The organism is Nonomuraea sp. NPDC003707 (assembly GCF_053587055.1).
The window spans coordinates 110668-166076 of the sequence record NZ_JBSFNK010000026.1 but is presented as its reverse complement, the minus strand read 5'-3'; the positions used below and the strand labels follow the sequence as shown (position 1 = coordinate 166076).

At 69.4% G+C, this 55409-nt stretch carries 59 protein-coding genes (2 of these 59 only partly in view); 25 read left to right on the top strand and 34 right to left on the bottom strand.

The genetic code is table 11. The features are described 5' to 3' along the window. The 3 genes from ACWDRB_RS46030 to ACWDRB_RS46020 all read right to left on the bottom strand — a co-directional run. On the bottom strand, nt 1-267 hold the 5' portion of the coding sequence (locus ACWDRB_RS46030; protein WP_449905113.1) for an extracellular solute-binding protein. Its footprint begins 1002 nt before the window's first position; only the first 267 of its 1269 coding nucleotides appear in the window; the start codon lies at nt 265-267; its stop codon lies beyond the left edge, outside the window. A 206-nt stretch (nt 268-473) separates the two neighbouring features. After that, nucleotides 474-2345 (bottom strand): acyl-CoA dehydrogenase family protein, encoded by a 1872-nt coding sequence (locus ACWDRB_RS46025; RefSeq protein WP_449905111.1) that lies wholly within the window; start codon nt 2343-2345, stop codon nt 474-476. Nucleotides 2346-2402: 57 nt separating this feature from the next. Continuing rightward, the gene (locus tag ACWDRB_RS46020) at nt 2403-3632 is read right to left on the bottom strand and encodes an APC family permease (RefSeq protein WP_449905109.1); all 1230 of its coding nucleotides are present in this window, start codon (nt 3630-3632) and stop codon (nt 2403-2405) included. A gap of 81 nt (nt 3633-3713) precedes the next feature. Here ACWDRB_RS46020 and ACWDRB_RS46015 point away from each other — a divergent pair, with 81 nt between their 5' ends. Further along, nucleotides 3714-4169 (top strand): Lrp/AsnC family transcriptional regulator, encoded by a 456-nt coding sequence (locus ACWDRB_RS46015; RefSeq protein WP_185070549.1) that lies wholly within the window; start codon nt 3714-3716, stop codon nt 4167-4169. Nucleotides 4170-4239: 70 nt separating this feature from the next. Next, on the top strand, nt 4240-5610 hold the full coding sequence (locus ACWDRB_RS46010; RefSeq protein ID WP_449905107.1) for a serine hydrolase domain-containing protein: 1371 nt from the start codon (nt 4240-4242) through the stop codon (nt 5608-5610). A 370-nt stretch (nt 5611-5980) separates the two neighbouring features. Here ACWDRB_RS46010 and ACWDRB_RS46005 read toward each other — a convergent pair whose 3' ends face one another. The 6 genes from ACWDRB_RS46005 to ACWDRB_RS45980 all read right to left on the bottom strand — a co-directional run bounded on the left by ACWDRB_RS46005 (nt 5981) and on the right by ACWDRB_RS45980 (nt 12269). Continuing rightward, nucleotides 5981-7126, bottom strand: a complete 1146-nt coding sequence (locus tag ACWDRB_RS46005) for an acetyl-CoA C-acetyltransferase (RefSeq protein WP_357725541.1) — start codon at nt 7124-7126, stop codon at nt 5981-5983. A 62-nt stretch (nt 7127-7188) separates the two neighbouring features. Next, nucleotides 7189-7848, bottom strand: coding sequence for a hypothetical protein (locus tag ACWDRB_RS46000; protein WP_397369238.1), 660 nt, complete (start codon nt 7846-7848; stop codon nt 7189-7191). A gap of 27 nt (nt 7849-7875) precedes the next feature. Beyond that, a complete protein-coding gene (locus tag ACWDRB_RS45995; protein WP_397369237.1) occupies nt 7876-8649 on the bottom strand; it encodes a class F sortase in 774 nt (257 codons plus the stop codon). Between the two features lie 5 nt (nt 8650-8654). Then, the gene (locus ACWDRB_RS45990; RefSeq protein WP_449905104.1) at nt 8655-9887 is read right to left on the bottom strand and encodes a hypothetical protein; all 1233 of its coding nucleotides are present in this window, start codon (nt 9885-9887) and stop codon (nt 8655-8657) included. Between the two features lie 205 nt (nt 9888-10092). Next, nucleotides 10093-10869 (bottom strand): class F sortase, encoded by a 777-nt coding sequence (locus ACWDRB_RS45985; RefSeq protein ID WP_397369235.1) that lies wholly within the window; start codon nt 10867-10869, stop codon nt 10093-10095. Beyond that, nucleotides 10869-12269 carry a hypothetical protein gene (locus ACWDRB_RS45980; protein WP_449905102.1) on the bottom strand — a complete coding sequence of 467 codons (1401 nt, stop codon included), beginning with the start codon at nt 12267-12269 and terminating at the stop codon, nt 10869-10871. The genes ACWDRB_RS45985 and ACWDRB_RS45980 overlap by 1 nt, the downstream gene beginning before the upstream one ends. A 181-nt stretch (nt 12270-12450) precedes the next feature. Here ACWDRB_RS45980 and ACWDRB_RS45975 point away from each other — a divergent pair, with 181 nt between their 5' ends. Further along, the gene (locus tag ACWDRB_RS45975) at nt 12451-13596 is read left to right on the top strand and encodes an acyl-CoA dehydrogenase family protein (protein WP_449905100.1); all 1146 of its coding nucleotides are present in this window, start codon (nt 12451-12453) and stop codon (nt 13594-13596) included. 131 nt (nt 13597-13727) lie between these two features. Then, nucleotides 13728-13889: a hypothetical protein gene (locus ACWDRB_RS45970; RefSeq protein ID WP_364264865.1), complete on the top strand. Its 162-nt coding sequence runs from the start codon at nt 13728-13730 to the stop codon at nt 13887-13889. On the opposite strand, the gene ACWDRB_RS45965 is transcribed toward ACWDRB_RS45970, so the two are convergent. Then, complete coding sequence (locus ACWDRB_RS45965) at nt 13886-14314, bottom strand: MarR family winged helix-turn-helix transcriptional regulator (RefSeq protein ID WP_449905097.1); 429 nt, start codon at nt 14312-14314, stop codon at nt 13886-13888. The genes ACWDRB_RS45970 and ACWDRB_RS45965 overlap by 4 nt on opposite strands. 20 nt (nt 14315-14334) lie before the next feature. On the opposite strand from ACWDRB_RS45965, the gene ACWDRB_RS45960 reads away from it, so the two are divergent. After that, nucleotides 14335-14697 (top strand): helix-turn-helix domain-containing protein, encoded by a 363-nt coding sequence (locus ACWDRB_RS45960; protein WP_449905095.1) that lies wholly within the window; start codon nt 14335-14337, stop codon nt 14695-14697. Here the strand turns inward: ACWDRB_RS45960 and ACWDRB_RS45955 are convergent. From ACWDRB_RS45955 to ACWDRB_RS45935, 5 genes are all read right to left on the bottom strand, one after another. Then, the gene (locus tag ACWDRB_RS45955; RefSeq protein ID WP_449905093.1) at nt 14691-16148 is read right to left on the bottom strand and encodes a hypothetical protein; all 1458 of its coding nucleotides are present in this window, start codon (nt 16146-16148) and stop codon (nt 14691-14693) included. The genes ACWDRB_RS45960 and ACWDRB_RS45955 overlap by 7 nt on opposite strands. Next, entirely contained in the window at nt 16132-18006 is a 1875-nt protein-coding gene (locus ACWDRB_RS45950) for a hypothetical protein (RefSeq protein WP_449905092.1), read from the bottom strand. The genes ACWDRB_RS45955 and ACWDRB_RS45950 overlap by 17 nt, the downstream gene beginning before the upstream one ends. 81 nt (nt 18007-18087) lie before the next feature. Beyond that, entirely contained in the window at nt 18088-18867 is a 780-nt protein-coding gene (locus tag ACWDRB_RS45945; protein ID WP_449905090.1) for an alpha/beta fold hydrolase, read from the bottom strand. Between the two features lie 16 nt (nt 18868-18883). Beyond that, on the bottom strand, nt 18884-21106 hold the full coding sequence (locus tag ACWDRB_RS45940) for a SpoIIE family protein phosphatase (RefSeq protein WP_449905088.1): 2223 nt from the start codon (nt 21104-21106) through the stop codon (nt 18884-18886). Between the two features lie 123 nt (nt 21107-21229). Beyond that, nucleotides 21230-21934, bottom strand: a complete 705-nt coding sequence (locus ACWDRB_RS45935) for a metal-dependent transcriptional regulator (RefSeq protein WP_185070520.1) — start codon at nt 21932-21934, stop codon at nt 21230-21232. A gap of 102 nt (nt 21935-22036) precedes the next feature. Between ACWDRB_RS45935 and ACWDRB_RS45930 the strand changes: the two genes are divergently transcribed. Continuing rightward, the gene (locus ACWDRB_RS45930) at nt 22037-22654 is read left to right on the top strand and encodes a UdgX family uracil-DNA binding protein (RefSeq protein ID WP_449905086.1); all 618 of its coding nucleotides are present in this window, start codon (nt 22037-22039) and stop codon (nt 22652-22654) included. 10 nt (nt 22655-22664) lie between these two features. Here ACWDRB_RS45930 and ACWDRB_RS45925 read toward each other — a convergent pair whose 3' ends face one another. Together ACWDRB_RS45925 and pdxH are read right to left on the bottom strand one after the other, a co-directional pair. Continuing rightward, nucleotides 22665-23900, bottom strand: coding sequence for an MFS transporter (locus tag ACWDRB_RS45925; RefSeq protein ID WP_449905085.1), 1236 nt, complete (start codon nt 23898-23900; stop codon nt 22665-22667). Nucleotides 23901-23910: 10 nt separating this feature from the next. Continuing rightward, nucleotides 23911-24564: a pyridoxamine 5'-phosphate oxidase gene (gene pdxH, locus ACWDRB_RS45920; protein WP_363962151.1), complete on the bottom strand. Its 654-nt coding sequence runs from the start codon at nt 24562-24564 to the stop codon at nt 23911-23913. Nucleotides 24565-24820: 256 nt separating this feature from the next. Here pdxH and ACWDRB_RS45915 point away from each other — a divergent pair, with 256 nt between their 5' ends. Next, complete coding sequence (locus tag ACWDRB_RS45915) at nt 24821-25927, top strand: citrate synthase 2 (RefSeq protein WP_350733356.1); 1107 nt, start codon at nt 24821-24823, stop codon at nt 25925-25927. 139 nt (nt 25928-26066) lie between these two features. After that, the gene (gene serC / locus ACWDRB_RS45910; protein ID WP_449905082.1) at nt 26067-27176 is read left to right on the top strand and encodes a phosphoserine transaminase; all 1110 of its coding nucleotides are present in this window, start codon (nt 26067-26069) and stop codon (nt 27174-27176) included. Here the strand turns inward: serC and ACWDRB_RS45905 are convergent. Next, the gene (locus tag ACWDRB_RS45905) at nt 27155-27394 is read right to left on the bottom strand and encodes a hypothetical protein (protein ID WP_449905080.1); all 240 of its coding nucleotides are present in this window, start codon (nt 27392-27394) and stop codon (nt 27155-27157) included. The genes serC and ACWDRB_RS45905 overlap by 22 nt on opposite strands. 97 nt (nt 27395-27491) lie before the next feature. Between ACWDRB_RS45905 and ACWDRB_RS45900 the strand changes: the two genes are divergently transcribed. Then, a complete protein-coding gene (locus ACWDRB_RS45900) occupies nt 27492-28016 on the top strand; it encodes a TIGR00645 family protein (protein ID WP_449905078.1) in 525 nt (174 codons plus the stop codon). Between the two features lie 3 nt (nt 28017-28019). Here the strand turns inward: ACWDRB_RS45900 and ACWDRB_RS45895 are convergent, their stop codons facing one another. The 8 genes from ACWDRB_RS45895 to ACWDRB_RS45860 all read right to left on the bottom strand — a co-directional run bounded on the left by ACWDRB_RS45895 (nt 28020) and on the right by ACWDRB_RS45860 (nt 35258). Beyond that, a complete protein-coding gene (locus ACWDRB_RS45895; RefSeq protein WP_350733349.1) occupies nt 28020-28643 on the bottom strand; it encodes a rhomboid family intramembrane serine protease in 624 nt (207 codons plus the stop codon). Between the two features lie 215 nt (nt 28644-28858). Next, nucleotides 28859-29623, bottom strand: a complete 765-nt coding sequence (locus tag ACWDRB_RS45890; protein ID WP_355204451.1) for a crotonase/enoyl-CoA hydratase family protein — start codon at nt 29621-29623, stop codon at nt 28859-28861. 7 nt (nt 29624-29630) lie between these two features. Further along, nucleotides 29631-30404 (bottom strand): SDR family NAD(P)-dependent oxidoreductase, encoded by a 774-nt coding sequence (locus tag ACWDRB_RS45885; RefSeq protein WP_357725499.1) that lies wholly within the window; start codon nt 30402-30404, stop codon nt 29631-29633. Nucleotides 30405-30452: 48 nt separating this feature from the next. Next, the gene (locus ACWDRB_RS45880) at nt 30453-30791 is read right to left on the bottom strand and encodes an STAS domain-containing protein (RefSeq protein ID WP_101785558.1); all 339 of its coding nucleotides are present in this window, start codon (nt 30789-30791) and stop codon (nt 30453-30455) included. A gap of 95 nt (nt 30792-30886) precedes the next feature. Continuing rightward, nucleotides 30887-31624 carry an energy-coupling factor ABC transporter ATP-binding protein gene (locus tag ACWDRB_RS45875; protein WP_449905074.1) on the bottom strand — a complete coding sequence of 246 codons (738 nt, stop codon included), beginning with the start codon at nt 31622-31624 and terminating at the stop codon, nt 30887-30889. Further along, nucleotides 31618-32373 (bottom strand): cobalt ECF transporter T component CbiQ, encoded by a 756-nt coding sequence (cbiQ, locus tag ACWDRB_RS45870; RefSeq protein ID WP_449905072.1) that lies wholly within the window; start codon nt 32371-32373, stop codon nt 31618-31620. The genes ACWDRB_RS45875 and cbiQ overlap by 7 nt, the downstream gene beginning before the upstream one ends. A gap of 3 nt (nt 32374-32376) precedes the next feature. After that, entirely contained in the window at nt 32377-33375 is a 999-nt protein-coding gene (locus ACWDRB_RS45865; protein WP_449905070.1) for an energy-coupling factor ABC transporter permease, read from the bottom strand. Nucleotides 33376-33443: 68 nt separating this feature from the next. After that, a complete protein-coding gene (locus ACWDRB_RS45860; RefSeq protein ID WP_449905068.1) occupies nt 33444-35258 on the bottom strand; it encodes a glycosyltransferase family 2 protein in 1815 nt (604 codons plus the stop codon). A gap of 326 nt (nt 35259-35584) precedes the next feature. Between ACWDRB_RS45860 and ACWDRB_RS45855 the strand changes: the two genes are divergently transcribed. From ACWDRB_RS45855 to ACWDRB_RS45845, 3 genes are all read left to right on the top strand, one after another. Further along, the gene (locus ACWDRB_RS45855; RefSeq protein ID WP_350733336.1) at nt 35585-35926 is read left to right on the top strand and encodes a hypothetical protein; all 342 of its coding nucleotides are present in this window, start codon (nt 35585-35587) and stop codon (nt 35924-35926) included. Nucleotides 35927-35943: 17 nt separating this feature from the next. Then, complete coding sequence (locus ACWDRB_RS45850; protein ID WP_449905066.1) at nt 35944-36312, top strand: ClpX C4-type zinc finger protein; 369 nt, start codon at nt 35944-35946, stop codon at nt 36310-36312. A gap of 175 nt (nt 36313-36487) precedes the next feature. Beyond that, complete coding sequence (locus tag ACWDRB_RS45845; RefSeq protein ID WP_449905064.1) at nt 36488-37504, top strand: D-2-hydroxyacid dehydrogenase family protein; 1017 nt, start codon at nt 36488-36490, stop codon at nt 37502-37504. Between the two features lie 6 nt (nt 37505-37510). Here ACWDRB_RS45845 and ACWDRB_RS45840 read toward each other — a convergent pair whose 3' ends face one another. Then, nucleotides 37511-38080, bottom strand: coding sequence for a CGNR zinc finger domain-containing protein (locus ACWDRB_RS45840; RefSeq protein WP_449905062.1), 570 nt, complete (start codon nt 38078-38080; stop codon nt 37511-37513). A gap of 72 nt (nt 38081-38152) precedes the next feature. Between ACWDRB_RS45840 and ACWDRB_RS45835 the strand changes: the two genes are divergently transcribed. The 7 genes from ACWDRB_RS45835 to ACWDRB_RS45805 all read left to right on the top strand — a co-directional run bounded on the left by ACWDRB_RS45835 (nt 38153) and on the right by ACWDRB_RS45805 (nt 44503). Further along, nucleotides 38153-38911, top strand: coding sequence for a class I SAM-dependent methyltransferase (locus ACWDRB_RS45835; protein ID WP_449905060.1), 759 nt, complete (start codon nt 38153-38155; stop codon nt 38909-38911). 39 nt (nt 38912-38950) lie between these two features. Continuing rightward, on the top strand, nt 38951-40009 hold the full coding sequence (locus ACWDRB_RS45830) for an NAD(P)H-dependent amine dehydrogenase family protein (RefSeq protein ID WP_350733328.1): 1059 nt from the start codon (nt 38951-38953) through the stop codon (nt 40007-40009). Further along, the gene (locus tag ACWDRB_RS45825; RefSeq protein ID WP_397369217.1) at nt 40006-40506 is read left to right on the top strand and encodes a carboxymuconolactone decarboxylase family protein; all 501 of its coding nucleotides are present in this window, start codon (nt 40006-40008) and stop codon (nt 40504-40506) included. The genes ACWDRB_RS45830 and ACWDRB_RS45825 overlap by 4 nt, the downstream gene beginning before the upstream one ends. 23 nt (nt 40507-40529) lie before the next feature. Continuing rightward, nucleotides 40530-42146, top strand: coding sequence for a GMC oxidoreductase (locus ACWDRB_RS45820; RefSeq protein WP_449905056.1), 1617 nt, complete (start codon nt 40530-40532; stop codon nt 42144-42146). 201 nt (nt 42147-42347) lie between these two features. Continuing rightward, nucleotides 42348-42644, top strand: a complete 297-nt coding sequence (locus tag ACWDRB_RS45815; protein WP_192789828.1) for an antibiotic biosynthesis monooxygenase — start codon at nt 42348-42350, stop codon at nt 42642-42644. Between the two features lie 43 nt (nt 42645-42687). Continuing rightward, entirely contained in the window at nt 42688-43248 is a 561-nt protein-coding gene (locus tag ACWDRB_RS45810; RefSeq protein WP_449905054.1) for a TetR/AcrR family transcriptional regulator, read from the top strand. 76 nt (nt 43249-43324) lie between these two features. Beyond that, nucleotides 43325-44503, top strand: a complete 1179-nt coding sequence (locus ACWDRB_RS45805) for a cytochrome P450 (RefSeq protein ID WP_449905149.1) — start codon at nt 43325-43327, stop codon at nt 44501-44503. Between the two features lie 235 nt (nt 44504-44738). Here the strand turns inward: ACWDRB_RS45805 and ACWDRB_RS45800 are convergent, their stop codons facing one another. Both ACWDRB_RS45800 and ACWDRB_RS45795 read right to left on the bottom strand, forming a co-directional pair. Continuing rightward, entirely contained in the window at nt 44739-45233 is a 495-nt protein-coding gene (locus ACWDRB_RS45800; RefSeq protein WP_449905052.1) for a serine hydrolase, read from the bottom strand. A gap of 155 nt (nt 45234-45388) precedes the next feature. Next, nucleotides 45389-45940 carry a helix-turn-helix domain-containing protein gene (locus tag ACWDRB_RS45795; RefSeq protein WP_449905050.1) on the bottom strand — a complete coding sequence of 184 codons (552 nt, stop codon included), beginning with the start codon at nt 45938-45940 and terminating at the stop codon, nt 45389-45391. Between the two features lie 61 nt (nt 45941-46001). Between ACWDRB_RS45795 and ACWDRB_RS45790 the strand changes: the two genes are divergently transcribed. Next, complete coding sequence (locus ACWDRB_RS45790) at nt 46002-46871, top strand: alpha/beta fold hydrolase (protein WP_449905048.1); 870 nt, start codon at nt 46002-46004, stop codon at nt 46869-46871. Between the two features lie 10 nt (nt 46872-46881). After that, on the top strand, nt 46882-47604 hold the full coding sequence (locus ACWDRB_RS45785; RefSeq protein WP_449905046.1) for a phytanoyl-CoA dioxygenase family protein: 723 nt from the start codon (nt 46882-46884) through the stop codon (nt 47602-47604). On the opposite strand, the gene ACWDRB_RS45780 is transcribed toward ACWDRB_RS45785, so the two are convergent. Then, nucleotides 47589-48179, bottom strand: a complete 591-nt coding sequence (locus ACWDRB_RS45780) for a chloramphenicol phosphotransferase CPT family protein (RefSeq protein ID WP_449905044.1) — start codon at nt 48177-48179, stop codon at nt 47589-47591. The genes ACWDRB_RS45785 and ACWDRB_RS45780 overlap by 16 nt on opposite strands. A 35-nt stretch (nt 48180-48214) precedes the next feature. Continuing rightward, on the bottom strand, nt 48215-49159 hold the full coding sequence (locus ACWDRB_RS45775) for a cupin domain-containing protein (protein ID WP_449905042.1): 945 nt from the start codon (nt 49157-49159) through the stop codon (nt 48215-48217). Between the two features lie 61 nt (nt 49160-49220). Here ACWDRB_RS45775 and ACWDRB_RS45770 point away from each other — a divergent pair, with 61 nt between their 5' ends. From ACWDRB_RS45770 to ACWDRB_RS45760, 3 genes are all read left to right on the top strand, one after another. Then, complete coding sequence (locus ACWDRB_RS45770) at nt 49221-50123, top strand: SDR family NAD(P)-dependent oxidoreductase (RefSeq protein ID WP_449905040.1); 903 nt, start codon at nt 49221-49223, stop codon at nt 50121-50123. Nucleotides 50124-50174: 51 nt separating this feature from the next. Further along, nucleotides 50175-50843: an alpha/beta hydrolase gene (locus ACWDRB_RS45765; protein WP_449905038.1), complete on the top strand. Its 669-nt coding sequence runs from the start codon at nt 50175-50177 to the stop codon at nt 50841-50843. Between the two features lie 552 nt (nt 50844-51395). After that, complete coding sequence (locus ACWDRB_RS45760) at nt 51396-51578, top strand: hypothetical protein (protein ID WP_449905036.1); 183 nt, start codon at nt 51396-51398, stop codon at nt 51576-51578. A 4-nt stretch (nt 51579-51582) separates the two neighbouring features. Here the strand turns inward: ACWDRB_RS45760 and ACWDRB_RS45755 are convergent, their stop codons facing one another. Then, nucleotides 51583-52725, bottom strand: a complete 1143-nt coding sequence (locus tag ACWDRB_RS45755) for an FAD-dependent monooxygenase (protein ID WP_449905034.1) — start codon at nt 52723-52725, stop codon at nt 51583-51585. A 220-nt stretch (nt 52726-52945) separates the two neighbouring features. Further along, the gene (locus ACWDRB_RS45750) at nt 52946-53347 is read right to left on the bottom strand and encodes a hypothetical protein (protein ID WP_449905032.1); all 402 of its coding nucleotides are present in this window, start codon (nt 53345-53347) and stop codon (nt 52946-52948) included. Nucleotides 53348-53453: 106 nt separating this feature from the next. Here ACWDRB_RS45750 and ACWDRB_RS45745 point away from each other — a divergent pair, with 106 nt between their 5' ends. Next, a complete protein-coding gene (locus ACWDRB_RS45745; RefSeq protein WP_449905030.1) occupies nt 53454-53915 on the top strand; it encodes an NUDIX domain-containing protein in 462 nt (153 codons plus the stop codon). Nucleotides 53916-54316: 401 nt separating this feature from the next. On the opposite strand, the gene ACWDRB_RS45740 is transcribed toward ACWDRB_RS45745, so the two are convergent. Then, on the bottom strand, nt 54317-55409 hold the 3' portion of the coding sequence (locus tag ACWDRB_RS45740) for a WD40 repeat domain-containing protein (RefSeq protein ID WP_449905028.1). Its footprint extends 908 nt past the window's final position; the window shows 1093 of its 2001 coding nt (coding positions 909-2001); the start codon falls outside the window, past its right edge — the gene reads right to left on this strand; its stop codon occupies nt 54317-54319.

Below are 55409 nucleotides of genomic sequence, written 5' to 3'. Positions count from 1 at the left end.
GATGTCGTTCCAGTTGATGACCTGGACGTCGACCTTGATGTTCGGGTTGGCCGCCTGGAACTCGTCCACGACGCCCTTCCAGAACGTCTCGCCCGAGTTCGGCTTGCCGGGGCCGTCGCCGTAGTCGGCGGCGACCATCTTCAGGGTGACCGGCCCGCCGCCCGACGCCTGCGTGTTGCCTCCGCCACCGCCGGAACCGCCGGAGCCGCAGCTGGACAGGACCAGCATCGTGGCAAGGCCGAGAGCGGCGCCGCCCACAAGCTTCATGTTCACTGGAGATACCGCCTTCTCGTCGGACGGGTGCTGGTCCGTACCAGCCAACGGACCCCGTCCTGGGGGATGGGGCACGCGAGCGTACAGCTCGACGCGTTTGCGCCAGCGTAAGCCTGGATCGACGAGCCGGTCTATACCGGCTCGTATCAGTTTGAAAACGCTGAGGCCCGGAAAACCTCACAACCGGTCTAGACCGGGCGTCAGAGGATCTTTCTCCGGACGCTCTCCCCGCCCTGCGGCGTGCCGATCCACGGGCCCTCGATGGAGGGGTCGAGGATGCCTTCCTCGACGAACCCGTAGCGGCCGTCGAGCACGTAGCCGGCCAGCCGCACGTCGCCCGCGTCGCTGTTGTCCCAGAGCCGGTCGAACAGCGCGTCCACGCGGCGTCGTGCCTGGTGGCAGAAGGTGTCGGCGAGCTCGTACGGCCGTCGCCCGAGGTCCCTGGAGTCCTCCTCCGCCTTGACGCACACGGCGGTCATGGCGAACAGCTCGGCCCCGATGTCCACGAGCCTGCCGAGGAACGACTGCTTGTGCTCCAGCCGGCCCTGCCAGCGCGACATGCCGTAGAAGGTGGACCTGGCCAGCTTGCGGCTGGTCCGCTCCACGAAGCGCAGGTGCGCGGCCAGCGGGCCGAAGTCGCCGTACGACGCGGGCAGGTTGCCGGTGCCGGCCACCAGCGTGGGCAGCCACCTGGCGTAGAAGCCGCCGGCCCGGCGCAGGGCCTGGGCGCGTTCCTGGCGGGAGGCCTCCGGGTTGATCAGCTCTCCGGCGGCCGACAGGTGCGCGTCCACCGCCTCGCGGGTGATCATCAGGCGCATGATCTCCGAGGAGCCCTCGAAGATGCGGTTGATGCGGGAGTCGCGCAGCATCTGCTCGGCGGGCACGCCGCGCTCGCCGCGCGCCACGAGCGACTCGGCGGTCTCGTAGCCTCGCCCGCCCCTGATCTGGACCAGTTCGTCGAGTGCCTGGTACGACAGCTCCGACGCGTACAGCTTGGCCAGCGCCGCCTCGATCCTGATGTCGTTGCGCTGGTCGTCGGCCAGGCGGCTGGTGAGCTCGCAGAGGGCTTCGAGCGCGTACGCGGTCGCCGCGATGAACGCGATCTTCGTGGCCACGGCCTCGTGCTCGCCGACCTTGCGCCCCCACTGCACGCGCTCGTTGCCCCACTCGCGGGCGATCTTGACCGCCCACTTGGCGTTGCCCGCGCACGTGGCCGGCAGCGACAGGCGGCCCGTGTTGAGCGTGGTCAGGGCGATCTTCAGCCCCTGCCCCTCGCGCCCGATCAGGTTCTTGGCCGGCACCCTGACCTGGGAGAACTCGGTGACCCCGTTCTCGATGCCGCGCAACCCCATGAAGCCGTTGCGCCGCTTGACCGTGATGCCGGGAGAGTCGGCCTCGACCACGAACGCGCTGATCTTCTTGCCGGTCCTGGCCATGACCACCAGGAGGTCGGCGACGACGCCGTTGGTCGTCCACAGCTTGACGCCGTCGAGCACGTAGTCGTCGCCGTCGCGGACGGCGGTGGTGGACAGACGCGCCGGGTCGGAGCCCACGTCGGGCTCGGTCAGCAGGAACGCGGAGATCTCGCCCGCCGCGCACCTCGGCAGGAACTCCCGCTTCTGCTCCTCGGTCCCGAACAGCTTGAGCGGCTGCGGCACCCCGATCGACTGGTGCGCCGACAGCAGCGTGGCCAGCGCCGGGCAGTAGGAGCCGACGAGGATGAGGGTGCGGCAGTAGTACAGGTAGGGCAGCCCGAGCCCGCCGTACTCCTCGCCGATCGTGATCCCGAAGGCCCCGAGCGCCGCGAGCCCCTTGACCACCTCGTCGGGCACCTGCGCGGTCCGCTCGATGAGCGCGGGATCGACATGGGCGTCGAGGTAGCGCCGCACCGCCCTGACGAACTCCTCACCCCGCTTGGTCGCCTCTTCGGACAGCGTCGGCACGGGGTACACGAGATCCAGCCGGTAGTCACCGAGGAAAAGCTGCTTGGCGAAGCTCGGCCGCGTCCACTCCTTCTCGCGCGCCTGCTCGCCGACCTCCCTGGACTCCGCGTACTTGGCGTGCTCGGTCATAGCACCTCCCGACGATCCGCCGTCCTGTGCTAGGAGTACTGCCCGCCTGACGGCGCCTCATCGCCTGATTCTGTACGAACGGCGAACATTCGCTTTCAGCACCCCGATCGCCACCAGTGCCAGCACGGCGGGCACCACGAGATAGGCGCCGCAGAACACCAGCGCCACGAGCGACAGCCCGGCGCCCACCACGGCCGTGTTCCGGTGCCGCCCAGCGGGCAGCATCCGCACGGCCGCCACCACGCCCGCCGCCGTGACCGCGGCCAGGCAGGCCGAGGTGGCCCGCATGAGCAGGTCCAGATCCACCGCCCACACCAGCACGGGCACGCTGAGGACGGCGAGCAGCCCCAGGCTCCGGTACGGCGTCTCGCCCGGCGCCCCGCCCTTGGCGAACCAGCCCGGCAGCGCCCCGTCCCTGGCCATGGCCGCACCCAGCCGGGAGGCCCCGGCGAGATAGGTGTTGACCGCGCCGAAGGTCAGCAGCACCGCCACCACCCCGGTGACCGGCCGCGCGGCCGGCCCGATGCCGGTCTCCAGCATGGCGGTGAGCGGCACGCCGGTCATGCCGGGGCCGAGCACGCCGACGGAGGTGACCGACACGCCCACGTACAGGATCCCGATCACGACGAGCGTCACCGTGGTGGCCCGGACCAGGCCGTTCCCCTTCCCTGCGAACTCGGCCGACAGGTGGCTGGCTGCCTCCCAGCCGACGAAGGCGAACAGGAGCACACCGGCCGCGTCCGCCACGCCCGCGGCGCCGTACGGGGCGAAGGGGGTGAAGTTGCCCGGGTCGACATGCGGAGCGGCGGTGATCACGGCCGTGGCCAGGAGCGCGACGAGCAGGACGACGAAGCCGATCTGCAGCCGTCCCGAGGTGCGCAGCCCGGCGGCGTTGGCGGCGAAGGCGGCCCCCAGGATCAGGCAGGCGGCCAGGGTGGCGTCCATGCCCAGCGTGGCCTCGACGTACTGGCCGCCGACCAGCGCGCCGGCGACGGTGCCGATGGGGACCGCGCCGTAGAACCACCAGCCGACCACGGCGGAGGCGTGCCGGCCGAACGCGAGCCCCACGACGCTCGCCACTCCCCCGCCGTCGGGGTATCTGGCGCCGAGCGCGGCGAAGGTCAGCGCGACGGGGACGCTCAGCGCGAGCAGCCCGGCCCAGGCCAGCACGGACGCGGGCCCCGCGGCAGCGGCGGCGAGGTGCGGCAGCACCAGCATCCCCGGCCCCAGGACCGCCCCGACCAGCAGTGCCGTGCCGTGTCCTGCGCCTATGCGATGTTCCGACATGCAGCCGAAACTAATGCACTCATTCGGCACCAACCCCTGCCAGTCGAACGAATGGCCGGAACCACATGACACCATCCACTCATGGACGAACTTGATTCGGAAATCGTGCGGCTGCTCCAAACGGATGCGCGGCAGTCCAACCGGGAGCTGGCCCGGCAGCTCGGCGTCGCGCCCTCGACCTGTCTGGAGCGGGTCAGGTCGCTCACCCGGCGCGGCGTCATCCGCGGCTACCACGCCGAGATCGACCCGGCCGCGCTCAACCGGAGCGTTCAGGCCATGGTCTCGGTCCAGGTACGGCCGCTGAGCCGGGCGGTGATCAACGCGTTCAAGTCGTCGGCGGCGGCGATGCCGGAGGTGCTCAGCGTGTTCGTGCTGGCGGGCGGGGACGACTTCCTCCTGCACGTGGCGGTGCAGGATCTGGACCACCTGCACTCGTTCCTGCTCGACCGGCTGAGCAAGCGCAAGGAGATCGTCGGCTTCCGCACGTCGGTGATCTTCCAGCAGGTGCACAACACCGTCCCGGAGCGCCTGACCTGACTTTCGTCAGGGGTGGTACTGGACGGTCGGCCGATCCGGAGGACGGGGGCGACTTCCTAGGTTTCTCTCCGTGATAGCAGTGAAGTCCCTCCTGATCGGCCTCTCGACGGCGCTGACCCTCGCCCCCGCCCCGCAGCCGACCTCCCAGACCATCGACGCCTACCTGCGCCAGGCCATGGAGTCCACCGGACTGCCCGGCATGTCCGTGGTCGTGACGCACAACGGCGAGGTCGTGCACGCGGCCGGCTACGGCCACGACTCCGAGGGGCGTCCCGTCACCGCGAGCACCCCGATGCGCGTGGCCTCGGTCAGCAAGTCGTTCACCGCGATGGCCGTGATGACGCTCGTGGAGCGCGGCAGGATCAAGCTGGACGAGCCGGTGGCCGGGCAGCTGCCGGGGTTCAGGATGGCGGACCCGCGCGCAGCGGCGATCACCGTACGGCAGCTGCTCAACCAGACCTCCGGCCTGTCGGACACGACGGTCGACATCGCCGCCGTGGAAGGCGCCACCTCGCTGGCCGACTACACCTCACGGCTGTCCGGCTCCGAGCTCCGCGCCGACCCCGGCACCCGCTGGGAGTACTGCAACGTCAACTACGACCTGGCCGCGCGGCTGGTCGAGGTGGCCTCCGGGCAGCGGTTCGGCGACTACCTGCGGGAGCGGGTGTTCGGCCCGCTGGGCATGAAGTCCAGCGCCGTCAGCGACCAGGTCGTCCGGCCGGCCGACGGCTACAACTCGATCTTCGGCGCCTGGCTCCCGCGTGCCGAGCTGTCCGGCTTCCTCAACGACAGCGGCTCGGGCGGGGTCATCACCACGGCCGCCGACATGGGCAAGTGGCTGATCGCGCAGTCGGGCGACGGGCGCCCGCTGGTCAAGCGGGAGAGCCTGGACGTCATGCACACGCCGAGCAAGATCCGCGACTACGGCATGGGCTGGGGCGTCGAGCGGGAGACCGGGCAGCTCGTGCACTCGGGGAACCTGTTCACGTACAACGCCGTCGAGGCCGTCTCCCCCAAGACAGGCTACGGCTTCGCCGTCATGGCGAACGGGGCGGCGCTGACCGACGACACCTACACCGTCATGGAGGGGCTGACCGCCCTGAGCGAGGGCCGCGCCCCTGAGGTGCCCGGAGGCGACCGGCAGCTGTACGAGCTGGTGCTGGGCGTGCTCGCGATGGCCGCGGCCGGCCTCGGCGTCCTGGGCGTGCTGCGCGCCCGGCGCTGGGCCGCCCGGCGGGCCTGGTGGCGGCTGGTGCCCGTGCTGCTCCCCGTGGCCCTGCTGGCAGCGTATCCGGACCTGATCTCGTTCCTGATGAACGGGCGGGCGGTGACGTGGGCCCAGCTCACCTACTTCGCCGCGCCCCTGTCGATCACGCTGCTGGTGGCGGCGCTGTCGGGGGCGGCGGTGGCGGTGGCCCGGCTGATGGCCGCCCGGCGTTAATTCGGTTGCACGGGATTACGGCCGGCCCGTACTGTCATGGACATGCGCCTTTACCTGTGATTCACCGCTGCTCAGCAGCGAGATCGCCCGTCATCCGTTCCAGACGCGGCAGCTGAGCTTGCCGACCGGCCTCCATGAGCCGCGTCGTGAGTCTGTGTAAAGGAGCTTCCTTATGCGAGTCCGTTCATCCAGGAAAAAGAACCTTCCCGGATTGCCCGTGACGCGGCCGATGCCCAAGATGCCGCAACGGCCGATCATGCCGCCCCGGCGCATCCCGCCGAAGGGCCGCTGAGACAACTACCAGGATGGTAGTTAGGCGAGCGCCGCCTCCACCGTACGCCAGGAGGCGGCGCTCGCACCCTTCATGCCTTCAGAGGCGCTCGATGATGGTGACGTTGGCCTGGCCGCCGCCCTCGCACATCGTCTGCAGCCCGTACCGGCCGCCCGTGCGCTCGAGCTCGTGCAGCAGCTTGGTCATCAGGATCGCGCCCGTGCCGCCGAGCGGGTGGCCGAGCGCGATGGCGCCGCCGTTCGGGTTGACCTTGGCCGGGTCGGCGCCGAGCTCGTGCGTCCAGGCCAGCGGCACCGGCGCGAACGCCTCGTTGATCTCCACCACGTCGATGTCGTCGATCGACATGCCGGCCTTCTCCAGCGCCCGCCGCGTGGCGGGGATGGGCGCGGTCAGCATGTAGACCGGGTCGTCACCCATGAGGGCGAGCTGGTGGATGCGGGCCCGCGGCGTCAGGCCGTGGTCCCTGACCGCCTGCTCGGAGGCGATCAGCAGCGCGCCGGAGCCGTCGGAGATCTGCGAGGAGGTGGCGGCGGTGATCTGGCCGCCCTCCTTCAGCGTCTTGAGCGTGGCCATCTTCTCCAGCGTCGAGTCGGGCCGCGGCCCCTCGTCGTCCTCGACGCCGTTGACCGGGGCGATCTGGTCCTTGAAGTAGCCGTTGGCGATGGCCTTGGCGGCGCGCTGGTGGGACTCCAGCGCGAACCGCTCCAGCGTCTCCCGCGTGTAGCCCCACTTCTCGCACATCAGCTCCGCGCCGCGGAACTGCGAGATCTCCTGCTTGCCGTACCGTTCGACCCACTTCTCGCCGAACGGGAAGGGCATGCCCTTCTCCAGCGCGGCCGTGATCGACGAGCCCATCGGCACGATGCTCATGGACTCCACGCCGGCGGCCACGACCAGGTCCTGGGTGCCGGACAGCACGCCCTGGGCGGCGAAGTGGATCGACTGCTGCGAGGAGCCGCACTGCCGGTCGATCGTGACGCCGGCGGTGGTCTCCGGCAGGCCCGCCGACAGCCAGGCGTTTCGCGCGATGTCCATGCTCTGGGGGCCGAACTGCATGACGCACCCCATGATGACGTCCTCGACCGCCGCGGGGTCGACGCCCGTGCGGTCGATCAGCGCCTTCAGCGTGTGCGCCGCCAGGTCAGTGGGGTGGACGGTGGAAAGGCCGCCCTTCTTCTTGCCGACCGGGGTGCGAACGGCCCCGACGATGTACGCCTCTGCCACAGTGCCTCCTGGAAACCGAGCATTATTCGGTTACTAGGGGCAGACTACAACAGAACGACGTTCTACTCACGCGTGGGCGGGACCAGGTCCTCCGCCGCGTCGACCCGGAACCGCCAGCGGTCCACGACCAGCCCGTTCAGCGCCTCGGCCAGCTCCAGGGCGAGCGCGCCGAGTTTGGCGGGCTCGTCGCCGCGCAACTCGATCGCGGTCAGCTCGACGGCGAAGGGCAGGAGCTCCTGAACGGCCGGCGGCTGCCCCTTCTGCGGGACGAGCACGGCCCGGATGTCACCGGCCGTGAACGCGAACTCGTCCTCCTCGTCCGGCTCCAGCAGCGGCGACAACTCCTCGGCGGTCGGCCGCGCCGGGAGGATGACGGCGGGCCCGCTCTCCTCCTCGTCGGCGGGGTCGGTCACCTCGCCCCGGCACACCGCGAGCCCCTTGAGCCGGAAGGCCAGGCCCTCGGCGAGATAGCGGTCGAAGAAGTTCAGCGGCAGCGGCCCCTCGGCGGCCACCCTGACCGCCCACACCTTCTCCAGCTCGCCACCGGTCAGCTCCGGCTCGGCCTCCACGGGCGCGTACACCCGCACGTCGGTGGCCACGATGTCGTCGCCGTCCTTCTTCGCGTCGGGGTCCGCGAGCCGCACGATGCGCAGCAGCTCGGCCGGATCCGGCTTGGCGGGCAGGGCCGCCGTCGGGCCGGTACGCAGTCTCCGCTTGGCCATCCAGCCCATAGCCCGCCTCCGCGCTTGTCAGCTTCGATAAGAGCTCGTCATCGTCGCGTAGACGATGACGTTGTCGTCGTAGTGGCCGATCGTGCGATCGTAGTTCCCACCGCAGGTGATCAGGTGAAGCTGAGCGTTCTCCTGGGGCCCGTAGACGCGCTGGGTCGGGAACGTCTTCTTGCTCGCCTGCTCGATGCCGCCGACGGTGAACACCGCGGTCGTCCTGTCCTGGCGCTGGATCTCGATGGTGTCGCCGTTCTTGAGCTCGGGGAGCCTGCTGAACACGGCGGGGCGCGTCCTGGTGTCCTTGTGCCCGAGGATCACGGCCGGCCCCGCCTCACCCGGGGTGGACATGCTCCGGTACCACCCGGCCAGGTTGGGGTTCTCGGACGGGGGCACCTCGATCGTCCCGTCCTTCTTCAGCCCGACGGACGTGATCGGCGCGTTGATCCCGAGCCTCTTGATCACGATCCGCTTGGGCGTGGACGGCATCATCGGGGGCGCGGGGTTGATCTGCGGCAGCGGCGGCGGCACGTCGGGGGCCGCCTGGAAGAGCGCCTGCTCGGGCTGCCCGGTGGCCTTCCCGTCCGGCTGCGCCTGCAGCTTCAGGGTCTCGCGGTTGCTGCTCGCGAGCCCGTACTCCTGGGGGGAATTGAGCACGATCAGCAGCCCGGCCACGACGGTGACGACACCGGCGATGGCCGCCCCGATGAGCACGGTCCTGAGCGCCGCACTCCCCTTGTCCGCGGGCGGCGGCACGTGCCCGCCATCGCCGCCGCCGTACGGATAGTGCCCCGACATGCCCGTCAGCCCCTGGTGGCGTTACGGCGCCGCATGACGAGCCCGCCGACGGCCGCGGCACCCACCAGCGCGGTGCCGGTCAGGATGAACATCCGCCCGTCGGGCCCCGCCTCACCACCACCACCGGTGTCGGCCCCGGCCTTGGGGGTCTTCGACTTCTTGCTGGAAGGGGTGACCGTCACCGTCGCGGTGCTGGTCTTGGTGGGCTTGGGGGTGGAGGTGGTGTTGGTCGGGGTGGAGGAGGTCGTCGGGGTTCCGGTGGAGGAGCCCACCGTGAAGGTGTACGTCTTGAGGCCGGTCGTGGGGGCCAGGCACTTGATCGAGGGCGAGGACGCCGAGGTGCCGAAGGCCAGATCGCCGGCGGTCAGCGTCACGGTGCCCGTGGTGGTGGGCTTGACCTTGACGGTGACGCTGGTGGGCAGCGTGATGTTCTGACCGATGGTGACGGTGCCGAGCGCGGCTTCACCGGTGGGATTAGGACTGGAGGGGAGCCCGGCGCCGGTCGCCTTGATGGCGACGAACATCTTGGGGCTGGTGGTGGGGAAGCCGGTGGGAGCCTTCAGCGATTGGCCGGTGGACTGGATGACGCCGGTCCAGGTGATCGAGGCGTCGGCGTTGGCGGTGGCACTGGTGGGCGGCGTCATGGTGACCTTGATGTCGACGTCGGCCGGGTAGTCGGCGTCGCCGCCGCCGCTGGCGACGTCGCAGTCGTACTCGACGACGTCATCGGTCCCGCCACCGCCACCACCGGTCTGGACAGGGACCGAGATGCTGGTGGGCGTCGCCGACACATAAGTGCAGGTGGTTGCCTCGCCTGCCACGGTGATGGTCAGCACAGTCGTGCTAGCGGTCGTCACCGGAGCCAGGACCACATTGCCGCCAGTGGTGGCAGTCGCAGTGACCGAGCCTGTCATCTCCGGCGGCGTGTATGGCTGGTTGGCCGAGACCGCGGTGGTCACCGTGCCGCTACCGCTGCCCTTCAGCGGCGTCGGCGTGCCTCCCGTTACTGTGAGGTCGCCACCGCTGGTCGTGACGGACGCCTGGGCGGCGATCGCCTTCGTCGCCGTTATTGCAGGGAAGGTCCACTTGATCGACGCCGCTTTGGAGGGCTCGACCGAGGTGGGCGCGGTGACCGTCAGCTGCACGGACTCGGCGGCCAGGTAGCCGCCGGTGCACTTGTATGTAACTTTCAGCGGGTCGACGGCGGCGGCCTGGGCTGGGGACGATAGGGCTAACACCGAACCGACAAAGAGGACCAGCGTGCTCACGAGCCCCAGGGCCGACGTCTTATGGGCGAGGCGGCGCCACGCCTGGGACATAAGCACGGGTCCATCTCCGTTCAACGCAAGTTTCAACAGTCGTGCCAGAATTCCAGCCGTTGGTCACGGTTAGGTTGAGATCTTACGAACTGTCCCTGTCAAGTTCCCGTAAACCGCCAAAACCCTAGCCCTTCTTCTTGGACAACGTCGCGTATACGACGATGTTGTCCGTGTAACTGTGCGCCGTCTTGTTGAAGACCCCACCGCACGTGACGAGCCGCAACTGAGCGTTGGTCGTGTTCCCGTACACCCGCGACGTCGGGAACGACGACTTGCTCGCCTGCTCGATCCCGCTCACCGTGAACCGCGTGACCTTGCCGTCCGACCGGTACACGTAGATCTGGTCGCCCTTGGCCAGCTCCCGGAGGCGGTCGAAGACGGCGGGGCCCTTGCGGGTGCTCACGTGGCCGTTGATGACCGAGGGGCCGAGCTCGCCGGGCACCGGGGAGCCCTTGTACCAGCCCGTCTGGTTGGGCTTGGTCAGAGGCGGGGTGCCGAGCTTGCCCTTGCTGTCCACGGTGACGGCCCCGATGGGCGCGTTCACCTTGATCTTGGGGATCTTGATGCGGGTCGGCCTGGACCGGGTGGACTTGGCCTTGGTCGAGGGGATCGGGGACACGACCGGGACCGCCGGGAGCGGGGGCGGCGCGTCCAGGCGGGCCGGGGTCAGGGGGACGCCCTTGCCGCCGGGGCCCACGGTGGGCGGGAGCACGAACGCGCCCGCGTTCGCCACCTCCACCTGCGTCGGCGTGTCCTGCGCCGCCGCGAGCGAGCCCGAGGCGTCGTCGGGGGTGGTGGGCCACAGCGAGAGCATGCTCACCATGACCAGGCCGACGCCGCCCAGCGAGCCGGCGATCAGCAATCCGGGCAGTGCCCGCTGCATCGGTGTCTGCTCGGTCATCAGAGCGCTCCTCCCGCGTGCGCGGCCCTGCGCCGGCGCAGCAGCAATCCGCCGCCCGCGCCGCCGATCACCAGCGCGGCCATCAACCCGTACGGTCTGTCCTCGCGATCCGGCGCCTCACCGCTGTCCACGCCGCCCTTGGGGGTGTTGGCGACCTGCGCCCGGTAGTACTTGGTCGCGGTCGGCCCGGTGGCCTTGGGCGTGGCCGTGGCCGAACTGGTGCCGGTGGCGCTGGGGATCACGATCACGCGCCCGAGGCCGATGTCGGTGGTCCGGTTGTTCGGGGTGGTGTGGGTCCCGGTGGGCGTCGGGTTGGTCGGGTTGGTCGTCGGAGTGTTCGTGGAGGTGTTCGTGGGGCTGACGGGCGGCGACTGCGTGCCGGTGGGGCCCGACTTGTCCCGTACGGTCACCACGACCGACACCGGCGAGCTGACCAGATTGCATTTCGCGCCGTGGTAGCCGGTGGGGGTCTTGGACGTGTTGGTGGTCACGCGGAAGGCGTCCAGCCAGGCCGGCTTGTTCGCGGCGTTCTCGATCCTGATCTTGTGCTGGCCGTACGCCAGCGGCGCGGACGTCCACAGCGTCTGCCCGCCGTCCATGTCGTCGTTGACCGGCACGTCGTCGTCGGAGCGGGAGGGGTCGACCGTGGCCCGCTTGTTGCCGTCGATGTAGATGTCGACCGGGCCCGCGTCCTTGTCGGTCGGCCCGATGTACTCCACGCCGGTCCCGATGAAGGTCAGCTCGGCTGAGGCGCCGATCTGGTCGGTCTGGTGCAGGTCGTTGTGCACGTGGTTCTCGGAGCCGGGACGGTCGTCCAGGGAGATCCAGCCGCTGCTGTAGACGATTCCCATGTCGGAGGGGTTGTCGACGTCGTCGCCGTCGTTGACCACCACGCTGCCGTCCGGCGGGGTGAAGTCCAGCTCGATGTCCTTGGGCGTGACCGTGATGGTGCCCGGCTTGTCGGTCAGGCCGGGGTCGTTCATGGTCTCGGGGAGGGACAGGTGGCCGTCCGGGCGGAGCGGCCCCTCGGGGTCGGCGCTGCCCTTGGGCTGCAGGATGCCCTGCCAGCTGCTGGTGAGCTGCACGTTGCCGGTGCCGTGCACCTGGCCGCCCTCGGGGAAGTAGCCGGGCGACTGCAGCCGGCTGTCGTCGGCGTAGTGCAGCTTCCAAGTGAAGTTGAGCGGGTCTCCGACGACCAGGTCCGTAGCGAAGGTGAGGTTGGTCTTCAGGCGGACGGGACCGTTCCTGACGATGCTGTTGGCACCGGACGCCACGCAGTTGTACTCGACAACAAGGTCGGCCGGCGCGGCGGCGGCCGGTGTGCCCGACAACACCACGATTCCTAAAGCCGCCACCGATCCGACCGATGCGGCGATCAACGCCTTGCGCCACCGACTCACGGGAGACTCCGATCAAGCCACAAAACAGACCGAGGGTAGATCTTAGAGTCGAAAACACCCGTAACACATGCCGAATGGGGCAACGTCCAGCACTTGTGATGAAGCCGTGTCCACAGCTATCCGCCGTACCGGGAAAGCGGGTATACCTGCCAGTAACAGAACCCTGTTCGGGAGGACCATAATGCGGCGAGACCTCTTCGACGAGGAGCACCTGCTCTTTCGCGAGACCGTGCGCGAGTTCATGGCCCGTGAGGTCGTGCCACACCACGCTCAGTGGGAGAAGGACGGCATCGTCCCGCGCGAGGTCTGGAAGAAGGCCGGGGAGCTCGGGATGTTCGGGTTCTCGGTGCCCGAGGAGTACGGCGGGGCCGGGGTCACGGACTTCCGCTACAACGCCGTGATCGTCGAGGAGATCCTCCGGAACGGCGCCTCCGGGCTCGGGTTCTCGTTGCACAACGACGTCATGGCGCCGTACCTCGTGGATCTGACGAACGACGAGCAGAAGCAGCGGTGGCTGCCCGGCTTCGCGAGCGGCGAGCTGATCAGCGCGATCGCGATGAGCGAGCCGGGGGCCGGCAGCGACCTGCAGGGGATCAGGACCACGGCCCTCCGCGAGGGTGACCACTACCTGGTCAACGGGCAGAAGACGTTCATCACGAACGGGATCAACGCCGACCTGGTCGTCGTCGTGGCGAAGACCGACCCCGACGCGGGCGCCAGGGGGACCACGCTGATCGTGGTCGAGCGCGGCATGGAGGGATTCGAGCGGGGGCGCAATCTCGAGAAGATCGGGATGAAGGCCCAGGACACGGCCGAGCTGTTCTTCGAGAACGTACGCGTGCCCGTCGCCAACCGCCTCGGCCCGCGAGACGGCGAGGGCTTCTTCCAGCTCATGAACAACCTCCCGCAGGAGCGCCTGTCGATCGCCGTGGCGGCGGTGGCCGCGGCGGAGGCCGTGCTGGAGGAGACCATCGAGTACTGCAAGACCCGGCAGGCCTTCGGGCGGAGCATCGGCTCGTTCCAGAACACCCGGTTCGTGCTGGCGGAGCTGGCCACCGAGACCGAGATCGCCCGCCACTACGTGGACAAGTGCATCCTGGCGCTCAACGCCGGGCGGCTCGACGCGGTGGACGCGGCCAAGGCCAAGTGGTGGACCACCGAGCTGCAGAACAAGGTCATCGACCGCTGCCTCCAGCTCCACGGCGGGTACGGCTACATGATGGAGTACCCGGTCGCCAAGGCGTGGATCGACAGCCGGGTGCAGACGATCTACGGCGGCACCACCGAGATCATGAAGGAGATCATCGGCCGGTCCTTCGGGTTCTGACCGCATGGGAAGGCAGTCCTTCGGATTCTGACCGCGCGGAAGGGCAGTCCTTCGGATTCTGACCGCGCGGAAGGGCAGTCCTTCGGGTTCTGGCCGCACGGGAAGGCGGTCCGCACCGCATACTGGACAGCATGGACGGCGGCCTGATCCTCCTGGCTTTCCTGGCGTTGCTGTTCGCCTGGGGCCTCAACCGCGTGCGCCGGTCGATCCGCCTGGGCCCGGTGGGCTACGGCGGCGTGATGATCGTGTTCATCATCGTCATGCTCCTCCTCTGGGGCCAGACCAAGATCTAACCGGGCATTCCCTCGACGAAACGGGTGAGCAGCCGGGCGAACTCCGCCCGGTCCTCCTCCGGCCACTCCTCCATGACCGCCGCGAACGCCGCCTGCCTGGCCCGGTGGGCCTGCTCCAGCGCCGCCTGCCCGGCCTCGGTCAGTACCAGCCACGCCTTGCGCCCGTCGGCCTGATCGGCCTCCCGCCTGACGAGGCCCGCCGCCACGGCCGCCGCCACCAGCCGGCTGGCCCTCGGCTGATCGACGCTGAGCGCCTGCGCGACCGTGGACACGGTGACGGACCCGCCGGCGCCCTCGATCACGTCGAGCACCTCGTACTCCGGCCCCACGACGCCCTGCTGCCGCGCCAGCACCCGCCGGCTCTGCCGCCGCCTGATCGCGACCATCGCCCGCTCGACCGCGGCAATATACTTGTCTTCATACATATTGTTGTTATCCTACATCTATGGACAAGCCCATCGGCCACTGGCTGAAGCATCTCGACAACCTGCTGGAAGACGCCATGGAGCAGGCGCTCCAGACCACCACCCGCCGGGAGTGGCAGGTGCTCAACCAAGCGGCCCAGGAAAGCACGTACACCATGCCGTTCACCGGGCCGTTCACCGGCGTGGACGAGGCCGTGGAGCGGCTCACCGCCAGGGGCTGGCTGGCGGACGGCGGGCTCACCGACGCGGGCAGGGCCGCGCACGAGGAGATCTCCGAGAAGGTCGGCCGATTCCGGCAGAAGGTGCTCGAAGGGGTGAGCCCGCAGGAGTACGTGGCCACCGTCGACGTGCTCCGCCGCATGTCGGCCAACCTCGATCACTGACGCGAGGCCCCCGCCGGCTCGGGGGACGACCACGCGGCGAAGACGGTGGCGCCGTAGGGGGTGAGCCGCAGGACGGGGATCTCCCGCCTGAGCGGATTGCCGTCGCGGTCGATCGTGATGTCGCCGCCGGCACCCTGAACGTCGATGGTGCCGCTGCGCAGCATGGCCGCCACCTCCTGCGGCCCGAGCTTCGCCAGATCGTCCTTCGCGTACCTGTCGATGGCCTTGATCGCGACGTACACGGCGTCGTGGTTCATGATCGCGTGGCCGTCGTCGAGCGATTCCGTGGGGAACAGCCGCACATATCCCTTCTCGTCGCCGTTCCCGAACCTGGCCTTGATCGCGGGCAGCACGCGGCTGCCGTGGTCGGTGACGTTCGCGGAATGGGCCAGAGCGGTGTAGTACAGCCGGATCTTGCCGCCGTTGTCCTCCCAGATGGGGCTCTTGACGAGGTGGGCCTGCTCGCTGGTGTCGTCCCCGGCGAAGACGCTGATGTCGCGCTGCACGCAGGGGCGCGACAGGCTGAGACCGCGTAACAGCGCGGGCAGTCCTCGGGCGCGACCGGCGTAGAAGACGGCGTTGGCGTCGGAACCGCAGATCGTGTCCGCGATGTTCCCGATGACCGTGCTGGAGGCGTTGACCGTCGAGTCGAACGTCAGCGCCCGGCCGCGCCTCTTGGCGTCGACGACGCGGGCGAGGGTCTTGTCGTAGGCCTCGCCCAGCGTCCGGCTGTAGCTGTCGCCGGATTTGGTGTCCATGACGACGACCGGCTTGAGCGCGGGAACGGCCTGCCCGGCGAAGCGCACGAGAGCCGCCGCCTCGTCGCTGTTCAGCGGTGCCATCCGTACCAGTGCCTCGTGACGCTGCAGTTCGTCCGAGGTGATCACGGCCGCCACCATCGCGATCTTGTCCTTGCTGAGCCGGTCGATCACGCGCTTGGTGGCTTCGACGCTGTTCCCGAGCCCGGTGACGGCGAGGATGCGTTCGCTCTGGACGCGGCCCTCCAGGTCCGTGACCGTGTCCTCCCACGCGTCCGAGCTGATGTTGCCGACGAGCAGCCTGATGTACGGCGCCGCGGACTGCTCCCTGTTCCGCCACAGCTGCGCCAGATGTGACCCCTGGAGGGCATGCCGGATGGTGTCGAGGCCCATCCCCGTCTCGGTCACATCGCCCGACATCGGGAGCAGCACCAGGATGGTGACGTACTCACCCGGATGCTTCGAGATCACGTCGTCGTTCTCCGCGTGGATGCGCTCCATGATGCCGGCCAGGCTCGGGTCGAAGGTGTCGCTCGCGTCGGTGAGCCTGGACGGCGCGCGGAAGGCGAAGGTGAGGCCCGTCGCGACGAGCACGGCGGCGAGGGCGACGAGGGCGGTCCACCGCCGGCGGCGACGCTCGACGTAGATGGGCGCGGGCCCGATCTGGGGGCCGGCGTCAGGGATGTTGCTCATACCTCTCGGCCTCTCGGTTGAAGATCGACCGGCCGGTCGTCCTGAGGTCCGCCAGCTGCCTGAACTCGTGCGCGATCTCGGTCGCGCGCCGGCCGGGGGGATCGAGGACGGGATCGAGCCAGAACCACCGGGCCACCACCAGCGTCCTGATCATGGAGGTCCGGTCCCGCCGTTCCGTGTCGGCCGAGCTCACCGCCAGCGAGTCGTACAACGCCGCCGAGGACCGGTCCAGGGGCAGACGGTTGGGGGCGGCGGTCACCTGCTCGTAGAGCTGAACCCACTCCGACAGGCGGCTGCCGCGGCGGCCTATCACGTCGAGCTGCCCGAACCTCTCGCTCAGGAACGCCACGACGGCCTCCAGCCGCGAATCGTCCGCGTCCGTCGCGCGGGCCAGCGTGTGATAGGCAGCCGAGGCGTCGTCAGCCACCTCCTGCTTGCGGTAGAAGCTCTCCATCGTCTCGTGGACCTGGTCCCAGCGCTCCGGCTCCGCGGCGAGGTGGTGCAGCAGCAGCCTTCTGAGCCAGGGATGGATGACGGTGATCTCTTCACTGCCGGAGGAGGAGCGCTCCCAGCCGCCTCCTCGGCTCTCCGCGGCGCTCTGCGTGGTGAGCCACAGCCGCTCGGCCAGCTCGCGGCGGAGGTGCGAGGCGGTGCTCGCGCCGTCGAGCAGCGCATTCTCGGCGTCGTCCACACTCCTGGCCGCCGACCAGGCCATCAGCAGGTCACGCCGGGGCAGGTGGTCGGGCATCAGACGGCGCAGGGCGTCCTTCTCGTGCAGGATGGCGCGGAACTCGTCGTCGTCCTCGGCCTTTCCGAGCAGATCGCCCAGTTCGCGGGCGGCGTACGGGTAGCCCCCGGTCAGCTCGTGGACCGCGCGCTCGTGAACCGCCGCGGTCCTGCCGATCGGCAGGCCGGGCATGAGCACGGGATACCACCAGCGCTGCTCCCCGTCGCCGCGCCGCTCCACCCAGTCCTCGTACGTGGCCGCGGCGAGCCGCGGCGGCCGGCGGGCCTCCGGCGTTCCCGGGCACGCCCAGCCCGTCATCCCCTTCGGCCAAGTCCTCGACGCGGCCACGACCACCAGGGGATCCGCGCTCGCGCCGGCTTCGGAGCGCCTGGTTCTGGCGGCGACAAGCGCCTGCAGGAAGGCACAGCCCGCCGGGCTGTCGGCGTCGTCCAGCAGCAGGAGGCAGTTGCGCGCGTGGCGCGGCTTCGCCCACGCCTGGGCGAGGTCCTCAAGGAACGCCTCGACGAGTATCCCCCGCGCGCCCTCCGCCCGCTCCCCGCCGATCTTCTGGTCCTGTACGAGATTCAGGACGTCCCCGCCGAGCCGTTCCGATAGCCACGTCCTGGCCACGCGGTGAACCCGATCGACGGCGTCCAGATGGCGCCCCAGAAACTCTGCGACAGAAACCAGAAATTTCAGCCAAATGCCAATGTTCGGCAATAAGGAGGCGATATCTCGCCACTGCGCCGCGTCATCGGGAGCAATGAGCGCCTTGCGCTGAAGACGCCGCTGCAGCTGCTCTTCGAGTTGCTTGCGCGATAATTTCGGATCCAGGCCGAGCACCACCAGCGTGAAGACCGTGCGGGGCAGGTGCACCTTGTCGAGCGCCGCCAGATCATAGGTGATCCGCTGGATCACGTCGGCGACCGTGCTGCCGAGCTCCGCGCGGAGCGGCAGGTTGATCACCGGAGAGGGCGGTCTCCGCACACTGCGCGAGATCTGCGCGAGGGTCGCGGTCTTCCCGGTGCCCGCCAATCCGAGCAGAAGAATGACGGGCAGCTCGTTCTGCCCGGGAGGATGGGTTCGCTGGAGGCACTCTCGCAACAGTGGGTACCAGGAGTCGTCCGCCATGAATTCCGCCATAAGGCAATACCGGATGAGCGCTCGATTACTGGGAAACCTATCCCATCCCTTTGGCGGGGGCAGAGAAACTTACGAAATGGCGCTGGATTCCAGAATGACGCGGGCGACGAGGTCGGGGGCGTCGCTCATGGGCACGTGACCGCACCCTTTCAACAGCTTGACCCGCTGCCCCGACCAGCGGGCCGCGCGCACGGCCTGGCGGCGCAGCAGCAGCCGGTCGTGCTCGCCCCACGCGATCGTGATGGGCGACTTCGGCGGGGCGGGCGGCATCAGGCCGGCGAACGACTCAAGCGTCTCATCGAAGCCGCTCGCCCAGGCCAGCGCCTGCATGGCCGCGACGTGCGCGGTGGCGGAGAGCCTGGAGGGGTGGGCGACCAGGATCCCGGTCGAGACGGCTCGCAGCAGCGGGTTCTCGGCCACCTTGGCGGTATGTCTCGCGGGGATCGACCGGGCCGAGGCGCGCAGGGCGCGCAGCACGGACTGGCAGTAGAGCAGCTCGGGCCGGGACCAGAAGCCGGCCGGCGACAGCGCGGTGGCCGTGCGTACGACGCCGCGCGAGGCCAGCTCCAGCGCGATGTAGCCGCCGAGCGAGTTGCCCGCCACGTGCGGCTCGCGCACGCCGAGCACCGCGCAGAACGACTCGACCGCGTCGGCCAGCGACTCCGCGGTGTAGGTGACGCCCTCGGGCAGGCCCGGGGATCTGCCGAAGCCGGGCAGGTCGAGCGCGATCACCGTACGCGCGGCCGCCAGGCGGTCCAGCACCGGCAACCACGCCTGCCAGTGATGGCCGATCCCGTGGATGAGAATCAGCGGCGCGCCGGTGCCCCGTCGTTCGAAGGCCAGCTCCATACGGTCAGCTAATCACTCATCTCCCGCGAGTGGGAATCTCGAACCAGACGGCTTTGCCTTCCCTGGTAGGACGTGATCCCCAGCGCCTGGCCAGCTGGTCGACGAGGTAGAGGCCGCGCCCGCCCTCGTCGTTCTCCCCCGCGCTGCGGATGCGCGGCAGGCGCAGGTCCTGGTCGAAGACCTCGACCCAGACCGACTCCTCGCCCCTGCGCAGCCTCAGCGTGAACTCCTTGTCGCCGACCACTTCGTCCTCGAAGCCCGGCACGTCCCAGGACTCGTCGAACGGCAGCGGCGGCCCCTCCACGACCAGCTCCCTGCGGGGCACGGTGGCGGTGGCGGCGTGCAGCACGACGTTGGTCACGACCTCGGAGACGAGCAGGCAGGCCAGCTCGGCCCGTTCCTCGGGCACGTTCCAGCTCGAGAACGCCTCCGACGCCATCCGGCGCGCCTCGCCCACCATGATCGGCTGGGCGGGGAACGTGCGCTCCTCGACGTCGAGGTCGACGTCGCTGGAGCGGACGACCAGGATCGCCATGTCGTCGTCGATCTCGCCGGGCACGGCCACCGTGGCGGTGTCGGCGATGCGCTCGACCTCGGCGCCGGACATCTTGGCGAGCTTCTCGCAGAGCACGCCGAGCGTCTCTTGCTCGCTCGGCACCTGGCCGTCGCGGCCCGGGCGGCGGTCGACCAGGCCGTCGGTGTAGAGCAGCAGCGCCGCGCCCGGCGGCAGCGTGCGCGTCTCCTCCTTGTAGACCAGGTCGGCGTGCAGGCCCTTGGCGTGGACGCCGAGCGGCTGGCCGACCTCCTCGATGTCGAGCTCCACGCACTGGCCGTCGACCAGCAGCAGCGGCGGCGCGTGGCCCGCGTTGGCGAAGGACAGCTGGCGCGACCAGGCGTCGTAGACCAGATACTGGCAGGTCACGATGGGCGGGATGCTGACCTCGGCGCCGTTGTCGTCGTGCTCGGGCGTGGCGATGATGCGGGTCCACTCGTCGAGCCTGGCCAGGATGTCGGCCGGCGACTTGTCGTCCTGAGCGAAGGCGCGCAGCGCGGCCCTGAGCTGGCCCATGATGGCCGCCGCCTTGGCACCCCGGCCCTCGACGTCGCCGATCACGATGCCGACCCGGCCCGCCGACAGCGGGATCACGTCGTACCAGTCGCCGCCGACCTGGGTCTGGATGCCCTGGCCGTGGGAGGCGAGCGGGGCCGCCGGGTAGTAGCGCACCGCGATCTCCAGGCCGTCGAGCTGCGGCAGCGCCCGGGGCAGCAGGTATTTCTGGAACGACTCCGCCGTGTGGCGCTCCTCCTCGAACAGCAGCGCGTTGTCGATGGCGAGCGCGACCCGGGTGGCGATGGCGCCGACGAAGTCGCGGTCGAAGGCGTCGTAGTGGGGACTGCGCCGGTCGGTGAGGTTGGACAGACCCAGATACATCAGCCCGAGCGTCTCGCCGCGCACCAGCAGGGGGGCGACGATGGCGGAGGTCATGCCGATCTCGCCGCACAGGCGGGCGCTGCCCTCGCTGGTGGCCGGGTAGCTGCTGGTGGCGAAGCTCTCGACCAGGATCGTCTCCTGGCGGCGCAGCGCCGTGTCGGCGTAGTGGCCTGAGGGGTAGCGGATCTCCGCGCCCAGCGGCTTCCAGGTGCCCGACGGCGGCGTCCATCCCTGGACGTGCTGGGAGACCCGGCGTACGAGCCGGTCGCCCTCCATCAGCTCGATGAAGCAGTGGTCGGCGAACTGGGGCACCAGCATCTCGGCGACCCGCTTGAGCGTCTCCTCGACGTAGAGCGAGCCCGCCAGCCGTTCGCCGATGCGCTCCAGCAGGCCGAAGCGGTCCTTCTCCCGCTCGTTGCTGCGCAGCGCCTCGCGGGCCATGATGACGATGCCCGTCACCGAGCCCGATGCGTGGCGCAGCGGCACGGCCTGGGCGCGTACGTAGATGATGGTCCCGTCGCCGCGCCTGACGTCGAACGTGCCCTCCCACACGCCGCCCTTGAGCACGTGCTTGGCCAGCTCGACCGCCAGCGGGTGGTCCTTCTCCATGATCCCGAGGGACAGGACGGACGCGTCACGTGAAGGCGACTTGCCCTGACGGCCGAAGAGCTTCTCGGCGAAGGGGTTCCAATAGAGGAGATTGCTGAAACGGTCGGTGACGATCACCGCCATCTCAGCGTGATCGAGCACAGATCCGGCACCCAGGTGATCAGCCGTTTCCTGTGACAGATCCCCCCATCGATTCATCCGGAGACCACTCCTTGGGGTGGCATGCACGCAAAGTGGACCACGGGCGCTCCTGCAACAGTCTTGGCCAGGGGAGAGTGGAGGGCCTCCCAGGAGGGATTCAACCAAGCCGCTGCGCGCGCGTCAGCGCTTGGAGACAAAAACGTGCGCGGCGACATCGCGCGGAAGCTCCGCGGGAGTGTCGTTCGCGTCACCGTCACCTGTCACCCGCACACCGTCGTCGCTCGCCGCGAGCGTCACCTCGCGTCCGGGTTGTATCCCAACTTGCTTGAGTTTAAGCATCACAGCAGGATCGCTTTGCACTTGTTCGCTAATTCGACGCACGACGACCGGCGTGTCCCTCGGCCCCGCCAGGTCTGACATCGATGTCAGCACCCCGGCGCCGCCCTCGGGGGGCTCCTTGGCGCCCAGCTCCGCGAGCCCGGGGATGGGGTTTCCGTGCGGGCAGACGGTGGGGTTGTCGAGCAGGGTCACCAGGCGAGCCTCGACCGACTCCGACATGACGTGCTCCCAGCGGCACGCCTCGATGTGCACCTCTTCCCAGGGAAGGCCGATCACCTGGGTGAGCAGGCACTCGGCCAGCCGGTGCTTGCGCATGACCCGCGTGGCCAGCGTGCGGCCCAGATCGGTCATGGACAGGTGGCGGTCGCCCTCGACGCGGACGAGGCCGTCCCGCTCCATGCGGGCGACGGTCTGGCTCACGGTGGGGCCGCTCTGCTGAAGACGCTCCGCGATGCGGGCGCGAAGGGGGACGATGCCCTCCTCCTCGAGCTCGTAAATCGTGCGGAGGTACATCTCGGTCGTGTCGATCAGGCCGTGTGCGGTCAAGGCAGTCCTCCCAATCAAATATTACGCCGGTCGTGGCGGGGACTGGGCCCGTCCGCAGCGGGCACAGAAGTCACACGAACCCTATTGGGAGAACGACCGACGATGCTTAAGGACGGAAACAAAGGAGCGGCCGAGTTCCTTCCCGACCAGCTCGATCTCGACTCGCTGCGGCGCGCGGCCGCGTGCTGCCAGGGCTGCGGGCTCTACCTGAACGCCACCCAGACCGTTTTCGGCGAGGGTCCGCAGCGGGCCCGGTTCATGCTCGTGGGCGAGGAGCCAGGAGATCAGGAGGACCGGCAGGGACACCCGTTCGTGGGCCCGGCCGGGCGCATTCTGGACAAGGGACTGGAAGAGGCCAGAATCGAGCGCGAAGACGTTTACGTCACGAACGCCGTCAAGCATTTCTCCTTCACCCTTCGCGGAAAGCGGCGGATCCACCAGAGGCCGACGGCCGGCGAGATCGACGCCTGCCATCCGTGGCTCGACGCGGAGCTGGCCCTCGTCCGGCCGGAGGTGATCGTGGTGCTCGGGGCGACGGCGGCCAGGGCTCTGCTGGGGCGGGAGTTCCGCGTGACGCACCACCGGGGCGAGCCGGTGCCGCTCGGCGACGCGCTGGCCGTGGCCACGGTGCACCCGTCCGCCGTGCTACGCGCGCCCGACAGGGACCAGGCGTACGCGGGCTTCCTGGCCGACCTGAAGGTGGCCGCCCAGGTCGTCTGACCTCTGACCTTTATCGAGCCCGGTAATTGCGGAAGGCGGGCACGGACAGGCCGACGAGCAGCACCGTGACGGCGCAGGCGATGCCGCCGCCCACCCAGGCCCCGCTCACCCCCAGCTCCGTCGCCGTCGCACCGGCCCGCAGGTCGCCCAGGCGCGGCCCGCCCGCCACGACCACCATGAACGCCCCCTGCAGCCGCCCCCGCATCTCGTCGGGCGCGTACAGCTGCAGGATGGACTGCCGCCAGACCGACGAGATCACGTCCGCCACCCCGCCCACGGCCATGAACGCCACCACCAGCCAGAGCTCGCTCGCCAGCCCCGCGGCGGCCACGGCCAGGCCCCAGACGGCGATCACGACGACGAGCGCGACCCCCTGCCGCGAGACCCGCCCCACCCAGCCGGAGAACAGCGCCCCGGCCACCGAGCCGATGGCCATGGCGGAGCTCATCCAGCCGAGCGCGTACATCGAGCCGCCGAACCTGTCGGCGGTCAGCTCGGGGAAGAGCGCGCGCGGCAGGGCGAACACCATCGCGATGATGTCCACCCAGAACGACATCAGCAGCACCGGGCTCCTGACGATGAAGCTAAGCCCCTCCAGCACCGCCCCGGCACCCGGACGTCGCACTTCGCCCAATGGGGGCAGTGAGGGCAGTCTGAGGGCCGCGTAGAGGCTCGCGGTGAAGAGCAGGGCGTCCATCGCGTACGCCGCCGCGAACCCGCCGGAGGCCAGCACGACCGCGCCGATCATCGGACCCGCGACCGCGCCGATGCTGAAGACGAGCGAGTTGAGCGCGTTCGCGGCGGGCACCAGCTCCTTCTCCAGGATCCTGGGGATGATCGCGCCCCTGGTCGGGCTGGTGATCGCGAAGCCGGTGGCGTTCAGGGCGACCGCGCCGAAGATCAGGTAGACGTTCCTCATGCCGAGCAGCGCCTGCCCGAGGATGAGGAGCGTCGCCGTCCACGCGATGAGCGAGCCGACGATGAGCAGCTTGCGCCGGTCCACGGCGTCGGCGACCGCCCCTCCCCACAGGCCGAAGACGACCAGCGGGATCAGGTTGGCCATCCCCAGCAGCCCCACGTAGAACGAGGAGTGGGTGAGCTCCCAGACCTGCTGGCCGACGGCCACGACGGTCGCCCCGACGCCGACGTGCGAGACGGCCTGGCCGAGCCAGAGCCGCCGGTACTCGGGCGCGCCGAGTGGCCGGGTGTCTACCAGATGACGCTTGACCAGCTCCGCGATCGCCACTCCAAGAACACTAAGGTGCCAGTCTTTCCAGGACCCAACCGGGTCGTGTCCGCCGATAACGGAGCCTGTCGTGCATCCGGTCGAGTTGTCCCTGCCAGAACTCCATCTCTATCGGATAGACCCGGAAACCTCCCCAGAAGTCGGGCACCGGCGGACTCTCCGGCCAGCGTTCGGCCAGCTCCGTGTAGCGCTCGTCCAGCTCCTCCCTGGACCGCACGACGGCCGACTGCCGCGACGCCCAGGCGCCGATGCGCGAGCCGTACGGGCGCGAGTTGTAGTACTCGGCCGACTCCTCGTGGGAGATCCGCGTCACGGTGCCCTCGATGCGTACCTGGCGGCGGATCGGATGCCAGGGGAACAGCAGTGACGCTCGGGGGTTCTCGCCCAGGTCGCGGCCCTTGCGCGACTCGTAGTTGGTGTAGAAGACGAAACCGCGTTCGTCGTAGCCCTTCAGCAGGACCGTCCTGGCGCTCGGGCGGCCGCCGGACGAGGCGGTGGCCAGGACCATGGCGTTGGGTTCAGGCAGGCCGGACTCGAGCGCGTCCTGGAGCCAGAAGGTGAATTGCTCCATGGGGTCGGACGCGAGATCGGATTCGAGCAGCGGCCGGCCCTCGTACGTTCGGCGTAGCCCCGCCAGCACGGGCGGGCGCGGGGTGGCATCCACGAGACGGTATTCTTGCGCGCTTGCGTGGTAGATCCCATGCAACCCCCCTCACCAGCGGGTTTGGCCTTACGGCGGGTCCCGAGACCGAGCACGACCTGGGAAGGGGTTAAATTGACCCGCCGGTATCTCGACATCAACAGAGCGGAGAAGCTCGGGGGCGAGAACGAGGGCAACGATGCCAACGACCCCCCGAAGCGGCCCCGACTATTGGCACAGCATTGCCCAAACATGGCAAGGGAAAGGGAGGCGGCCGAGTATGTCCGACTTCAAACCCGGGCTCGAAGGCGTCGTAGCTTTCGAGACCGAGATCGCGGAACCGGACAAAGAAGGGGGCGCCCTTCGATACCGGGGCGTCGACATTGAGGAGCTGGTCGGCCGCGTCCCGTTCGGGGCCGTTTGGGGCCTGCTGGTCGACAACAAGTTCCAGCCGGGCCTGCCCCCGGCGGAGCCGTACCCCATCCCTGTCCACTCCGGTGACATCCGCGTAGACGTGCAGAGCGCCCTGGCCATGCTGGCTCCGGCCTACGGCTTCAAGCCCCTGCTCGACATCACCGACGAGGAGGCCCGCGACCAGCTCGCCCGCGCCTCCGTCATGGCTCTCTCCTTCGTCGCGCAGTCCGCGCGCGGCCTCGGCCTGCCGATGGTGCCGCAGAGCCGGGTCGACGAGGCCGAGACCATCGTCGAACGTTTCATGATCCGCTGGCGCGGTGAGCCTGATCCCAAGCATGTCAAGGCCATCGACGCTTACTGGACCTCCGCCGCCGAGCACGGCATGAACGCCTCCACGTTCACCGCCCGCGTCATCGCCTCCACCGGGGCCGACGTGGCGGCAGCGCTCTCCGGCGCCGTCGGCGCCATGTCGGGCCCGCTGCACGGCGGCGCCCCGGCCCGCGTCCTGCACATGATCGAGGGCGTCGAGCAGCTCGGCGACGCCAAGAAGTACGTCCAGAGCGAGCTCGACAAGGGCAACCGGCTCATGGGCTTCGGGCACCGCGTCTACCGCGCCGAGGACCCGCGCGCCCGCGTGCTCCGCCGCACCGCCAAGGAGCTCGACGCCCCCCGCTACGAGGTCGCCGCGGCGCTGGAGCAGGCCGCGCTGGACGAGTTGCACGCCCGCAAGCCCGACCGGGTGCTGGCCACCAATGTCGAGTACTGGGCGGCCGTGGTGCTGGACTTCGCCGAGGTGCCCTCCCATATGTTCACCTCGATGTTCACCTGCGCGCGCACGGCCGGCTGGGCCGCGCACGTCCTGGAGCAGAAGCTCACGGGCCGCCTCGTGCGCCCGAGCGCCAACTACGTCGGCCCCGCCTCGCGTCCCCTGAGCGACGTCCCCGGCGCCGCCGAGGTCACCGGCAAGAACTGACGGGATCGGCCCCGGCGCGTCCGCCTCACCACGAGTTCGGCGGTGCCCGGGGCCTTTTTCGTCAGTTTTGGGTGTGGGCTTCTTCTCAGATTCCCGCCCCGGTCCCTTGTCAGCCCCGCGGGATCAGTACCCTGGTCAGGTGGCTGACATCGTGATTCCCGCTGACATCAAGCCCGCCGACGGCCGCTTCGGCTGCGGGCCCTCGAAGGTACGCACCGAGCAACTGGCCGCGCTCGCCGCCTCGGGCGCGAGCCTCATGGGCACCTCCCACCGCCAGAAGCCGGTCAAGAACCTGGTCGGCCGCGTACGCTCCGGGCTCGCCGACCTGTTCTCGCTGCCCGAGGGCTACCAGGTCGTGCTGGGCAACGGCGGCACCACGGCGTTCTGGGACATCGCCGCCTTCGGGCTGATCCGCGACAGGTCGCAGCACCTGTCGTTCGGCGAGTTCTCCTCGAAGTTCGCGACGGTGGCCAAGAAGGCCCCGTGGCTGGGCGAGCCGAGCGTCATCAAGTCCGAGGTCGGCACCTACCCGACGGCCGTGGCCGAGGAGGGTGTGGACGTCTACGCGCTCACCCACAACGAGACCTCGACCGGCGTCGCCATGCCCATCAAGCGCGTGGGCCCCGACGACTCGCTGGTGCTCGTGGACGCCACCTCCGGCGCCGGCGGCCTGCCCGTCGACATCGCCGAGACCGACGTCTACTACTTCGCCCCGCAGAAGAGCTTCGCCTCCGACGGCGGCCTGTGGATCGCGATCATGTCGCCGCGGGCGCTGGCCAGGGTCGAGGAGATCGCCGCGACCGGCCGTTACGTGCCGGAGTTCTTCAGCCTGCCGGTCGCGATCGACAACTCCTCGAAGGACCAGACCTACAACACGCCGGCCGTGGCCACGCTGTTCCTGCTGGCCGACCAGCTCGACTGGATGAACTCCAACGGCGGCCTGGCCTGGACCACCGCCCGCACGGCCGAGTCCAGCCAGCGCCTCTACACGTGGGCGGAGAAGTCGGCGTACACCACGCCGTTCGCCGCTCCGGAGTTCCGCTCCCAGGTCGTCGGCACGATCGACTTCGCCGAGTCCGTCGACGCCGCCGCCGTGGCCAAGGTGCTGCGCGCCAACGGCATCGTCGACACCGAGCCGTACCGCAAGCTGGGCCGCAACCAGCTGCGCGTCGCGATGTTCCCGGCGATCGACCCGGCCGACATCGAGGCGCTGACGGTCTGCGTCGACTACGTGGTCGAGCGCCTCTGACGGCGTGACAGCTCTTGCATGAGGGCGAGCGCGTCCTCCTCCTCGACTCTCTGCGCGAACCTGGCCAGCACCGGCAACCTGTCGCCGCCGGCCGAGAGCGCTTCGAGCATGAGGTCGGCGACGTGCTCGTCCCTCGACTTGACCGCGGCGGCGCATCGTTTCCGGGCATCCCACAGCACGTCCATGATCGCGCGTTCCAGGGACCCCAGGCTCGCCAACTGACCAACCCTCCGGTTCGATTAGTAGGAAACATTGTTGCCCGAAAAAGTCAGATCCGGTCAGGGGATCTCACGGCCGAAGAGCCTCGGCTATCTGATGTTCGCCAGCCGATGGCTCCAGGTCCCGCTCTATCTGGGCCTCATCGTGGCCCAGGCGGTGTACGTCTGGCAGTTCGCGCTGGAGCTCTGGCACCTGATCGAGACGGTGTTCCTGCACACCGCGCCGGTCACCGCGGCGACGCCGTCGCCCGAGGTCGTGGTCATGCTCACGGTCCTGGCGCTCATCGACGTGGTGATGATCTCCAACCTGCTGATCATGGTGATCATCGGCGGCTACGAGACCTTCGTCTCCCGCATCAACCTCAACGACCATCCCGACGAGCCCGAGTGGCTCTCCCACGTCAACGCGAACGTCCTGAAGGTCAAGCTGGCCACGGCCATCGTCGGCATCTCGTCGGTGCACCTGCTGCAGACGTTCATCAGGGCCCAGTCGACGCCCAACGACAAGATCATGTGGCAGACGATCATGCACCTGGCCTTCGTGGCCTCGGCCATCGGTCTCGCCTACATCGACCGCCTGCTCACCACCTCCCCGGCGGAGCACACGCGGTCACATCTCTGACCCTCAGTACGCCGGGATCTCGCGGCCCTTGCGCCGCAGCACCCAGCCGGCCACCACGCCGCCGATGAGCCCGAACAGGTGGCCCTGCCAGGAGATGCCCTGCTGGTTGGGCAGCAGGCCGGCCAGGATCCCCCAGTACGCGAAGCCCACGCCGACGGCGATGGCGATGTCGAGCAGCCTGCGGTCGAACAGGCCGCGGGCCAGGATGAACCCGAAGTAGCCGAAGATCAGGCCGCTGGCGCCGACCGTGTAGACGTTGGGGCTGGTCAGCCAGGTGCCGAAGCCGCCGATGAGGATGATCAGCACGCTGGCCCACAGGAACTTGCGCAGGTCACGCAGGCCGGCCAGGAAACCGAGGACCAGCAGCGGGAGCGAGTTGGCCATGAGATGGCCGAAGCCGCCGTGCAGGAACGGGGCGAACAGGATGCCGATCAGGCCGTCGGGCTCCCATCCGATGATGCCGAACTCGCGGTCGAGCCTGCCGTTCAGCACGAAGTCGAAGCCCTCGACGACCCACATCACGGCCAGCATGGCGACCACGACGGCGAGCGCGCTCAGCGCACCGGACAGGAGCGCCCCGGCGCCACGCTTGGCCGACTCGAACCTGTGACCCGAATAGTCGCTCATGCGCTCTCCCGGTACGTTGCCTTCTCTTTCTTTACCGTAGCCAGGAACACTTATGCACGCGCTAAAAGCCCGCCCTGACGGAATCCGGCAACCCCGAGGCCCCACATCCGCGAGAAGCGGGTTGAGGTTCCCTCGGGGGAGCGGCGGACGGCACCGAGGAGGCGGGAGAGTGGTTTGGGGGCTCTCCCGCCCGTAAGAGGCCGGACGCCGGGCGGTTACTCGCCCGTCCAGCGGGGGGCGCGCTTCTCGGCGAAGGCGGCCGCGCCCTCCATGGCGTCCTTCGAGCCGAACACCGGCCCGACGATCGCCCCCTGCTTGGCGAACATCTCCTCCAGCGACCAGTCCTGCGACTCGATGATCACCTTCTTGGTCGCGGCGAGCGCCAGCGGCGCGTTGGCGGCGATCTTGCGGGCCAGCTCCAGCGCCCCCTCCAGCGCCTCCCCCGGCACGGTGATCCGGTTGACCAGCCCGAGCTCGTACAGCCGCGCCGCCGGATAGTGGTCGCCGGTCAGGGCGATCTCCATGGCCACGTGGTACGGGATCCGGCGCGGCAGCCGCATGACGCCGCCCGCGCCCGCCACCAGCCCGCGCTTGGGCTCCGGCAGCCCGAACTTGGCCTCCGACGACGCCACGATGACGTCGCACGACAGCGCCAGCTCGAACCCGCCCGCGAGCGCGTACCCCTCCACGGCGGCCACCAGCGGCTTCTTCGGCGGCGACTCGGCGAGCCCGCCGAAGCCGCGCCCCTCGACCACCGGGAAGTCGCCGGACAGGAACCCCTTGAGGTCCATGCCCGCGGAGAAGGTGCCACCGGCACCGGTCAGGACATAAGCGGAAATGTCGGGGCGGGCGTCGAGCGCGTCCAGCGCCTCGGCGATCCCCCGCGCCACCGCCCCGTTCACGGCATTCCGCGCTTTAGGACGATTTATCGTGATTACGGCGACGTTCTCGGATTCCTCGACGAGCACTTCGTCAGACAACGAGACCTCACTTGGGCTGGAAGCGGATGCCGCCGTCGAAGCGGATGACCTCGGCGTTCATGTAGTCGTTCTGGATCAGCGAGTGCACCAGGTGCGCGAACTCGTCGGCCCGCCCCATGCGCTTGGGGAACACCACCGGCGCCACGAGCTTGGCCTTGAACTCCTCGGAGTTCGCCGTGAAGCCGTAGATGGGCGTGTCGATGATGCCCGGGCAGATCGTGTTCACCCGCACGCCGATCGCGGCCAGGTCGCGCGCCGCGGGCACCGTCATGCCCACGATGCCGCCCTTGGAGGCCGAGTACGCCAGCTGCCCCGTCTGCCCCTCCAGCGCCGCCACGGAGGCCGTGTTGACCACCACGCCCCGCTGCCCGTCAGCGTCGGCCGGCTCCGTCTTGGCGATCGCCGCGGCGCCGATGCGCATGAGGTTGAACGTGCCGATCAGGTTGACCTCGATGACCTTGCGGTACGTGGCCGGGTTGTGCGGGCTGCCGTCACGGTTGACCGTGCGCTCGGCCCAGCCGATGCCGGCGCTGTTGACCACCACGCGCAGCGGCTTGCCGGTGGCCACGGCGGCGTCCACGGCCGCCTGCACCTGCTCGTCGTCCGACACGTCGGTCTTGACGAACACCCCGCCGATCTCGTCGGCGACGGTCTTGCCGCGCTCCTCGTTGAGGTCGGCGACGACGACCGTGGCGCCGGCGCGGGCCAGCTCGCGGGCCGTGGCCTCCCCGAGGCCGCTGGCGCCGCCGGAGATGATTGCTGCAGATCCGTTCACGTCCATATCCCGGACCCTAACCCGCCGACCGAATGAAGTTCTACTCGGGGGGCGTCAAATCTCACCCACAGCGCTGTCGACGTCGGAATAGACCTTGATGCGCCGGTCGAGCCCCGTCGTACGGAGAATGCGCGCCACCGGCGCCTGGGGCGCCGCCAGGGACACGCCGCCGCCCTCGCCCGTCGCCAGCCGCCAGGCCTCGATCAGCACCGACAGGCCGCTGGAGTCCATGAACGACAGCTGCTGCAGGTCGAGCACCAGCCTGGCGCTGTCCTGCTTGATCGCGTCACGCACCTCGTCGCGCAGGAACGGTGCGGTGAACAGGTCGAGCTCTCCCTCAACGGCCACCACCACGGCATCGCCAAGGGCGTGTCGCGCAAGCCGCAGCTTCATTTGGCCCCTCCTCGATGAGCCACTGTACTTCGACATCCCCGGGTCCCGGGCATGCACAAACTAGGAAGAGGCGGGCAGGACGCGGATAAATGCCCTCACACCGCAGGGATCGCAAATCCGTATGGAAGCTCCAGGCGGTGCTCGGCCAGCAGTTCCGCGTCCGAGAGCAGCTCACGCGTGGGGCCGTCGGCGGCGATGACGCCGCCGGAAAGGATCAGTGAACGTTCACACAATTCCAGCGCGTACGGAAGGTCGTGCGTGACCATGAGCACCGTCACGTCGAGCGAGCGCAGGATCTCGGCCAGCTCCCTGCGGGCGGCCGGGTCGAGGTTGGACGAGGGCTCGTCGAGCACCAGGATCTCCGGCGCCATGGCCAGCACGGTCGCCACCGCCACCCGGCGCCGCTGCCCGAACGACAGGTGGTGCGGCGGCCGGTCGATGGCCTCCAGCATGCCCACCCGCTCCAGCGCGTCCTTGACCACCCGGTCGAGGTCCTCGCCGCGCATGCCCGCGTTGGCAGGGCCGAAGGCGACGTCGTCCCTGACCGTGGGCATGAAGAGCTGGTCGTCCGGGTCCTGGAAGACCAGGCCGACGCGCTGCCTGACCTCCTTGAGCGTGTCCTTGCGCACCGGCGTGCCGGCCACGGTGACGCTTCCGTGCCCCGGGGTGAGAATCCCGTTGAGATGCATGACGAGGGTGGTCTTGCCGGCGCCGTTCGGGCCGAGCAGGGCCACGCGCTCGCCGCGGCCGATCGACAGGTCCACGCCGAACAGCGCCTGCGTGCCGTCGGGATAGGCGTAGGCGAGCTGCTTGACGTCGAGAGAGTTCACCACGAAAGTCCCCATACTGCGAGGGCCACGACCGGCAGAGCCAGAGCGATGCCCCATTGACGTACAGATGCCGAAATATCTTGGATCACCGGCATCTGGCCGGTGTATCCCCGGCTGAGCATGGCCAGATGCACGCGCTCGCCCCGCTCGTACGAACGGATGAACAGCGCCCCGGCAGAGCGGGCGATCACCGGGATATGCCGCAGATCACGCGCCTCGAACCCCCGCGACTCCCTGGCCACCCGCATCCGCCGCATCTCGTCCATGATCACGTCCATGTACCTCAGCATGAACATGGCGATCTGCACCAGCAGGGCCGGCAGCCGCAGCCGCTGGGCGCCGATCAGGATCACCCGCGGCTCGGTGGTGGCCGCGAGCAGGATGGAGGCGATCACGCCGAGCGTGGCCTTGGCCAGGATGTTCCAGGCCGCCCAGAGGCCGGGCACGCTCAGCGAGAGCCCGAGGACCGTGGTCCGCTCCCCCAGCCCGATGACCGGGATGAGGAAGGCGAACAGCACGAACGGCACCTCGATCACCATCCGCCGCAGCACGTATGCCAGCGGCACCCGCGCGGCCACCGCCACGGCCCCCAGCAGGACCGCGTAGACCGCGAACGCCCAGAACCGCTCCCTCGGCGTGGCCACCACGACGATCGCGAAGGCGAAGACGGCCAGCAGCTTGCACTGCGGCGGCAGCCGGTGCACGACCGAGTCGCCCGGCAGGTAGAGCTGGTGATGGTGCCCCGCGCCCACGCGTCACACCTTGGCGGCGTCGCGGCCGCGGGCGGCGTACGCCACGGCCCCGGCGATGAGCAGCACGAGCCCGACGCCGATGATCCCGGCCACGCCGACGGGGATGCCGCCGACGTCACCGTAGTCGGCCAGCCCCCACGTCACCAGATGGTCGCTCGCCTGGCCGAGGAAGCCCTTGTTCTCGGCGACCGCCTCCAGCCCGTCGGGCGAGGACGAGGCGAAGAACGACACGATCCCGGCCAGCACCAGCGTCAGGCCGACCCCGCCGAGCAGGAACGGCTTGAGCTTGCCGGGGGCGGCGGCCGGCTCCGGCTCGTCCACAGTGGTGGTCGTGCCCTCGGCCCCGCGCAGGACCAGCGGCTTGGCCAGGCCGCGGGCGCCGTACACAAGGTCGGGCCGTACGGCGAGGACCGCGCTGACGGTCACGGCCGTGATCAGCGCCTCGCCGATCCCGATCAGGACGTGCACGCCCCCCATGGCCGCCGCGACCGCGCCCACCTCGATCGGCGCGGTCCCCCCGATCCAGAACAGCAGCGAGAACACCAGCGCGGAGGCGGGCACCGAGACCAGCGCCGCCAGGAACGCCGCCACCACCACGCGCCCCTTGGTCAGCCCCGTCACCAGCCGGAAGATCCCCCAGCCGACCACCACGGTGACGATCCCCATGATCGTGATGTTGATGCCGAGCGCGGTCAGCCCGCCGTCGGCGAAGAACACGCCCTGCACGAGGAGGACCACGGCCATACACAGCACACCCGTGTACGGCCCGACGAGTATCGCGGCCAGCGCACCGCCTAGGAGGTGGCCGCTGGTGCCGGCGGCGACGGGAAAGTTGAGCATCTGGACGGCGAAGATGAAGGCCGCGACGAGCCCGGCCATGGGAGCGGTCCGGTCGTCGAGCTCGCGCCGCGCCCCGCGTAGGCAGACGGTGAGCCCGGCCGCCGCCACCACCCCGGCCGAGATGGACGTCGCGGCATTGAAGAAGCCATCTGGTACGTGCACGGCACACCTCCTGCAAGAGCAAACGGTCCTACTTTAGGACATCGTCTTGCACCTGCATATGGATGGCATTAGCGCATGATTCTCCGGATGATCATCCTCGCCGTGAGCCGCCGCACCACGGTGCTCAGCCGGCCCTTCCCCGAGGTCGCGTACGGCCGCACGCTCCTGAGCACCGCCGCGCCCCACCACCGGCGCGGCGCCGCCACCGTCTCGGCGTCGGTCTCGATCCTGAACCGCGCGGGCGGCCCGCCCAGATCCAGCTCCAGGTACGCGTCCCAGGTGCCGGGCGGCAGCCAGCCCACCCCGAGCCTGGCCACGAAACCGCCCCCGGGCAGCGCCACAACGCGCTCGACCCGCTCACGGCCGCTGCGCCGCTCGCGCCAGACGACCCGCTTGACCGCCGAGGCGGCGGGTGCGGCGCCCGCGACGCAGACCTCGCCGTCGACGATCAGCCGGTGCCCGAGCGCCCACCGCGTCCTGATGAGCCGCACCGAGCCGGGAACCCCGACCACGTGGCCGCCGACGTCGATGCTGAGATTGCCGTTGTCCCTGGTGAAGTACGGCAGGGCGACGGCGGTGCCGATCAGCCGGGGCGGCGGGCGGTTGACGCCGCTGTCGCGTTCGGCCCCGAGCCTGCCGAGCCGCACCACGCCTTCGACCTCGACCGCCACCCGCAGGTCCCAGATCCCCGAGCCGAGCGCGGACACGTTCACCCGCGCGGTGAACTCGTTCCCTTTGCGCTCGGCCGGGACGACCACCTCGGCGGCCGGGTCGTGCCGCCCGCGCAGCACCACGGCCAGTCCGTCGTCCCCGCCGATGCCGTCGAGCCCGGCCGATCCCGTCACCACGAGGCTGTCGCCGTCCCAGCACAGCCCGGTCAGCCTGCGCCGCACGGCGGCGCTCTCGATGCGGGCCAGGCGCACGAGGCGGTCGATGTCGTCGAGCGCCGCCGCCCGCTGCCTGTCGACGTTGTTGAGCAGCTCGTGCACGCCGGGGGTGTACCACTCGTCGCACAGGGCGGCCACCTCCCGCGCGATGTCCTTGCGCCGCACGTCGTCGCTCTCCAGGAACACCTGCCCGAGCTGCGCGAACACGTCCAGCCTGAAGTGCCGGCGCAGCAGGTGGTCGCGGAGCGGACCGGGCTCGACGTGCCCGGCCATGAGCCGGATCGGCGCCTTGATCATGGCCAGCCAGGCGAGCGGGTCCCTGCTGCCGCGCTGCTGCATGATGCTGGTGCCGTCGGGCCTGGACACGAGGTGGTAGCAGTCGTAGTCGGCCACCACGGAGACGGCGCCGGCGTGGCAGTAGGCGTGCACGGTGAAGAGGATGTCCTCGCCCACGAGCATGCCCTCGCCGAACCTGATGCGGTGGCGTTCGAGCAGCTCCCTCCTGAACAGCTTGAAGCAGCACAGGCTGTTGTAGACGTTGCTGTCGCCGATGGTCACGCTCTCCGCGCTCTGCTGGAACATCGACGCCGGCGCCCGCCTGCCGTGGCCCACGATCTTGCCGAGGACGATGTCGGAGCCGTTCCTGTCGGCCATGGCGACCATGCGCTCCAGCGCCTCGGGGCCCAGGTAGTCGTCGGCGTCGCAGAAGAACACGTACCGGCCCGAGGCGTGCTCGATGCCGACGTTGCGCGGCCGGCCCGCGCTGCCGCTGCCGTCGATGTGGACGACCTTGACGCTGGCCCGGTGATAGGCGGCGTAGAGGTCGAGCAGCTCGGCGCTGCCGTCCGTGGAGCCGTCGTCGACGACGATGAGCTCCTTCTTCACGCGCTGCACGAGCACGGAGGTGAGGCATCTGTCGAGGTAGGCCCGGCAGTTGTGTGCCGGGATGACGACGCTCACGTCGACCGCGTCGTCACCGTTCCCCGTTTCAGACATCCGCCACCACCGCCACCACTTGAGAGAGTCACGTTGCGCTGCCGTCCGGCTTCAGTATGTGACGAGCCCGGGCCTCCGCGAGGGCCGATCGTATGTCTTCACCCCTGCTTTTGCAGCCAACGGAGATATACGGCATTCCACCAATAGGCCCTGGCAGTACCACATTTATCCTGCGACCGAATGAGTTTCAGGAATGAGGTTTTCCTACCGAGGAATAGAAACCTCTCCGCCAGGATCATTCAGCCACCCCCGGGCGTTCCCCGGTGATCCTCTCGATGGGCTTGCGCGTCTACAGTTAGGCAACCTTGACCGGGAGGTGGCGGGAAATGGCATCGGATCTCCGCAGGCGGGCGTCGGACGACTCGCCCGTGCACTCTGCTGAGTTCATCGTCTCCGCGGCTCGCTTGGAAGAGCTGCATCAGTGCTCCGCCGTGCTCCGCCGTACGAGGTTGCGCGCCGAGGAGATCGTGGACGAGGCACGGACCTTGCTGGCGGAGGCCGAGCAACGCGGCGACGCCGACCGCGTCCTGGAGCTGCGCGCCCAGTTGGAACAGGCGCGCGGGCTGTACGGCAAGGTGCTGAACGCGTACGTGACGATCTGTCGCAAGATCGCCGAGGAGCGTCAGGCCATCCTGCAGGAACAGATGGGGTTGTCAGGTGCGGCCTGACGGGCTAGTGTCAGGGCATGCCTGACGACTGGAAGGACAAGATCCGCTGCTCTTTCTGCCACAAGAAGAGCACGGAGGTGAACAAGATGATTGCCGGTCCGGGTGTGCACATTTGTGACCAATGCATCGAACTGTGCAATGAAATCCTCACCCAGGAGCGCCTCGCCACCTCTACCGAGCCCCGCCTCCCGATGTGGGAGTCCCTGACAGAGGAGCAAATACTCGAGCATCTTCCGAAAATCGCCGCCGTGCAGTCACAGGTGGACGACAACCTGCGCGACTGGGTGGCGCATCTTCGCGGCAGGGACGTCAGCTGGGAACGCATCGGCGCCTCCCTCGGTATGACGCGGCAATCCGCGTGGGAACGGTTCAGGAGCGAGACCTGAGGTTCAGGAGCGAGACCTGACAGGTGAACCGTTGTGACATGTGGGGCGTCCTATGGTCAGGGAGGCCCGACATGCGCGTCCTACACGGGCTCACTGCGCCCGATCTGGAGGAGCTCCAGCTCGAGCTGATCCTGATCCTGGCGCTGCACGACGAGGCAGAGCGACTCGCTGCCGAATGAACGGGCTCCAGCTCCCCGGGCGTACCGGGGAGCTGGAGCAGGGGACCGGATCCTCCGTAGGATTGCTGGTCATGCTGCGCTGCGCCGTGCTTGACGACTACCAGGGAGTGGCTCTCGGCCTGGCCGACTGGTCGAGGGTGCGGGTGACCGGCTTCCGCGACCACTTCACCGCCAGGGACGACCTCGTGGCCGCCCTCCGCGACTACGAGATCGTGGTCATCATGCGGGAGCGCACGCCGTTCCCGGCCGAAGTGCTCGACCGGCTCCCCAATCTGCGGCTGCTCATCACCTCGGGCATGCGCAACGCGTCCGTAGACGTGGCCGCCGCGCGGGCGCGCGGCGTCACGGTCTGCGGCACGGCCAGCGGCTCGACCGCGCCGGTGGAGCTGACCTGGGCGCTGATCCTCGGCCTCGCCCGCCACCTGCTCCCCGAGGCGACGGCCCTGCGCGCGGACGGGCCGTGGCAGAGCACCGTCGGCACGGACCTCCATGGCCGCACGCTCGGGCTGCTGGGGCTCGGCAAGATCGGGTCCCGGATGGCGGCGATCGGCCGGGCGTTCGGCATGGACGTCGTGGCGTGGAGCCATCACCTGACCGAGGAGCGCACGGACGCGCTCGGCGTGCGGCTCGCCCCCGGGAAGGACGCGCTGCTGGCCGAGTCCGATTTCGTCTCCGTCCACCTGGTGCTGAGCGACCGCACGCGGGGGCTGATCGGGGAGCGGGAGCTGTCGCTGATGCGGCCGGCCTCCTACCTGGTCAACACCTCGCGGGCGGCGATCGTCGACCAGGAGGCGCTGGTGGCGGCGCTGCGGGCGGGGCGCATCGCGGGGGCCGGGCTGGACGTGTTCGAGCTGGAGCCGCTGCCCGCCGGCCACGCGTTCCGCACGCTGCCCAACGTGCTGGCCACGCCGCATCTGGGGTACGTGACGGAGCTGAACTACGGCACGTACTTCCGCGAGGCCGTCGAGGACATCGACGCCTTCCTCGCCGGCGCCCCGATCAGGACCCTCTAGCCCCGGTCAGTCGGCCCGGCTCCTGGCGCGGAAGGCGGCCGTCTTGACGCGGTTCTGGCAGGCCGTGGAGCAGAACCTCCGGGTGCCGTTGCGCGAGACGTCCACGTAGACCCGGTCGCAGTGCGGCGCGGTGCAGACCCCCAGGCGGTCGCTGAACTCGCTGCCCAGCACGATCGCCAGCCCGGTGGCGCAGCTCGCCGCCCACTCGCCCGCCAGCGTGCCGCCCGGGCCGTGGAAGTGCAGGTGCCAGGGCTCGCCGTCGTGCCGCTCCAGCATCGGCCTGGCGTGGCTCTCCTCCAGCAGCGCGTTGACCTCGGTGGCGGCGGCGTCGATGTCGTCGGCGGCCACGGCGGCGAAGACCGTACGCAGGCGGGCGGCCACCTCCGCCAGCTCGGCGCCCTCCGCGTCGGTGATGTCGCGATGATCCGGATAGACCGTACGCAGGCTCTCGGTGGCGGCGGCACCGGCGCTGCCCTGCGCCGGATAAGCGCGTCCCCGCTGCTCACCGGGGGTCAGCGCGTTGACGATCGCCACCGTGGTCCTGACCACGCCATCCGTGTGACTGTTGTAATCCAATTGACCGGTTACACCTTCATGTTCTAGCTTGTAACTGTCCAAAGCATAAACGACAGTCACAAGGAGACGTACGTGCTCACTCACGATGCCGCATTGGAGTGGATCGCGCGCTGGGACCGCCAGCAGGAGGGCTACCTCCCCGACCGCGAGGAGCGCTTCACCGCCCTGATCGACGCCGTGGAGGCGCTGGACCGGCCGGACCCGGTGGTGATCGACCTGGGCTGCGGCCCCGGATCCCTGTCGGCCCGGCTGCTCGACCGCCTGCCCAAGGCGAAGGTGATCTCGGTGGACGCCGACCCGCTGCTGCTCGGACTCGGGCGGGCCGCGTACCCGCGACTGACGTTCGTCTCGGCGGACCTGCGTACCGGCGGCTGGACGGAACTGCTCGGACTGGACGGGCCCGCCGACGCCGCGATCAGCACGACGGCGCTGCACTGGATCTCCGCTGCCGACCTCAAGGGCGTGTACGGCGAGGTGGCGAGCGTGCTGCGGCCCGGCGGGCTGCTGCTCAACGGCGACCACATGGACACCGACGACACTTCCCCCGCTCTCTCGCGCCTTGAGCGCGCCGTCCACGACAGGGAGACGGAGCGGGCGTTCGGCGCGAACCCGCCGGAGGACTGGCGGACCTGGTGGGACGCGGTCGAAGCGGACCCGGCCTTCGCCGAGCTCAACGAGGCGCGCCGCACCACGGCCGGGGCCTCGCACCACGGCTCGGAGTCGCACCTGCTGTCGCATCACGTCGAGGCGCTGCGGGAGGCCGGGTTCTCGGAGGTCGGCACGCTCTGGCAGCGGGGGAACAACCGCCTGCTGTGCGCCGTACGCGGCTGACCCCTATACGACTAACCAAGCGCTTGCTACGCTCCGCCCATGATGTCCACGGTTGTCTGGGGCACGGGCAACGTCGGCCGCGCGGCCATCCGCGCGGTCGAGGCCCATCCGGGGCTGAAACTCACAGCCGTACTCGTCCACGATCCGGACAAGGTCGGCAGGGACGCCGGCGACCTCGGCGGGCTCGGCCACGAGCTCGGGGTCGCCGCCACCGACGACGTCGACGCCGTCCTGGGCGCGAGCCCCCGCGCGGTGGTCTACGCGGCCTCCGGCGACCTCCGCCCCCAGGAGGCACTCGACGACGTGACCAGGGCGATCCGAGCCGGAGCCGTCGTCGTCACCCCCTCCCTCTACGCGCTCTACGACCAGCGCAACGCCCCGCCCGAGCTGCGCGAGCCGGTGCTGGCCGCCATCGGCGAGGGCGGCGGCTCGCTGTTCGTCTCGGGGATCGACCCCGGCTGGGGCAACGACGTGCTGCCGTTGCTGATCAGCGGGCTCGGCTCCACCATCGACGCGATCCGCTGCCAGGAGATCTTCGACTACTCCACGTACGACCAGCCCGACTCCGTCCGGTACCTGGTCGGCATGGGCCAGCCGATGGACTACGAGCCGCCGATGATCGCGCCGACCGTCCCGACCATGGTGTGGGGCGGCCAGGTACGGCTGATGGCCAGGGCGCTCGGCGTCGAGCTCGACGAGATCCGCGAGACCCGCGACCGGCGCGCGCTCGACGCCACGGTGGGCGAGTTCGAGGCGGGGACGCAGGGCGCGGTCCGGTTCGAGGTGCAGGGCATCGTCGAGGGCGAGCCCCGCATCGTCGTCGAGCACGTCACCCGCATCCATTCGTCCTGCGCGCCCGACTGGCCGACGGCCCCGAACGGCGTGGGCGCGCACCGCGTGATCATCGAGGGCCGGCCGCGCATCGAGGTCACGGTGGAGGCCACCGACGAGGGCGGCAACCTGTCCGCCGGAGGGAACGCCACCGCGGTCGCCCGCCTGGTGGGCGCCATCGACTGGCTCGCGGACGCCGGACCCGGACTGTACGACGCGCTCGACGTCCCGCTGCGACCCGGCACCCTCGGAGGAAAACGACCGTGAACATCGACATTCCCGCAGGCAAGGACCCGATCTCGTACGTGTGGGGCGAGATGGTCCCCGGCATCGGGATCGCCGCCTCGAAGTTCTCGATGTCGGTGTACACCCACACGACCCTCGGACTGCGCGAGTTCGAGGCCGCGCGGCTGCGGATCGCGCAGATCAACGGGTGCGCCTTCTGCCTCGACTGGCGTACGGAGCGGGACGGGCAGAAGGTCGAGGACACGTTCGCCGACGCGGTCACGGAGTGGCGCACGACCGACGCGTTCGACGACCGCACCCGCCTGGCGGCCGAGTACGCCGAGCGGTACGCCCTGGACCACCACGGCCTGGACGAGGAGTTCTGGGCCCGGATGACGGCGCACTACAGCCAGCTCGAGATCGTGGAGCTGAGCATGTGCCTCGGCTCGTGGCTGGCGTTCGGCCGCCTCAACCACGTACTGGGCCTCGACACCGCATGCACGCTGACCGGCGGCTCATCGCCCACCCCCCGATTATGAGAACTCACGAAGTGAGGGACCGCATGCGCAGCACCGGAAAGACCTCGACCCCCGACATCTCCCGCCGCGGCTTCCTCATCGGAACCGGGTCCCTCCTGGGCGCGGCGGCCCTCAGCCACCCGGCCGCCGCCGCTGCCGGTCCGATCGCTGACGGGGCCCACGTGCCCGTCCTGATCATCGGCACCGGGTACGGCGGCTCGGTGGCCGCGCTGCGCCTGGCCCAGGCGGGTGTCAACGTTCACATGATCGAGATGGGCATGGCCTGGGACACCCCCGGCTCCGACGGCAAGATCTTCTGCAACACGCTCCAGCCGGACAACCGCTCCTACTGGCTCCGCACCCGGACGAAGGCCCCGCTCAACTACTTCCTCGGCTTCCCCATCGACCGGGACATCCCCCGCTACACCGGCGTGCTGGACGCCGAGGAGTTCAGCGGCATCACGGTCTACCAGGGCCGCGGCGTCGGCGGCGGCTCGCTGGTGAACGGCGGCATGGCCGTCACCCCCAAGCGCGAGAACTTCGCCGCCATCCTCCCCTCGGTGAACCCCGCCGAGATGTACGACACCTACTACCCCCGCGCGAACACCGGCCTCGGCGTCGGCACCGTGGACCCCGCCTGGTTCGACTCCACCGACTGCTACCAGTACGCCCGCGTGGGCCGCAAGCACGCCCAGCGCTCCGGCTTCCCGTTCACCTTCGTGCCGGACGTGTACGACTGGGACTACATGGAGCAGGAGGCCGCCGGCACGGTCACCAAGTCGGCCCTGGCCGGCGAGATCCTGTACGGCAACAACTACGGCAAGAAGTCCCTGCAGAAGACGTACCTCGCCCGGGCCGCGGCCACCGGCAGGGTCACCGTCTCCCCCCTGCACCGGGTGACCTCGGTCGTTCCCGCGTCCGGCGGCGCCTACACGGTGACCATCGAGCAGCTGAACACCAGCGGCGACACCACGGCCACCAAGACCGTCACCGCGGACCGGGTGTTCTTCGCGGCCGGCAGCGTCGGCACCAGCAAGTTACTGGTCAAGCTGAAGGCCACCGGCGCGCTGCCCAACCTGAACGGCGAGATCGGCAAGGGCTGGGGCGACAACGGCAACGTCATGTGCGGCCGCGCCAACCACCTCTGGGACCCGACCGGATCACTCCAGTCGTCCATCCCGTGCTCCGGCATCGACAACTGGGCCGCGGGCGGCGCCTTCGCGGAGATCGCCCCGCTGCCCACCGGGATCGAGACCTTCGCGTCGTTCTATCTCTCCATCACCAAGAACCCGAACCGGGCCCAGTTCACCTGGAACGCCGCGACGGGAAAGGTGGACCTGAACTGGCAGACGGCCTGGAAACAACCGGCCATCGACATGGCGAAGACCATTTTCGACAAAATCAATTCGAAAGAGGGGACGATTTACCGGACCGATCTGTTCGGCGTCTACAAGATCTGGGGCGACCATCTGACGTACCACCCGCTCGGGGGTGCGGTCCTGAACAAGGCGACCGACAATTACGGGCGCCTGACCGCCTACCCCGGCCTGTACGTCATCGACGGGGCGCTGATCCCGGGCAACACCAGCGTCAACCCGTTCGTCACCATCACGGCCCTGGCCGAGCGGAACATCGAGAAAATCATCGCCACCGACCTGTGAAAGATTTGAGGCCCGCATCTCTGCGGGCCTCAAATCCAAGCGTCGTGTCATCGCTTGGATCAATGATGACCTCGGTTACACGTGATCGTCAAGCTAATCCCATGGCATGGCATAGAAACAGCAGCCTTTTACGCCGATATTTTCCCTTATATCGCCGCCCCAGGCGCCTATGGTGGAATGAAAGCCGCTGAGGAGGCTGCGATGAGAGAGCACTTCGTCTGGGTGACGACGCGCCGCATCAGGCCGGGGGCGTTGGAGGAGTTCGAGAGGGCCTGGCGCCCGGACCCGTACCCGGAGGGCCTGCGCCACGCGTACGCGTACTGGTCGGAGGACGGGCAGGAGATCACCGGGGTGTCCTTCTGGGACTCGAAGGAGGCCTGCGACTCCTGGCGCAGCTCCGAGGCCGAGAACCGGCGCCGCGAGATCATGAGCCCTTACGTCCTCGAGGAGCGCGAAGGCTTCTACCAGGGCCGCGAACTCGGCGTCCCCGTACGGTGAACCACCGGCCCGCCGCCCGGCGGGCCGTCACTAGACTCGGCCCGTGTCGAGACGACAGGAGATCGCCGACGCGGCGATCGGGCTCCTCGCCGCGGAAGGCATGCGCGGCCTGACCCACCGCGCCGTCGATCGGGCGGCCGACCTGCCGGAAGGCTCGACCTCCTACTACTTCAGGACCCGGCAGGCGCTGCTCCAGGCGACGGTCGAGCGCCTCGCCGACCACACCGCCGCCGACCTGGCCGCGCTGCAGGAGCGGGCGCCGTCTATGACGGGCGCAGACGACCTGGTCGAGGCCGCGGCCTGGCTCCTCGGGCAGTGGCTCACCACCAGCCGCGACCGCCAGCTCGCCAGATACGAGCTGTCCCTGGAGGCCACGAGGCGGCCCGAGCTGCGCGAGGCGCTCCTGGCCGGCGGCGCTCGCGTGCGGGCCCTGATCACCCGCCTGCTGGCCGACTCCGGCGTGCCCGACGCGGACCTGTGGGCCCGCGACCTCATCGCGTACGGCGACGGCCTGCTCCTCGACCACCTGCTCAACGACCCGGGCGAATTGCCCGACCTGCGTCCCAAGATCCGCGCGCTGCTCGCCACCGTCGGCGAGGGCTGATATCAGGACCGCTGCGCCCCCTCGCTACTCTACATCCGTAGAGGCTCTATAGGTGTAGAGGAGCAAGAGCGTGACCATTACCTTCCCCACGAAACGTCCGTCCCCGTTCGACCCTCCGCGAGAGCTGCGCCACTGGCGCGAGGAGGCGCCCATCCAGCCCATGCGCTACCCCGACGGTCACGACGGCTGGCTGGTGACGGGCCACGCGGCCGCCCGGGCGGTGCTGGCCGACGCCCGGTTCAGCAGCCGCCTGGAGCATCTGCGCTGGCCCGTCGCCTGGGAGGGGATCGACCTGGCGGGCTTCGCGCAGCCTCCCGGCTTCTTCATGCAGCTGGACCCGCCCGACCACACCCGCTTCCGCCGCCGGCTCACCGCCCAGTTCACCGTGCGCAGGCTGCAGGCCCTGGAGCCGCGGATCGGCCAGATCACCGCCGAGGTCCTCGACGCCATGGAACGCGGCGGCGCGCCCGCCGACCTGGTGCGCGAGTTCGCCCTGCCCGTCCCCTCCCTGGTGATCTGCGAGCTGCTGGGCGTGCCGCCCGCCGATCGCGGACGGTTCCAGCATGACTCCGCCACCGTCCTGCGCGACGGATCGACAAAGGAGGAGGTCGCCGCCGCGACGGCCTCGCTGTTCGGCTACCTGTACGAGCTCACGGCGGCGAAACAGGCACACCCGGCGAACGACCTGCTCTCCGGCCTCGTCACCGGTGGCGAGCTGACGCTGGAGGAGATCACCGGGATCGGCCTGCTGCTCCTGGTGGCCGGCCACGAGACCACGGCGGCCATGCTCGGCCTGGGCGCGTACGTCCTCCTGGAGAACCCGGATCAGCTCGCCGCGCTGCGCGGGAACCCGGCCCTGATGGAGGGCGCGGTCGAGGAACTGCTGCGGTACCTCTCGGTCCCCCACCTCGGGCCGATGCGGGCCGCGCTGGAGGACGTGGAGATCGCCGGCCGGACCATCAGGAAGGGCCAGGTGGTGACGTTGTCGATCCCGGCCGCCAACCGCGACCCCGAACGGTTCCCGGATCCCGAGACCCTCGACGTCACCCGTCCGTCGCCGACCGGGCACCTGGCCTTCGGCCACGGCATCCACCAGTGCCTGGGCCAGCAGCTGGCCAGGCTCGAGATGCGCATCGCGTACCGGGCGCTGTTCGAGCGCTTCCCCTCCCTACGGCTGGCGGTGCCGCCGGAGGAGGTGCCCATGCGTACGAACATGACCATCTACGGCGTGCACCGGCTCCCCGTCACCTGGTAACAGGGAGGGCGGTGGAGGATCATCCGCCCCAGTGGGAAACCACTGATACCACGTGCCACTGCTCCCCCACCGCTCTCCCGAATGCCCGCTTCCGATCTTGCCCCATGCTCCGCCAGTCTCCTTGTCTCGAAAGGAGTCGGACGCGTGACGAATGCCGGGCCGCAGGAACCTCATGGCGATACGCCGACGGCTGCGTATCAACGAACGCAGGCCCTGAAAGCCAACTATGTCGGTTTCACCGACCGCGAGTACTTCCCGGTGGTCTGCTATCTGATATGCCTGGGCGCCACCATGGAGGAAGGCAAAGCCGCCGCTCAGGAGGCCTTCGACCAGGGGCTGAAGCGGTGTCGGCCCCCTTGTCCACGAGCCCGGGCAGCCACTGCTCCACGCTGTCGGACAGCTCCAGCCTGCCCTCGTTCACGAGTTGGAGCACCACGGTCGCCGTGAACGACTTGGTCACGCTCCCCATCCGGAACCGCCCGTCCACGGGAGCCGCCCGGTCCCCGCCGATCCTCGCCCGGCCGCTGGTGCCACGCCAGGTCCTGTTACCGTCGCGTACCTCGGCGATCACCCCGACCGCGCCGACATCGACGATCCTGTCCAGCATCGCCTGCAGATTCGCCCGGTCACGGGGACCCGCCGTCCCGACGGCGGCCCCGGCGGGCGCCGCCGCCACCGCCGTGATCAGACCCGCCGCGACGGCCACGCCGACGTACTTCTTCCCCTTCACGTCGCCCCTCCTCCCGGAGCCCGCCTCTCGGCCTCCGCCACCTCAAGATCAGCCATGGAGGCGTGGTACGGCATCGGAGAAGGCACCCGCGGAAACTCTGATATCGGCCGACGGTCTCCGCCCTGGGAAGTAGGCCATTCGGCCACCCGCCTCCCTCAGCGACCGGGCACGTCCGGGGGCGGCTGCTCGGCGGGGAACAGGATCGCGCTGAGCAGGTACGGCGCGCGGTCCGGCGCGGGAGCGTTGGCGACCCGGTTCCGCAGCACCGCGAGCAGGTCGGTGAGCATCTCGGCGAGCTCGTCCGGGCTGAGCCACAGCGTCCCCTGCCGATAGGACACCGAGTCGGCGACCGGGTCGGCGCCGTCGCGGTCCAGGTAGGCGTTGAACTCGGCGATCAGGGCGGCCATCGCCGCGGCGAATCCACGGCGGTGGTCGTCGAGCGACATCGCGGTCGCGGCGCCGGCGTCGATCGCGGGCCGGTCCTGACGCAGCCGGTAGCTCCGCTCGACGGCACCGCGTACCCGCTGCTCGCCCTCCACCTCGAGAAAGCCGCCCTCGGCCAGCAGGGCGACCTGCCGGTAGACGGTCACCTTCGACACCTCGGGCATGCGGGCGCACAACTGCGCGGTCGTCAGCACCTGTCCTGCCGACAGGGCGTGCACAATACGCAGCCGTACCGGATGCAGCAGCAGCTCAACGGCGTCCATGGCCCAACGATTTCATATGAGATACCATTATCCAAAATGAAAACGGTCGGGAGGAGCGGGCATGCGGGATATAGCGGGGCGGGCGGTGCCGGTGAACGGCCGGCGCGTCTATGTCGAGGAGTCCGGCCAGGTGCATGACCGGACGGTGGTTTTCGAGGCGGGCGGAGGCTGCGGCCGGACCTTCTGGGATCCGGTGCTGCCGCTGCTGGCCGACACGGCGCACCTGGTGGCCTACGACCGTGCCGGGCGCGCGCTCAGCGGCCGCGTCACCCAGCGGCTCAGCATCGATGACATGGCCGCCGATCTGATCGCGATGACCGAGGCCGTCGTCCCGGGCGAGTTCGTGCTCGTCGCGCACAGCATGGGCGGGCTGGTCGCCCGCCGCGCCGCCGAGCGCCTGGGGCCTCGGCTGCGGGGCCTGCTGCTGGCCGACGTCCTGCCAGAGAGCTCACCGGTGTACGACACCTGGGACCAGACCTCCAAGAAGATCGACCGCATGCTGGCGGTGACGCAGACGCTCAGCCGGTTCACTCCTCTGGCACGCCTGTTCACCGGTAACGTGCGGCGCCTGTTCTCCGCCGACACCTACCGGACCATGCTCGCCGAGGACTTCACCCCCGCCGGGACCTCCCAGACCCGCAAGGAGATCCAGGCGGTGGCCGCCGCCATCCCGCAGTTCCGCGCCCGGCCGCCCCAACTCCCGAAATGCTCGACGATCGTGCTGTCGGTGACCCGCGCAGAAAGAGGGCGGGAACGTCAGCACGCCGCCAACCGCGAGCACCAGCGCCGCTACGCCGAGACCCTGCCCGACGGGCGCCACGAGGACGTCGCCTCGGGGCACTTCATCCAGGCCGAGCAGCCCCGCCTGATCGCGGACCGGACACGACAGCTCCTGACGGCCTCCCGAAAAATGGATGGACACGGCTGTTAGCGTCCCTGGCATGGGCATTGTTGACATTGACCGCTTTGTCGCCGACGGGTTCGTGAAGCTGGAAGAGGCCGCCCCGCGCGAGGTCGGCGACGCCGCCCGGGCGTTGCTGTGGCGGCAGACCGGTCTGTCACCGCAGGACCCGGCCACCTGGAAGGAACCGGTGGTGTGGGCCGCGGACCTCACGGGTGAGGGCGCGCTCGGGGAGTTCATCCGGAGTCCCCGGCTCGCCGAGGCACTCGACGAGCTCTGCGGGGCCGGTGGCTGGGTGCCGCGTGGTTCGCTCGGCATGGTGCCGATCCGATTCCCGCGCCTCCCGCCCGCCGACGACAGAGGCTGGCACATCGATGCCAATGCCGCCCAGCCGGACGGCGGCTACCTGTGCAGCGGGCAGCCGGAGACGATGCTGCTGCTGATCCTGCTGTCGGAGGTCGGCCCCGACGACGCGCCGACCCGGATCAGGGTCGGTTCGCACCGGGACGCGGCCGCGACGTTGGCGGGGCGTGTGCTGGACCCGTTCGAGGCCGGACCGCTGGTGGACGCGGCCAGTGCACACCGTCCGCTCGCGTACGCGACGGGCCGGCCGGGCGACATCTACCTGGTCCATCCCTTCACCGTCCACGCCGCCGACGAACACCGGGGCGACGAGCCGAGGTTCATGGCCCAGGCGCCCGTCTTCCTGACCGAACCGGTGACTCCGGAGGGGGGCAACGCACTGGCTCAGGCCATCTCGTGAGCTCCCGAGGTCAGCACGCGCCGCGTGCCCCTCGCTCGCCAGGCGGTCACCACCGACTGCACAAGTGCGTCCGAAACGCCCTGGCTGGTGTCCAGCTCGTAGTCGTACGGACCGAACGTGTGGATGCCGTCGACCTCGACGTGCTCACGCCCCTCCCCGATGCGGCGGTCCCCGCGCTCGCGTTCTCTCCGATCGATCTCCGCAAGGTCGCAATGCACCCCGACGAGGAACACGTCGAAGTCCGCCAGCAGCTGTGACAACTCCTCGCGCCACGTCGGGAATTCGATGATGTGCTCCACGATCAGGTCGTTGCCCGCGCTCGCCAGCGCGGGCAGGCACCGGTGAAAGCCTTTGAAGAAGCGCGGCCGCATCTCGTACCACCACGAGAAGGGACCCTCGTGGTCACGCCGCTCCGGGAGCATGCCACTCGCCACGAATTGGTCGGACGAGACATAGAGAAACGGCTCATCGAGTGCGCGCTGCAGGGCCTTGGCCAGGGTCGACTTCCCGGAGCTGGAGGCCCCGCTGAGAATGATGACGCGGCCCGGGCCTCGAGTCGGTGGGGTGGGTTCCATGCTCACACAATGGCAGGCCGCTCCCGAGCCATGTCCTATCGTACGGCTGTGTATGGCCCGATCCGGCGACGATACTCGCGCGGAGACGCGCCGGTGACCCGCTTGAACGCATTGCTCAGCGCGCTCTCCGAGCCGTAGCCGACCGTACGGGCGATCATCGCCACCGTGTCGTCCCCACGCCGCAGGCGGTCGGTGGCCAGTTCGATCCGCCAACCGGTCAGGTAGTCCAGCGGGCTCTGCCCGACGGTTCGCTTGAAGCGGGCAGCGAGCGTCGACCGGGACACCGCCGCGGACTCGGCCAGCTCGGCCACCGTCCAGGCATGGGCCGGCCGGGCGTGCATGGCCCGCAGCGCCGGGGCCACGACCGGGTCGGTGAGCCCGGCCATCCAGCCGGACACCGCGCCCGGCCCGGCGACGGCCAGGTGCAGGCGCAGCAGGTGGATCAGCATGACCAGGGCGAGATGCTCGGTGACCAGCGTCGAGGCGAGCGACCGGTCGCGCAGTTCGGCGTCGATCTGCTCGAGCGCCCAGCGCACGGTCGCGGCCTCGGCGGTGCGGCCGGGTACGTGGATCACCGGCGGCAGCACGTCGAGCAGCAGGTCGCGGGCCCGCTCGCCGAAGTCGAACCGCCCGCCGATGAGGACCACGTCCGCGCCGGTCCCCACCCGGGCCGCGCCGTCGGTGGCCGCCGCGAAGACCGGGCCTGCCGGGACCGGCCGCACCCCCGGACCGCTGGCCAGGGTGAAGGCGCGCGGCTGGGTGAGCAGGAAGCAGTCGCCCTCGGCCAGCTCGATCGGCTCCGGTACGCCGTCGACGGTGAGCAGGCAGCGGCCGCGGCGCACCGCCACGAACTTGACCGCCGGCGGCGGCCCGTACGACATCGCCCACTCGCCGCCGGCGACCAGCCTGACGGACAGGCGGCTGTTCGTGCCGACGAGGGCGAGGACGTCTTCGAGGGGATCGGCTTGCTGGACGCTCACTCAACTATGTTGGATCCTGAACCATTCCGAGTCCAAATCCTGGTCCCTACCGTTGCGGGTTATGACACGTATGGGCACCCCGTTCGACGCCAGGACCACGGCCGCCGAGATCCTCGCCGGCGTTGACCTCACCGGCCGGCGGATCATCGTCACCGGCGGAGCCTCCGGGATCGGGTTGGAGACCGTACGGGCGCTGCGGGGCGCGGGAGCCGAGGTCACCGTCGCGACCCGCAACCCCACTGGCGACCAGCGGGCCCTGGACCTGAGCGATCTCGGCTCGGTGCGCGCTTTCGTGGCCGGCTGGATCGGGCCGGTGCACGCGATCGTGGCGAACGCCGGAATCATGGCGCTGCCCACCCGCCAGGTCGCCGCCAACGGCTGGGAACTGCAGCTGGCGACGAACTTTCTCGGGCATTTCGCACTGATCACCGGCCTGCGGGAGAACCTGCGGCAGGCCGGGGACGCGCGGGTGGTCATGGTGAGTTCGGGCGCCCAGCTGCTGTCGCCGTTCGACTTCGACGATCCGCACTTCGAGCGCCGCCCGTACGACCCGTGGGTCGCGTACGCGCAGTCGAAGACGGCCGATGCGCTGCTCGCGGTCGGCGCCGCACGGCGATGGGCCGCCGACGGCATCACCGCGAACGCCTTCGAACCCGGCTACATCCACACCAACCTGCAGCGGCACCTCGACGACGACACCATGCGGGCAGCGGGCGCGATGGACGACGAGGGGAACCTGGTGACCCCGGACTACTACAAGACCCCGGAGCAGGGCGCCTCCACCTCGGTGCTGCTCGCCGCGTCCCCGCTGCTGGACGGCGTGACCGGCCGGTACTTCTCCTCGGACAACCAGGAGGCCGAGGAGGTGCCGGACGCGACCGCGGGCGTCGCGGCCTGGTCGGTGGACCCGGCCGCCGCGGACCGCCTCTGGGAGTACGCGCTCACAGCGGCAGCGATCCACTGACCGCGGCCTCATCACCGACCTGTACCGCACGAAAACCATGGAGCACCATTGATGACCACTGTGATGCTTGTCCACGGCGCCTGGCACCAGCCGACCACCTGGGCGAAGCTCGAGACCGAGTTGCACGCGCTCGGCCATGCCACGCACACCCCGGCGCTCCCGAGCGCCGGTGAACATCCCACCGCGGGCATGCACGACGACGCCGCCATGCTGGCCGCGGAACTGGCGTCGCTCGCAGGTCCGGTCGTCCTGCTCGGCCACTCCTACGGCGGCATCCCGGTCACCGAGGCCGCCGCCGGAGCGGGCAATGTCGATCGGCTGATCTACCTCGCCGCCTACCTGCCGGACAAGGGACAGTCGATGTACACCCTCCACGGCATCCCCGATCCCGAAGACACGGGCGGCCTGTTCCCGCTCGTCGACGAACCGCGTACCTCGCTCTACGGCGACCTGCCCGATGCGGAGGCCGAGCAGGCGGTGAGCAGGTTGGTGAACCAGACCGTCCGATCGTTCGCCGAGAAGGTCGACGCAGCCGCCTGGCGGGACATCCCGTCCACGTACATCATCACAGAGCAGGACAAGGCCATCCCTCCTGCGCTGCAGGAGCAGATGGCGGCCCGAGCGGCCGAGATCCGCCGCCTGCCTGGCGGTCACTCTCCGTTCCTGTCCCAGCCACGCCGGCTGGCCACCCTCATCGACGAAATCGTACGGCCGGCCTGAACGGCATCGATTCTCCGCAAGCCACCATCGCGGGCGCCGGGGCGGATCGGCCAGGTCAGGAAGGGCCAGGCCGCGGTCGCCGCCGACCTGAACGGCCGCCCTGTCCGGTTCACGTCCTACAGCACCACCGACTTCCAGCCACAGGGGAACCCGTTCACGCTGTGGGCCTGGCAGCCGGACCGGCGGCGGTTCGTCAAGACCGACTACGGGGAGATGGCGGTCTCCCCCGGCGGACGCTGGACGGTCGCGCACCTGGAGTCCCCGAGAGAACCGGTCAAGGACCGCCTGCGGATCACCGACCGGAACACCGGTGAGAGCCGGGACCTCGACATCGAGCTCACCGAGTACACGCCCGCCAGCACATCAAGATCCACAAGGCGCTGGTCACCGTCGGCGGTTTCGAGTGGAACCAGGACGGCACCCGCTTCCTGGTCAGGCACGGCCGGCTCGGCAGCACGACCGTCCGCCTGTACGACCTCCAGGGCAAGGCCGCCAAGGAATACCAGGTGCGAGGCAGGCCGGGCGGTGACGGGCGCGGCGACCGGCAAGGCCGTGACGAGACTTCCCATCGTCGGGGGCGCGCGTCCCACCACCCTCGGCTGGTACGGCGAGAAGCACCTGCTCATCTCCACCGCGGCCGGCATCGGGATCATGGACCTGACGGGCCGCGTGACCGAGACCCTGCTCAAGCTCGGCAAGAACTCCGAGATCTACCCGCACTTCAGCGCCACGTAGCCGTTCATCGCTCCCGGGAGTGGTCGATCGCAGCGTCCACAAGCTGTGGATCGACACCCGGAAACGAACCGTCACCGAACAGGATCCGCGCCGCCATGGCACGACCGGCACGACCACGCAGCACGGCCACCGCCGCCTCCGCCGCGGCGGGGGACCGGATACCGGCGAACACCCGGCGCAACAGCAGCCGTCCCCGGAACCGGGCCCGCAACGCGCCCCCGTCGTACAGGCTCAACCTGCGCTGATCGCCAGTACGCAGGTACCCGGCGGCGACCGCCGCGGCCAGTTCCGCCATGCGTAAACACGGGTCCAACCCACCGGCCGTCAGCGGCGACACCGCGCCCGCCGCGTCTCCGACGAGCAGCCCGGCGGGGCACGCCAACCGTCGCAGCACACCGCCGACCGGGATCGGACCACCGCGGCGCTCGACCGGACCGGTCGGCGCCGCCCGGCCGGGCGCGTCCGCGGCGAAAGCGTCCAGCAGGTGACGGACACCGGTCCGCATCGCACCCGGATATCCCGCGACTCCGACATGCGCGTGCCGACCGTCGTCGATGACCCACCCCAGGTACCCCGGAGCGACCCGAGGGTCCAGCACGCAATGGAACGCCGGGGCGGTCGTGCCCGACGCAACCGGATGGACGATCTCAGCACCGACGAGAAAGCGCCGGTTGACATCGAGGCCGAGATCCCGCGCCACCCGGGAGCGGGCGCCGTCCGCGCCGACAATGAACCGAGCCCGCACCGGCTCCGCACCCGCGAACTGCACAAATCCCATCGACGCGCCGACGTACCTTACGCCCAGGAAGACCCGCGCCCCGGCCGACTCCGCCGCGCGGCGCGCATGCTCGTAGACGGCCGCCATGTCGGCCACGCGGTACTCGTCCCGCTCACTGGTCAGCCGGATCGGCGCCCGCCGCGACGGCGGATACAGCAGCACGTTCCTTACACCAGGCCCGAGCAGCTGGTCCGGAAGGTCGAAGTCATCAAGGGTACGACGCACGAAGATCCCGGTCGTACGGATGCCCGCCGACAGCGACCTGCGGCGGTCGACCACCATCACATCCAGCTCCCGCAGCGCGAGCAGCCGAGCCGTCCGCAGCCCGGCCAGTCCCGCCCCCACGACCAGTACATCCACTGTCCGCATATCCAGCGACGCTAGAGGCCGTAGCCCACCCACGGGACCATCTGCACGCGACCCGCCCAGTACCTCTACACCGTCACCACACTCACGCCTGTGGACAGCCCCAGACAGGCCTCGACGGAGATCCCGGGCCTCCTGTGCGGAGTCCGGTAGGAGGCTTCCAGCAGCATTCCGTGCTCTACGGCCTCCACAGCATGCAGGTGGACGAACGCCGGCTGCTATATCAGGCGCGGGACTCGCTGAACCAGCGCCCAGCCGAAGGCAGAAAGAGCAGCACTATGACGGCCCAAGCGAGTAGGTGAGAGCCGAACACCGCTTTCCACGTCACTGTGGAGAAGAGAGCCAGGTCGAGGATGGCGGCGCCGATCAACAACAGGTGCACGGCGATGATTGCCCATCGTAAATATGTTCGGCGGCTCGACCATCGGCTCAACAGCCACCCGAGAAGGGCGGTGCTTCCTGCGACGTAGATCAGGGCAGGCAGGATGCCCCACTGAAAGGTGGAGAAAAAGCCGGCCAGTGTGATCGCCAGGCCCACCAGACCAAAAGCCACTTCCAGCGTAATGATGAACTGAGCCGCTTTGAGAGTGCCCGGCATCCGGTGCGCCTTGACGCTGTTCGTCACAACCCCATTCTGACGGGCAGGGCTACAGAGTGCCGGGGTCCGTCGATGTCCGGCTTACCATTCGGACTCGCCCAACTCCGCTGGGCCGAATCGTATGATCGACTTCATGCCGATCCCCCGAGCGGTCGCCGTGGTCGTCGACGGTACCCAAGTCCTGGTCATCAAACGGTTCCTCCGACGCAGGCCAGGCGTCACCTGCGTCATGTGCGATGCCGGAGGCCGGCGGGGGTCGCAGTGTCCCGGACACCACTACGCGGTTCTTCCCGGGGGCCATGTGGAGGATGGCGAGTCGTCGGAGAGCGCGGCGGTCCGTGAACTCCACGAAGAGACGACTCTCACCGGAAAGATCGACCGGTTGCTCTTCACCAGCTCACACAATGGCCGGCCCGCCTTCTACTTCCTCATGCGCGACGTCAACGGCGTACCGTCGCTCTCCGGCGAGGAGGCTGTGGAGCACGGGCCGGACAACAGCTTTGAGCTCAGATGGGCGACGGTCTCCGAGTTCGAGCAGCTGAACCTGTATCCCGCGGATGTGCGTGGACCGCTCGCGGAGCTGCTGCGCGGCTGACCCTTGCGCCGAGCCAGGCGCGCTCGGAGCTCCAGCTTTCTCGGCCGAAGCCACCTGCCGCAGTTTTGGGCGCGGTCGAGGGCTTCGTGCAGATCGGCGGCTTGAGCTGCGGCCTGCCGGAACGCGTTCAAGGCTCGGCTGCCTTGCGGGATGCCACGCAGTCGGTGTTCTTCGTGCAGGAGTCGTGCGACGTACCGAACGAGTGCGCGGGAGACGTCGAGCGTGGCACGATGAGCAATCACGTGGAACCTTCCGGCTGGCTGAGATGCTTGTGGTGAGAGCTCTTCTACCGGGGGCTCCACGTCTGTTTCCGACTTTCGGTGACTCCTCTCGAAAGGCCCGGAACGCCATGGACGGCGGCCAAGAAACGCCAATAGCCCCAACTATTCGCTGGGATCACCTCAATGCTCGCGCGGCGCCGGGGTGTTGGTGAACACGGCGATGTCACGGTCAAAACAGACGATGACGTGTCCATCTACGCCGATTGCCACCTCTGTTACGGGTTTGGGGAAGTGCAAGTCGGGTCCGATTTGCCTGCGGGTGGCGAGTTTCCACACGCGTACCGTCTGATAACTGGAGGTCACAGCGATGGGTTGACCGTCCACTGTGGCGGCAGCGACGGCTCCGGTGGCTCTGGTGGGAAGTTCACCGAGGGCGTTGCCCGTGGCCAGGTCCCATATCTTCACGGGGTCTGAGCTGTTGCGGCTAGCGGTGATCACGGCCGGCCGATCGCCGATGGTGGTGACGGCGAGGTTTTGCACGGATTCGCCGTGCCGATCGGCGGCGGAGGTCGTGGTCGACCGGTTGGTGGTGAGGTCGAGCACCTCGAGGGTGCCGTCTTGGGTGACGGTCAGGGCGACTGGTCGGCCGTTGAGGGTGGTGGCGCCGACTGCGCCCGTCCAGCGCCGCCGGCCGGCGCGGGATGCATCGATCTCTTCGCCTGTGTTCAGGTTCCACATGCGGATCGTTTCGTCGTAGCTGCCGGTCACGGCCACCGGCTGCCCATCGAACTCCACTACGGCAGCCATGCAGACAGCGTCGGTATGACCGGTGAACGGCCCGCCTGTCTGCGTCCCCGAGCGGAGATCCCATATGCGGACGGCCTTGTCGGAGCTGCCGGTGACCGCCGCCGGTTGGCCGCCGACAAGGGCGGTGGCAACCGCGGTAACCATGTCGGTGTGACCGGTGAGCGGATCACCGACCTGCTCGCCGGTAGGCAAATCCCACACCCGGACGGTCTTGTCGTAGCTGCCCGTCACGGCAACGGAACGTCCGTCAAGCACCGTGGTGGCGATGGCAGAGACATAGCCGGTGTGGCGGTTGGGGGACTCGTCAACTCGCCGCCCTGACGACAGGTCCCACATCCGTACCGTGTAATCGTCGCTGGCGGAGACGGCCACCGGTCGCCCATCCACCACCGTCGTCGCGATCGCCCGAACGTGATCGGTGTGCCCGGTGAGCGACTTGCCGATTTGCTGGCGTGACTCCAAATCC

Bases quoted from the DNA above. Each gene is read 5' to 3' on its own strand.
- ACWDRB_RS45975 (WP_449905100.1), top strand. From the start codon at position 12,451: ATGCGGCGAGACCTCTTCGACGAGGAGCACCTGCTCTTTCGCGAGACC.
- ACWDRB_RS45850 (WP_449905066.1), top strand. From the start codon at position 35,944: ATGCCTGACGACTGGAAGGACAAGATCCGCTGCTCTTTCTGCCACAAG.
- ACWDRB_RS45820 (WP_449905056.1), top strand. From the start codon at position 40,530: ATGCGCAGCACCGGAAAGACCTCGACCCCCGACATCTCCCGCCGCGGC.
- ACWDRB_RS45815 (WP_192789828.1), top strand. From the start codon at position 42,348: ATGAGAGAGCACTTCGTCTGGGTGACGACGCGCCGCATCAGGCCGGGG.
- ACWDRB_RS45830 (WP_350733328.1), top strand. From the start codon at position 38,951: ATGATGTCCACGGTTGTCTGGGGCACGGGCAACGTCGGCCGCGCGGCC.
- ACWDRB_RS45845 (WP_449905064.1), top strand. From the start codon at position 36,488: ATGAACGGGCTCCAGCTCCCCGGGCGTACCGGGGAGCTGGAGCAGGGG.
- ACWDRB_RS45985 (WP_397369235.1), bottom strand. From the start codon at position 10,869: ATGACCGAGCAGACACCGATGCAGCGGGCACTGCCCGGATTGCTGATC.
- ACWDRB_RS45965 (WP_449905097.1), bottom strand. From the start codon at position 14,314: ATGTATGAAGACAAGTATATTGCCGCGGTCGAGCGGGCGATGGTCGCG.
- ACWDRB_RS45790 (WP_449905048.1), top strand. From the start codon at position 46,002: ATGCGGGATATAGCGGGGCGGGCGGTGCCGGTGAACGGCCGGCGCGTC.
- ACWDRB_RS45995 (WP_397369237.1), bottom strand. From the start codon at position 8,649: ATGTCGGGGCACTATCCGTACGGCGGCGGCGATGGCGGGCACGTGCCG.
- ACWDRB_RS45940 (WP_449905088.1), bottom strand. From the start codon at position 21,106: ATGAATCGATGGGGGGATCTGTCACAGGAAACGGCTGATCACCTGGGT.
- ACWDRB_RS45860 (WP_449905068.1), bottom strand. From the start codon at position 35,258: ATGTCTGAAACGGGGAACGGTGACGACGCGGTCGACGTGAGCGTCGTC.
- ACWDRB_RS45880 (WP_101785558.1), bottom strand. From the start codon at position 30,791: ATGAAGCTGCGGCTTGCGCGACACGCCCTTGGCGATGCCGTGGTGGTG.
- ACWDRB_RS45795 (WP_449905050.1), bottom strand. From the start codon at position 45,940: ATGGACGCCGTTGAGCTGCTGCTGCATCCGGTACGGCTGCGTATTGTG.
- ACWDRB_RS45930 (WP_449905086.1), top strand. From the start codon at position 22,037: ATGCTTAAGGACGGAAACAAAGGAGCGGCCGAGTTCCTTCCCGACCAG.
- ACWDRB_RS46015 (WP_185070549.1), top strand. From the start codon at position 3,714: ATGGACGAACTTGATTCGGAAATCGTGCGGCTGCTCCAAACGGATGCG.
- ACWDRB_RS45950 (WP_449905092.1), bottom strand. From the start codon at position 18,006: ATGGCGGACGACTCCTGGTACCCACTGTTGCGAGAGTGCCTCCAGCGA.
- ACWDRB_RS46020 (WP_449905109.1), bottom strand. From the start codon at position 3,632: ATGTCGGAACATCGCATAGGCGCAGGACACGGCACGGCACTGCTGGTC.
- ACWDRB_RS45960 (WP_449905095.1), top strand. From the start codon at position 14,335: ATGGACAAGCCCATCGGCCACTGGCTGAAGCATCTCGACAACCTGCTG.
- ACWDRB_RS45785 (WP_449905046.1), top strand. From the start codon at position 46,882: ATGGGCATTGTTGACATTGACCGCTTTGTCGCCGACGGGTTCGTGAAG.
- ACWDRB_RS46025 (WP_449905111.1), bottom strand. From the start codon at position 2,345: ATGACCGAGCACGCCAAGTACGCGGAGTCCAGGGAGGTCGGCGAGCAG.
- ACWDRB_RS45770 (WP_449905040.1), top strand. From the start codon at position 49,221: ATGACACGTATGGGCACCCCGTTCGACGCCAGGACCACGGCCGCCGAG.
- ACWDRB_RS45945 (WP_449905090.1), bottom strand. From the start codon at position 18,867: ATGGAGCTGGCCTTCGAACGACGGGGCACCGGCGCGCCGCTGATTCTC.
- ACWDRB_RS45915 (WP_350733356.1), top strand. From the start codon at position 24,821: ATGTCCGACTTCAAACCCGGGCTCGAAGGCGTCGTAGCTTTCGAGACC.
- ACWDRB_RS45955 (WP_449905093.1), bottom strand. From the start codon at position 16,148: ATGAGCAACATCCCTGACGCCGGCCCCCAGATCGGGCCCGCGCCCATC.
- ACWDRB_RS45745 (WP_449905030.1), top strand. From the start codon at position 53,454: ATGCCGATCCCCCGAGCGGTCGCCGTGGTCGTCGACGGTACCCAAGTC.
- ACWDRB_RS46000 (WP_397369238.1), bottom strand. From the start codon at position 7,848: ATGGCCAAGCGGAGACTGCGTACCGGCCCGACGGCGGCCCTGCCCGCC.
- ACWDRB_RS45885 (WP_357725499.1), bottom strand. From the start codon at position 30,404: ATGGACGTGAACGGATCTGCAGCAATCATCTCCGGCGGCGCCAGCGGC.
- ACWDRB_RS45895 (WP_350733349.1), bottom strand. From the start codon at position 28,643: ATGAGCGACTATTCGGGTCACAGGTTCGAGTCGGCCAAGCGTGGCGCC.
- ACWDRB_RS45900 (WP_449905078.1), top strand. From the start codon at position 27,492: ATGTTCGCCAGCCGATGGCTCCAGGTCCCGCTCTATCTGGGCCTCATC.
- ACWDRB_RS45970 (WP_364264865.1), top strand. From the start codon at position 13,728: ATGGACGGCGGCCTGATCCTCCTGGCTTTCCTGGCGTTGCTGTTCGCC.
- ACWDRB_RS45765 (WP_449905038.1), top strand. From the start codon at position 50,175: ATGACCACTGTGATGCTTGTCCACGGCGCCTGGCACCAGCCGACCACC.
- ACWDRB_RS45755 (WP_449905034.1), bottom strand. From the start codon at position 52,725: ATGCGGACAGTGGATGTACTGGTCGTGGGGGCGGGACTGGCCGGGCTG.
- ACWDRB_RS45780 (WP_449905044.1), bottom strand. From the start codon at position 48,179: ATGGAACCCACCCCACCGACTCGAGGCCCGGGCCGCGTCATCATTCTC.
- ACWDRB_RS45855 (WP_350733336.1), top strand. From the start codon at position 35,585: ATGGCATCGGATCTCCGCAGGCGGGCGTCGGACGACTCGCCCGTGCAC.